We start from the raw sequence: 48,886 nt of genomic DNA, 5'->3' as shown, positions 1-48,886 counted from the left end.
GCTACGGCATGCTGGTGGGGCCGGCGTCGACCAAGGCCGAGATCGAGGCCTTCCGGAAGAAGCTGATCAACGACCCTGATGACTTTATCGCCCAGCCGACGCTGGACCTGTCGACCGCGCCGACGCTGGACAAGGGCGAACTGCACGGCCGCCACGTCGACCTCCGGCCGTTCGTGCTGTCGAGCCCGGACGGGGTGAAGGTCGCCCCCGGTGGGCTGACGCGGGTGGCGCTGAAGCCCGGCTCGCTGGTGGTCAACTCCAGCCAGGGCGGCGGAACCAAGGACACCTGGGTGCTGGATGTCTGATGCTTAGTCGTACCGCAGACAGCCTGTACTGGACCGGCCGCTATATCGAGCGGGCGGACTTCCTCGCCCGCATCCTCGAGGCCACGCTGCGCCTCGCCGCCATTCCGACGCGCGGCGACGGCGACGCGGAGACGGTCTGGGCCAGCGCCCTGGCCTCGGCGGGGGCTCCGAAGGCGCTGGGCCGGTCGCCGACCGAGAAGTCGGTGCGCGAATATCTCGCCTTCGCGCCGAACAACGCCTCGTCCATCACCGCCTGCATCACCCGCGCCCGCACCAATGCGCGCTCCGTCCGCACGGCCCTGACCATCGAGCTGTGGGAGGCCATCAACGGCGCCTGGAACGGGCTGGAGGAGCAGGGCCAGCCGACGCGGCGCGACGAGTTCGCGCGCTTCCTCGAATGGGTGAAGACGGTCACCCTGTCGGTCGAGGGCGCGACCTCGCGGACCATGCTGCGCAACGACGGCTATTATTTCCTGCGGCTTGGCGCGGCCATCGAGCGGGCTGACAACACGGCGCGGCTGCTGGACGTGAAATACCACCTGCTGCTGCCCGAGGGCGAACGCGTCGGCGGTCAGCTGGACTATTTCCAGTGGACCACCCTGCTGCGCGAGGTCTCGGCTTTGACGGCCTATCGCTGGGTCTACCGTGACTCGGTCAAGCCCTGGCTGGTGGCCGACCTGCTGGTGCTGAACCGCCAGATGCCGCGGTCCCTGGCCAGCTGCCAGGCCTCGATCGTGCGGTATCTGGAGCGACTGGCCGGCGACTACGGCCGACGCGGCCCGGCCCAGCGGCTGGCGGCGGACCGGATGCGCGCCTTCGACAATTCGCGCATGGAGGACATCTTCCAGTCCGGCCTGCACGAATACATCCAGGCCTTCCTCGGCGAGAACGGCCGCCTGGGGCAGGCCATCCATGACCAGTATCTGAGCTGACCTGTGCGCATCAGCATCGACCACGCCACCACCTATGCCTACGACCGGGCGGCGCGTTTCATCATCCAGACCCTGAGGCTGACGCCCCGCTCGTCCGAGGCGCAGCAGGTCCGCAACTGGCGGGTCGAAACCGATGTCGACGCGCGCCTGCGCAAGTCCGAGGACGCCTTCGGCAACATCGTCCACACCCTCTACACTGAACAGCCGACCCAGAGCCTGACGGTCCGGGTCTCGGGCGAGGTGATCACCGCAGACACCGCGGGTGTGGTTCCGGCGGGGCAGGAGACGCTGTCGCCTCTGGTCTTCCTGCGCGATACCGCCCTGACGCGGCGGGACAAGTTGATCTCGGTCTTCGCCTCGGAGTTTTCAGCCCATCCGCCGCTGGAGCGGCTGCACCGGTTGATGGCGGGGATCCACGGCTCGGTGGCCTTTGAGGTCGGGGTGACGACGCCGACCCACACGGCGGCAGAGGTGTTGGCCCTCGGTCGAGGCGTCTGTCAGGACCACGCTCATGTCTTCATCGCCTGCGCCCGTCAGATGGGCACGCCGGCCCGCTATGTCTCGGGCCATCTGCTGCGCCGGGACGGCAAGGACGATCAGGAGGCGGCGCATGCCTGGGCGGAGGCCTGGATACCGGACCTCGGCTGGGTCGGCTTCGATCCGGCCAACGGCATCTGTTCGACCGACCGCTATGTGCGGGTCGCGGCCGGGCTGGACTATCGCGGCGCGGCCCCGGTGCGCGGGGCCAGCTACGGCGGCGGGGGCGAGCGGCTGGCGGTGCGGCTGAACGTGCGTGATGCCGACATGCAACAGGGACAGCAACAGGCGTAGGCTGTGGGTTACCGGACGGGGGAATCTGTTACCGTGAAGACCATGACGGACGGGCAGCGGGGATTGCGCGCCGCATGACCTATTGCGTGGGCATGCTGGTTGAGGACGGGTTGGCGATGATCGCCGACACGCGCACCAATGCGGGCGTCGACAGCATCTCGACCTATCGCAAGCTGCATGTCGTCGATCGGCCCGGCGAGCGGGTGCTGGGCATCTGCACGGCCGGCAACCTCTCCGTCACCCAGACGGCCCTGGCCATGGCGCGCGAGGGCGTTCACCTGAATGTCGGCGAGCCGGCCGAGACGCTGGAGACAGCGCCGACCCTGTTCCGCTGCGCCCAGATCCTGGGCCACGCCCTGCGCAGCGTCCGGCTGTCGATCGCGCCGGCGCTGGAGGCCGACAGCCTCAACACCTCGGCCTCGATGCTGCTGGGCGGTCAGATCAACGGCGGCCAGATGGGGCTGTTCCTGATCTACAGCCAGGGCAATTTCATCGAATGCGGGCAGGACACCCCCTACCTCCAGATCGGCGAGCTGAAATACGGCAAGCCGATCCTCGAGAGCGGGCTGGCGTTCGACACCCCGCTCGCCGAGGCCGTGAAGCTGGGGCTGATCTCGTTCTCGACCACCATGCGGTCGAATGTCGGCGTGGGCGCGCCGTTCGATGTCCTGACCCTGCGCCGGGACTATTTCAGCGGCGACCAGCGGCGGATCGAACAGGACGATTCCTATTTCGCCGACCTGCACCTGCGCTGGACCCAGGCCCAGGCCGCCGCACGCCGGTCCATGCCCGAGCCGCCCTGGATGAAGCGGCCGAGGCCGTCGGCGGTCGAGGCCTGAGCGACAAAGGCGGGCCCGAACCCGGTCCCGCCTTTCCCTTCGTCCGTGGCCTCAGTGACCGTGACCGTGATCGCCGTCGGACTCCGTGTCCGCCGCCGTGTCCGAGGGCAGGGCCTCGCCGCCGGCGCTGGCGAACCAGAACGGCGCACGCGGCCGCTGGCGCGGCGCGACCTCATTCATGCCGGAGTCGTACACCCGGCCGTTTAGGACCGTGTAGGCCACCGAGGTGGTGTTGCGGATGTTCTCGAGCGGGTTCTGATCCATCACCACCATGTCGGCCAGCTTGCCGACTTCCAGCGAGCCGATGTCGCGATCCAGCCCCAGCGCCCGGGCGCCGTTCAGGGTGCCGGCGCGGATCACGTCGATCGGCGCCATTCCACCCTGGGCCAGGCTCCACAGCTCCCAGTGCGCCGCCAGACCCTCGCGTTGGCCGTGGGCGCCGATCAGGACGCTGACGCCCTGTTCGGCCAGGCGATTGGCCTCCCGGGCGACAGAGATGTGGTTCCACTCGTTGTCAGGCAGGGTTTCCGGACGGCGGGCACGGGCGTCGAGGATGCGGCGCGGGACGTACCGGGTCAGGATCGGGTGGTTCCAGACCTCGCTCTCCTGGTACCAGTAGTTTTCGCCATAGCTGCCGCCATAGGCCACAACCAGGGTCGGGTTGTAGGCCACGCCGGTCTGGCGCCAGAGCTGGTGGACGTCGTCATAGAGGTTGGCCAGCGGGATCGAATGTTCGATCGTGGTGTGGCCGTCGACGATCATCGACATATTGTGCTGGAACAGCGAGCCGCCCTCGGGGACGACCATCATGTTCAGCTGGCGCGCCGCCTCGATGATCTGCTGGCGCTGATCACGGCGGGGCTGGTTGTAGCTCTTGACGCTCCAGGCGCCCGCCGCCTGCATCCGCCGCAGGGTCGACATCGCGTCGTCCAGGTCGTCGACCTGGGCCGTGAAGGCGGTGTTGGCGCCGTACAGGATGGTGCCGGTCGAGAAGATGCGTGGCCCGACCACCCGGCCGGTCCGGGCCAGCTCACCGTGGGCGAACGTCTCACTGGTGTCGGCCGAAGGGTTGTGGATCGTGGTCACGCCGAAGGCCAGCGAGGCGTAGTTGACCCAGCTCTGTTCGGGGATGATCTCGTTCGAGGCCATGGAGCCGTGCCAGTGGGCATCGACCAGGCCCGGCATGATGGTCTTGCCGGCCATGTCCATGACCGGGACGCCGGCCGGGACAGGGGTGGTCGATGCGGGGCCGATGGCCTCGATGCGGTTGCCGTTGACGATGACGACCCCGTTCTCGATCACCTCGGCGCCGTTCATGGTGATCAGCCGGGCGCCGGTCAGGGCCATGCGGCCCTCGGGCACATCGGCCTGGACGCTGAAGCCGAGGTTGATGCCAGCTTCATCCGGCTTGGGCAGTTCCTCGGGCGCGCCCTCGACGAAGGTGAAGGCCTGATTGAGGTCGCGGGTGAACAGCTCCGGCCCTGTTGACCACTGCAGGCGGCGGGAATCACCCGACCAGCTCAGCCATTCGCCGGCGTCGCGGGTGACCCGGGCCTGGGGCAGGGATTTGCCGTCGGCGCTGATGGTGATGGGCCGGCCTGCCTGCACGAAGGGGGCGACATAGGCGTTGAACCGTTCGGTCCAGCCGATCCAGTTTCCGTCGGGCGAGACGGCGAACTCGCTGGCCCATTCCGAGGTCAGGTGGGTGCGCTCGTCATCGCCGTCCAGATCGACCGAGATCAGGGTGCGCTTGTCGCCGTCACGGCTCGACAGGAACAGGCGGTCTTCGTCGGCGCCGAACTGCGGGCTGGAGCCTTCGTCGGTGACCAGAACGGCCTCTCCGCCGCCGGTCGGGATGCGATAGACGCCCGGGTCGCGGGTCCACAGGGCCGGCATCAGCGAGCCGCCGCCGGTGGCGCGATAGACCACGGTGCGGCCGTCCGGCGAGAAGACCGGCTCGACATAGTGGCCGGGGCGCGAGGTGACCACGCGGCCCACGCCGCCCGAGGCCGGGACCACCCGGACCGAGCCGAACTCCTGGTCGTCCCAGGTGGTGTAGACGATCGACCGGCCGTCGCGGGACCAGTTCGGATAGAGCTCGAAATGGTCGCCCTGGCGCGTCAGCCGCCGCGCCGTGCCGGTCGGCAGGTCGCGGATCCACAGATTGCCTAGCGCCTCAAACACGACCTTCGTGCCGTCCGGCGAAGGCCGGGCCCAGCGGATCATGCGGACGTCGAACGCGTCAGGCGCGACCTCGACCGGGAAGCGGACGGTGTCCTGCACCCGGCGGGTGTCTGCGACGTGGAAGGGGATGTCCGCCACGGCCTGCGACGCCACATCGACGCGCTGGATACGGCCGTCGGCCCAGAAGACGATCGAGCGGTTGTCCGGGGTCCAGCTGATCGCCGGATAGACGCCGTGGACCGCCCAGGTTTCCTGCAGGTCCCGGTCGAGGCCGGAGAAGATCGGCGTCTCACGCCCGGACTCGATGTCCATGACATAGAGGACCGACTGGTAGCGCACGCGCCGGATGAAGGCGATCGACTTGCCGTCGGGTGACGGCGTAGGCCGGATCGAGCCGCCGGGGCCGGTGATATAGGGCTCGATATCGCCCGTTTCGCGATCCAGACGCCGGATGATGTAGATCTGGGTGTTGACGTCCTTGGAATATTCAAACGTCGCGCCCGGCGTCGCGTCGTCGCTGAAATACAGATACCGCCCGTCCGGCGAGAAGGCGGGCTCGCCCGTATCCTTCTGCTGCGTCCGGCGCTCGGTCATCTGCACGCCGTTTCCGCCCGAGCGGTGCCACATCCACATCTCGCCCGCGCCCAGCGAGCGGGCCGAAGTGAAATGCTTGCGCCCGACGATGAACTGGCCGTCCGGCGACCACTCCGGCTGGTTCACCAGCCGGAAGCTTTCCTTCGACACCTGGGTCGGATTGGAGCCGTCAGCCTCCATGATCCAGATGTTGTCGCCGCCCGCCCGGTCCGAGGTGAAGGCGATATGGCGGCCGTCGGGCGACCATTTCGGCTGCATGTCCCAGGCCACGCCCGAGGCGATGGCGCGCGCCTCGCCGCCGGAGACCGGCATCACATAGATGTCGCCCAGCAGATCGAAGACGATGGTCTGGCCGTCGGGGCTGACGTCCAGCGACATCCAGGTGCCGCGGGTCACGTCGATGGGGATGTCGCGCGAGGGTCCGGGCGGGTTCTGCACATCCCATTTCGGGGTTTCGGTCGCGGCGACCGCGGCTGGCTCGGCGACCGGCCCCGCCGCGGCCTGGGGCTCGACCGGCCCGGGGACGGGCGGGGCGGCGATCGGCGAGACCGGCTCGGGCGTCTGGGCGGCCGCGGGACAGGCGAGCGCCAGCAGGGCGACCGTGGTCAGAAAAGCGCGCTTCATGGTGTGTCATCCCTGGGACATCGCCGGACGTCTCGCGCCGCCGGGCGGCCGCGTCCTTGATGGGTGCAGATGAACATTGTCGCGCGGCGGAAGTCCAGTCGGGCGGCCAGCTTGACCGTCGCCTGACCCCGACCTACCGTCCGGTCAGGGTTGGGGAACGCTGTTCGATGGCTGCAAGGTCCAGTAACGGTCGGCCGACAGTCCGCGCGGCGTCCCTGGCGCTGACGCTCGCCGTCGCCCTCGGCGCTCCTGTCACTACGGCCGTCGCCCAGGATTTCGAAGCCATCCTCGCCGCGCCCGACGACGAGACCCTGAACCTTGCCTATGCGCGGGAACAGGCAGGCCTCGGCAATCTGGCGCTCGCGGCCTCGACGCTGGAGCGCATCCTCATCCTCGAGCCGAACCGGCACTCGGTGCGGCTGTTCCACGCCGTGGTGCTCTACCGGCTGGGCGACCTGCAGGGTGCCCGGGATCAGTTGCGCCGGCTGGAGGCGGTTCAGCTGACGGCGCTCCAGCGCGCTGAGGCCGACAGCTACGCGCGGCGAATCGATCAGGGTCTGGCCACCCGGTCCTTCTCCGGCAGCCTCAGCGCCGGCGTCAGCTATGAGGACGATGCCGCAGGGGCCTGGTTCACCGCCTTTGATCTGATCGGCGCCCCGCCTGCGGAAGAAGGCGTGTCCAGCGAGGTCTCGCTCATTCTTGAGGGCCGCGCCGACATCGGGCCGAGCTAGGTCTGGGAGGTCTATGGGACCGGCCTGCTCTATGATCACTCTGCCCTGTCCGGGGCGGCGATCGACTTCCAGCGCGGGGGTCTCGAGCTCGGACTGGCCCGCTCCACCCGGTTGAGCAAGTCCCGGATGGGCGCTGTGCTGCGCCATGTCCGCTTGATGGGCGAGCCCCAGCTGACCGAGGCGGGCGTGCGTGGCGATACGCGCTGGCGGATGACCAATGCCACGACCCTGAAGCTGCGCGCCGAAGCGGTCAGCCAGGACTATGACGAACCCGGTATCGAGGCCCTGGCCGGTATTCTCGGCGGCGACCGCGACGGCAGCCGCTATTCCGCGGGCATCGGCGTCAGCCACCGGTTCACATCGAGAACCACGTTCGACGCCAACCTCGACTATGAGGTCAAGTCCGCCGGCTATGGACCGTTTGGCTATTCGGGCCCGCGGCTGGGCCTCAGCCTCGATCAACGGTTCGACAAGGGCGTGTACCTGTTCGCCAGCGGCTCCGCGCGCTGGATCGAATACGACGAGCCGGATGCGGTCTTCCTCGGCGGGGCGACCCGCGACGATGTCCGGACGCATGCCCGTCTCGCCCTTGGCGCGCCGCTCAGCGCCTTTACGACGCGAGGCGCGACGGGGGATGTGCGCGAGAATGTGACCCTCGAAGGGGCCCTGAACTACAGCCGCCGCGAGTCTTCGCCGCCGCTGGCTGATTTTGACGGCTGGGGCGCAGAGCTGCGTCTGATCTGGCGGTTCGGGGCGCGCGATTGATGGCAGGAGCCCGGTCATGAGGACATTCGAGACCCTGACGTCGGCGCTCGTCCTGTGCGGCTGGCTGGCGGTGGCCGCTCCGGTTCAGGCCCAGGACTCCGTCGGGGTCAATGCGGCGATCCGCAACTCGGTCCAGACCCGCAGCTCGACCACCGGTCCCCTGCGCCCGGCCCAGCTTCGCGGCGCTGTCCGCCTCGGCGACCAGTTCGTGACCGGCCCCCGGAGCCAGGTCCAGGTGCTGTTGCGGGACCGTTCGACCTTCACTGTCGGGGCCAATGCCCGGATGACGGTCGACCGGTTTGTGGTCAGCGAGGGCGGCGGCTCGGCCGTGTCGGTGGCTCGGGGCGCCTTCCGCTTCGTCTCGGGTCGCACCGCCCGCTCGACGTCGCGCGAGGCGATCAGCACGCCCGTTGGTTCGATCGGCGTGCGCGGCACCATCGTCGAAGGGGTGGTCGGCCCGGATATCCTCGCCGCCCTCCGCGCCCAGCCTGACGTCCCGCCGTTCACGGGGGATGAGGAGACCATGCTGCTTGTGGTCCTGCGGGGGCCGGCGGGCGACGCCAGAACCTTCGACACCCCCGGCGCGGTCGACATCGAACGGAACGGGGTGACGGTGTCGCTGGAGCGACCGGGTCAGGCTTTGCTGGTCAGCAGCGACGGCGTGTTCGGTCCCTTCTTCCTGCCGGACGATGTTTCAGCGGCCCTGGGCGACCTGCTCACCCCGACGCCCGATCCGGGCGCGGACCCCGGCGGCGGCGAGATCGAGATCGCGGCGGCGGTTGAGGCCGACGACACCTCCGTCTTCGCGGACACCCTGCCGCCGCTGGATCCGGCTGAGGATTATGAGCCGCTGCCCGTGGAAGACGATCAGGGGACCTTCCCCTTCTTCCCGCCGACCCAGCCCAGCCCCTGATCCCGTTCAGGAGAAGCCGTCGTCCCGGACGGTGAGCGGCGGCGCTTCCCAAGGCATGGCATCGGCCTGACGGAACCCCGGCGTCGCAATCTGGTCCCGGAACGGGAAGAAGTCCGGCGTCTCCCGCAGATCTCCCGGATCATCCAGAACGGGCGGCAGCGTCGCCGGTTTGTCGAACAGGCCCGGCAGAACCTGCGGCGTTCCGGCCTCTCCGCCGTCGACGTCGTCGGGCGCGATGCAGATTTCCGGTCCGCTGTCCTTGGACGAAGGCTCGGCGCTGCCAGCTGTATCCAGCACGGTCACGGTAATCGCCTGCAGATCCCGGACCTGGCCGTCCGACGCCGATACGATCACGTCATAGATGTTGTCGCGGCGCAGGTCCGTCGGGGCCTCGAAATCCGGGGGGGTGATGAAGCTCAGGACGCCCGTCGCCGGATCGATCGTGAACAGGGCGGCGTCGGCGCCGCCGGCGATGCTGTAGATCACGGTACTCAGGTTGGCGTCCGTCGCCACGACCGTCGTGACGACGGTCTGGCCTTCGTCGACGTCGATGCCGACCTCCGCGCTGCCCGCTTCGGATATGATGCGGGGCGGCTCATTGTTGGCGAAGAGCAGATTGACGGTCTGGTCGTCGAACTGGAGGAATTCGCAGTCGAACACCAGGTCGTCGCCGTCCGGACCGATGACCCGAACCAGACCCACGGTGATGAACTGGATGGTGTAGGAACTGAACGGCCCCTTGAAGATCGCCGTATCGATTCCCGCTCCGCCGTCGATCCGGTCGTTGCCGCTGTCACCGCTCAGTTGGTCGTCGCCGTCCTCGCCGCGGATATCATCGACGCCGGCGCCGCCCGCCAGGATATCTTCACCGGTTCCGGCGAACAGGAAGTCGTCGCCATCCCCGCCGCTCAGTCGGTCGAGGCCGTCGCCGCCGTGCAATGTATCGTTTCCGAAGTCGCCCAGAAGCCGGTCGTCCTCGCTGCCTCCGTCGAGGGTGTCATTGCCGTCGCCGCCCTCGAGAACGTCGTCGGATGTCTCGCCGAACAGGATGTCATCATCTTCGGCGCCGAGCAGGAGATCGCGTCCGTCTCCGCCCCTGAGGGTGTCAGAACCCTGCCCACCGTCCAGGATGTCGTCGGCGTCTCCGCCGTCCAGATCGTCATTGCCGGAGCCGCCGAAGATCCGGTCGTCGCCGACGCCGCCGGACAGCGTGTCCATACCGTCGAAGCCGTTGATCACGTCGTTGCCGCGCAGGCCCGAGAGGGTGTCGTCGCCAGTCGTGCCGTTCAGTATGTCGGCCGTAAACTGGATGGCGAAGGACACCGGCGCGGACATCTCGCTGGCGGAGTTGGTGATCCGGAGGGTCAGGGCGTGGGCCGCGACCGGGATATCCGAGGTCGAGCGGTACAGCAGCGCCTCGACCAGCGCCTCGATGGAGGCTCGCGTCGTATTGGCGTTGAAATTGACGATGTAGGAACCGGTCGGCGCGGTCGCGACCGTGCCGACAGGGACGCCTCCGAAACTGACGATGCCGGTTTCGATGCTGATCTGTCCGGGCCCGGTCCCGACATTCATTATGGAGATGACATCCGTGAGGTTGAGACCAGTCACGGTCAGATTGCCGCCGTCATAGCCCACGCCTGAATCGGTGAAGGTGACGTCCGCGTCGATCTGGACGAAGGGGTCGGCCTCGTTGCGGGCCACGAAGGTGACGACCTCTGTCAGGCTGAGCATGTTCTCGGCGACATCGGTGACCGTGACCCGCAGGTTCTGGGTGTCGATGTTCACGCCGTCGGAGGCCTGGACCACGATGTCGTAATTGTTGTCCCCTCCGGCATCGAGCGGGTTTTCGAAGTCGGGCGGTGCGACAAAGGCCACCGCGCCCGTCGCCGGATCGATGCTGAACAGCCCCGCATCAGCGCCGCCCACGATCGAATAGGTGATCTGGGCCCCCGCGTCGGGATCCATGGCCACTACGGTGGTCGCCGCCCTGGAGCCCTCGGCGACAAACACGGTCGTATTGGCCCCGCCTCCGCCCGAGGTGATCACCGGGGCTTCATTGGCGTTGGTGACAGTGAGATTGATGGTTTGGGTGTCGGTCAGGGTCCCGTCAGATACCTGGACGATGACCTCATAGACATTGTCGCCGTTCTGGTCGGCAGGGGCCTCGAAATTCGGCGGATTGATCAGGCTGATCACCCCGGCCCCGTTCATCGTGAACAGGGCCGCGTCCGCGCCCCCGATGATCGAATAGGTCAGGTTGGCGCCGGCGTCCGGATCGGTCGCGGTGACCGCATTCGGCCCCAGGGTGTTCTCGGCGATGGTGTAGCCGCCGACCGCGCCGCCGCCGTTCGAGGTGATGACAGGCGCCTCATTGGCGTTGGTCACGGTCACGCTGAGGGTCTGGGTATCGGTCAGTTGGCCGTCCGAAACCTGGACGATGACCTCATAGACATTGTCCGCATTCTGATCCGCCGGAGCCTCGAAATTGGCCGGGTTGATCAGGCTCAGAACGCCCGCCGCATTGATCGCGAACAGGGCCGCGTCCGCGCCGCCGACGATGGAATAGGTCAGGTTGGAGCCGGCGTCGGGGTCGAAGGCGGTGACCGCATTCGGCCCTGTCGTGTTCTCGACGATGGTGTAGCCGCCCGTCGCGCCTCCGCCGTTGGAGGTGATGACCGGTCCGTCATTGGTTCCGGTGACGGTCACCGTGACCGTCGCGTCATTGGTCAGGCGGGTGACGTTGGCCGCGCCGAACAGGACATAGCTCGAACCGGCGTCTGTGCGGCCTGAAGGGTCGGCGTGGGGGGCGCCGATGATCAGGTCGTCGAAGCCGTCGCCGTTCACATCGCCGGCCGCCGAGACGGACTGGCCGCTGAAATCCCCGGCGGCGGCCCCGCCGATGGCGAAGCCGGTCTGGCCGTTCAGGGAGGCGAGGTCCAGCACAGCCCCGAAGCCGCCCTGACGTCCGAACACGACATAGGTTTCGCCGGCGTCGGCGCCGCCCGCGCCGTCCGCATAGAGGGCGCCGATCAGCAGGTCGTCGATGCCGTCGCCGTTGACGTCCCCGGCCGAGGCCACCGAATGGCCGGTCAGGTTCAGCGCGGCCGTGCCCGTGATCGTGAACCCCTGGGCGGCGGACATGGAGGACAGGTCCAGATTGGCTCCGAATCCGCCCGCCCGACCGAATACGACATAGGTCTCGCCGGCATTCTCGCGGCCGCCCGGGTCGGCATAGAGGGCGCCGATGACCAGATCGGCCCGGCCGTCTCCGTTGATGTCGCCGGCCGAAGCGACCGACCAGCCCGCGTGATCGCCGGCATCGACGCCCGAGATGGTGAAGCCATTGGCGCCGGTCAGGGCGCCGAGGTCGAGCTTGGCGCCGAAGCCGCCCAGCCGGCCGAACACGACATAGGCCTCGCCCGCATTCGCCCGCCCGCCCGGATCGCCCTGTGGCGCGCCGATGATCAGGTCGTCGATGCCGTCGCCGTTGATGTCTCCCGCCGCCGCGACCGAATAGCCGCTGCGGTCCACAGCGTCGGCCCCGAGGATGGCGAAACCGTTGGCGCCGGTCAGCCCGGCCACGTCGATGCCGGCGGTGAATCCGCCCGCCCGCCCGAACACGATATAGCTGGCGCCCGCATCCAGTTCGCCGGCGCCGTTCGCCTCCCGGGCGCCGAGGATCAGGTCGTCGAAGCCGTCGCCATTGATGTCGCCCGCTGACGAAACGGCGAACCCGAGCCCGTCGCCCGCGGCGCCGCCCCGGAACGTCACGCCCGTGGCGCCGTTCAGCGTCGCCAGGTCCAGACCGGCGCCAAAGCCGCCCTGACGGCCGAAGACAAGATAGGTCTCGCCGGCGTTGGCGCCTTGCGCGGCCTCGCCCCATGGCGCCCCGATCAGGAAGTCGGCCAGTCCGTCCCCGTTGATGTCGCCCGCCGCCTGCACGCTGGCGCCGCTGTAGTCGAAGGCGTTGACGCCGGTGATGGCAAAGCCTTGCGCGGCGGTCAGATTGGCGAGGTCCAGCGAGGTGCCGAAGCCGCCCTGGCGGCCGTAGACCACATAGCTGACGCCGACGTCGGTGCGGCCGGCGAGATCCGCCGACAGGGCGCCGATCAGCAGGTCGTCGATCCCGTCGCCGTTGATGTCGCCGATGCCCGCCACGGCATAGCCGCTGCGGTCGCCGGCTGCGGCGCCGTGTATCACGAAGCCGTTCGTCCCGTTGATCGCCGCGGCGTTGAATACGCCCTCCGGGGCCAGGGGCGATCCGCCTGCGTCCACCGCCGCATAGGTGAAGGTGTCCTGGGCCGTCTGACCGGCGCCGAGGCTCTGGAAGGCCGTGCCGACCTCATAGGACAGGGTCCCGTCGGTGTTGACGATCACCCGTGCGCCCGACTGCAGGGTGATGATGCTGCCGGGGGTCACGGCGACGCCGTTGATTCGGGCGACGGCGGCGACGCCGACGTCGTTGTTCAGCACCGAAATGACGACGGCCGTGCCGTCCTCGACAGCGGTTGCGGTGTCGTTGCTCGCGGTCACCGGCCGGGGCGCGTCGAGAACCGGAGGGGTGATCCCGTCGACCGGGAGCAGGGGGGGCATGACCTCCGGCCCGGGCGGCATGACCTCGGCAGGCATTGGGCGCCATCCCGTCGCCGCGGCTTCATCCAGCGGCTGGAGGCCGTCCGCTACGCCTTCGCCGGCGGATACCTCCTGCACCGACACGGGACGGGCGCGGAGGCCTGGCTCGGCGAGACCGTGCCTCGTGTAAGTGGTCCGATTGGCCATGGCCGTCCCCCCGGGGTCCGGCTTCGGGGGCGGTGGCGCTCTCCCGTCTCAAACCCGCCGAACAGTGTGCGGCGAGCCTGGCTATATGGCAACTCGTCCGCGGGAACGGGTTCACACCGAAGGTGTCCGGGACCGGGTTCGGTTCACAGGGGTTGGGACGATGGTGGGTGATGTAGGGTTCGAACCTACGACCCGCTGATTAAGAGTCAGCTGCTCTACCAACTGAGCTAATCACCCGGACCATTCGTCTGCACGGGGCCTCGCAAGGCCTGTGCCATCTGCGCGTGCGCCAGTCTGGGACCGGCTTCAGCGAGGGGGCGTACCTAATGGGAATGCCTCTCGCGTGCAAGGGGATTTCGGGCTCCGTTTCGGTTTGCCGCAGGACGGGCTAGGGTCAGTCGGAATCAGCCGCCGGGGAGCGGCGACGGGGGAAATGACCATGGCTTTCTGGAACCGCCGGCGCTCGATCGACGCCATGCTGGCCCCGCACGACGGGCCGGCGCTGAAGAAGACGCTGGGCTGGCCGCACCTGATGGCGCTGGGCGTCGGAGCGATCGTCGGCACCGGCATTCTGACCCTGATCGGGGTCGGGGCCGGGCTGGCGGGGCCGGCGGTGATGATCAGCTTCGCCCTGGCGGGTCTGGTCTGCGCCTGCGCCGCCCTCGCATACGCCGAGTTGTCGACGATGATGCCCGCGGCGGGCAGCGCCTATACCTACTCCTACGCCGTCCTGGGCGAGTTGATCGCCTGGATCGTCGGCTGGAGCCTGATCCTCGAATATTCGCTGGTGGTGTCCGCCGTGGCGGTGGGGTGGTCGGGCTATGCGGTCGGCTTCCTGAGCGGGATGGGGCTGGAGCTGCCTACGGCCCTGATGGCGGGACCGCACGTGGCGGGCGGTTTCATCAACCTGCCGGCGGTGTTCATCATCGCCGTGGTGACGGGTCTGCTGCTGCTGGGCACCCGCGAGAGCGCGACGCTGAACGCCATCCTCGTGGTGATCAAGATCGTGGCCCTGATCGCCTTTGTGGCCATCGCCCTGCCGGCCTTCGACCCGGCCAACTTCACCCCCTTCATGCCCAACGGCTTCGGCTCGCCGGCCCTTCCGTTCGCGGAACAGATCACCGGCCAGCCCGTGGTCCAGACCGGGGTCATGGCGGCGGCGGCGATCATCTTCTTCGCCTTCTACGGCTTCGACGCCATCTCGACGGCGGCCGAGGAAACCAAACGGCCCGAGCGCGACCTGGCCATCGGCATCGTCGGCTCCATGGTCGTCTGCACCGCCCTCTATCTGGTCGTCGCGGCCGCCGCGATCGGCGCCCGGCCGGTCGCCAGCTTCGCCGAAAGCCCCGAGCCGCTGGCGCTGATCCTGCGCGAAATGGGGCAGGGCGCCGCGGCGCAGTGGATCGCCGTCTCGGCCGTGGTGGCCCTGCCGACTGTCCTGCTGGCCTTCCTGTTCGGCCAGAGCCGCATCTTCCTCGGCATGGCGCGCGACGGCCTGTTGCCGCGCCGCCTGGCCCGGGTCTCCTCGCGCGGCGTCCCGGCGGTGGTCACCATCTTCACCGCCATCGTGGTGGCGGCCCTGGCCGGGATCATGCGGCTGGACGAACTGGCGTCGCTGGCCAACGCCGGGACGCTGGCGGCCTTTGCGGCGGTGGGGGTCTGCCTGATCGTCCTGCGCCTGCGCGATCCGAACCGGCCGCGCGTCTTCAAGGCGCCGCTTTGGTGGCTGGTCGGGGCGATCACCATCATCGGCTGCGTCGTCTTCTTCTTCAGCCTGCGGCCGTCGACCCAGCTGTATTTCCTCTACTGGAACATCGCCGGACTGGTGGTCTATTTCGGCTGGTCGGCCTGGAACTCGCGGCTGGCCAAGGGTGAGGAGACGGCCGGCTGATGGCCCTGCGGGACCTCTCCGGCGCGGTCGATTTCACCGTGCTGGAGCGGATGACCGGCGGCGACGACTCCATCACGGAGGAGGTGCTGGGCCTGTTCGCCCAGCAGGCCGCCCTGTGGTCGCCGCTGCTGGACGTGCGCGAGGACGGCTGGCGGGACGCGGTGCATACGATCCGGGGCGCGGCCGCGGGCATCGGCGCCGACACCCTGGCGGCGGCCTGCCAGACGGCGGAGGCGGCGGACAAGGCCGCAGCTCCGCCGCTGCTTGACCGGGTGCGGGATGCGCTGGAGATCGCCCTGGCCGATGTGGCGGCCTACCGGCACGCGCTGATGTTGAGGTCGCTGCGGGGCTAGCCGCGCGTGCGGTCCCAGACCGAGAACTCATGCGCGATGCAGCGGTCGATCAGGGTGCGCCAGACGGGCTCGGCGATGGCCGGCGACAGGCCGGCGGGACCGGCGGCGGCCAGCACCTTGGCGACCACGTCCTCGATACGGGCGTCGTCATGCACGACCGAGCGGTCCGGCTTGATGCGGGCGGCGGCGTCCATATAGCGCTGGCGCTCGGCCAGCAGCTGCACCAGGGCGCGGTCCAGCGCATCGACGCCCTGACGGACCTCGGCCATGGAGGCGCAGGCTTCCGGCGCGGTGCGCGGATCGATCGTGACACTATCCGACAAAGGCGCGCTCCAGCACATAGTCGCCCGGCTCGGCGTTCGAGCCCTCCTTCAGGCCGAAGGTTTCGAGCAGCTCGCCCGTTTCCTTGATCATGGCCATCGAGCCGCACAGCATGACGCGGTCCCGCTCGGGCGAGAAGCCGTGCGGCAGGCCCAGATCGTCAAACAGGGCCCCGGACTTGATGCGGTCGGTGATCCGGCCGGGGTGTACGAACGGCTCACGGGTCACAGTGGGATAGTAGGTCAGCTGGGCCTTCGCCTCCTCGCCGATCAGGGGATCGTCGTGGATGCCCGAGGTCAGGAAGTCGCGATAGGTCAGGTCGGCCTCGTGGCGCACCGTGTGGCAGACCACGACATGGCCGAACCGGCTGTAGGTGTCGGGATCGCGCGCCACGCTGAGCCAGGGCGCCAGTCCGGTTCCGGTCCCGATCAGCCACAGACGCTCGCCGCCGGTCAGGGCGTCCAGCACCAGGGTGCCGGTCGGCTTCTTGCCCATGAGGACGGTGTCGCCGGCCTTTATGTTCACCAGCCGCGAGGTCAGCGGGCCGTCGGGCACCTTGATCGACAGGAACTCCAGCTCCTCGGCCCAGCCGGGGCTGGCGATGGAATAGGCGCGCAGGATCGGCTTTCCGCCGTCCTCGCCGGGCAGGCCGATCATCACGAACTCGCCCGAGCGGAAACGGAAATCCTCGGGCCGGGCGATGGCGAAGCTGAACAGCTGGTCGGTCCAGTGGCGCACCCACAGCACTTCCAGCTCATGGAAGGCGGAGGCTTTCGCGGGCGGGGAGGCGGCGGCGACGTCGGTCATTGCGCGCTTATTAGGGGGTGAGAGGCGAGGGGGGAAGGGATGCGGTGTCACGTCGGGCTTGTTCCTGGCGCATCGCTCCCGATGCTGTCTTCCCGCCCCTGATCATCACGTCCCTTTTCGCCCCCGACCGTACCTTTTCGCCCCCCGTTCCCGTCGGCCCGACCGACCAGCGGCCCTCGTGCGACCGAAGTTGACGCAGCCATCTGCCTCTATGTGAAACGGCCACGGAGACGGGATAATTGACGGTTCGAAACACAGCGCAGCACCCGCATCCGGGACGACGGCCTCCTCCTGCGACGACCGCCCCCACGGTCGCGCAGCCGACCACAATTTTTCCGGGCCCACAGTGTACTTTCGCCCCTGTCGTCGCCCCTGTCGTCGCGCCTGCGGAATCGGGGATGACGCCGGCCGAAACCCCCGCTAGCGTCGCCGCCATGCGCAACAAACTCCTCGCCTCCACCCTGTTTCTGGCCGCCCTGTCGCCGTTCACCGCCGTCATGGCGCAAACCCCGGACCCCGCGGTCCTGACGCCCGAACGGGTGTTCGCCAATCCGTCGCTGGCCGGTCCGGTGGCGCGCGGCGTGAGCCTGTCGCCCGACGGCGAGCTGGTCGCCTTCCTGCGCTCGCGCGAAGACGACGTCGATGTGCTGGACCTGTGGGCCGCGCCGACGGGCGAGGGCGAGCCGTTCAAGCTGATCGACGCGCGGGCGCTGGTCCCCGACGCCGGCGAACTGTCCGAGGCCGAGAAGGCGCGGCGCGAGCGGATGCGGATCAGCCAGCGCGGCGTGGTCGAATATTCCTGGGACCAGCAGGGGCGTTACATCCTGGCCCCGCTGGAGGGCGACATCTTCCTCGCCGAGCGTGAAGGCGGGGCCGTGCGCCGTCTGACCGAGACCGAGGCCGACGAGATCGACGCCAAGGTCTCGCCGCGGGGCAATTTTGTCTCCTTCGTTCGCGATCAGGATCTGGTCGTGCTGGACCTGAACGGAAACCGCGAGACGGCGGTGACCACGGACGGCGACGGGCTCATCACCTGGGCCACGGCCGAGTTCATCGCCCAGGAGGAGATGAACCGCGACACCGGCTACTGGTGGAGCCCGGACGAGCGCCATATCGCCCTGCAGCGGACGGACGAGAGCACCGTCGACATCATCCCGCGGCTGGACATCACCGGTGGTGGAGCCAGCGTGATCGAGCAGCGCTATCCGCGCGCCGGGCGGCCCAACGCCGTGGTCGAACTGTTCGTCCATGACCGCGAAAGCGGAGAGCGTGTCCAGGTCGATCTGGGCGAGAACCGCGACATCTATCTGGCCCGCGTGGACTGGTCGGCCGACGGCCGGACGCTGTATGTCCAGCGCCAGTCGCGGGATCAGAAGACGCTGGATCTGCTGAGCGTCGATCCCGATACGGGCGCCTCACGGGTGATCCTGACGCGGACTTCGGACGCCTGGGTGCCGCTGACCGACGACTTCAAGGCGCTGGACGACGGCAATTTCATCTGGTCGTCTGAGGAGACCGGCTGGAGGCATCTGTACCTCTACAACCGCGACGGTCGCCGCATCCGCGCCATCACCCGGGGCGACTGGCCGGTGAAGGGGCTGACCGGCGTCAATCAGCGCACGGGCGAGGTCTTCTTCACCGCCTCGATGCGGGACGGGCGGGAACTGCCGATCGAACAGCAGATGTTCCGCGCCAGCCTGCGCCGGACGGTGACGCCGGTCGCGGTGACGCCGGGCGGCGGCTGGTGGTCGGCCTCCATGAACAGGACGGGCACGGCCTATGTCGGCAACTACACCGACCTGGGCACGCCGGCGCAGTCGGCGCTGTACCGCGCCGATGGAACCTTCGTGCGCTGGATCGAGGAGAACCGGCTGGACGCCGGGCATCCGATCCATCCCTATGTCTCGCGACGCGGTGAGGTGACCTTCGGCACGCTTGAAAGCCATGGCGAGACCCTGGTCTGGCAGATGACCACCCCGCCAGGCTTCGACCCGTCGCGCCAGTATCCCGTGGTCATGCAGGTCTACGGCGGCCCGTCGGGCGGAGGCGTCCGCCGCAGCTGGCAGGGCGCGACCAACCAGCTTCTGACCGAGGCCGGCTACATCGTCTTCCGTCTCGACAACCGCGGCGAGGGCGATCGCTCGGCGGCGTTCAAGCAAGCCCTCTATCTGAAGATGGGCCAGCCGGAGATCGAGGATCAGGTGCTGGCGATCAACTATCTGAGGTCGCTGCCCTTCGTGGCCGATGACCGGATCGCGGCCATGGGCTGGAGCTACGGCGGCTTCATGACCCTGCACATGCTGACCGAGCCGGCGATGAACCTGACCTCGGCCATTTCGGGGGCCCCCGTCACCGACTGGAGTCTGTACGACACCCATTATACCGAGCGGTTCATGTCGACGCCCGAGGCCAACGCCGAGGGCTATGCCGCGTCCGACGTCCTCGATCAGCTGGACAGCCTGACGGGCCGTCTGCTGCTGCTGCACGGCATGGCCGACGACAATGTCATCTTCGAGAACGCCACCCGCGTCATCGACGGCCTGCAGAGCCGCAGTGTCCCGTTCGAGATGATGCTCTATCCAGGCCAGCGCCACGGGGTGCGTGGCAACGAAAGGCAGCTGCAGCAATGGCGGACGTATCTGGACTTCCTGGATCGTACGATCGGTTCAAGGGCGCCCGCCGCGCAGGACTGATTGCGGGGGCGGTCGCGGCGGTAGCGCTCACCGGCTGTGCAACGGCGGGCTCGGGGGACGACCACGTCCCGCTGATCACGGTCTCGCAAGAAAGGCTGGAGGTTAACTCCCATGCCTATGCGGCCTTCCGCGACCGCGCCATCGTCGCTGCTCCGCCAGCGCCATCCCAGCTCAGCATCGCGGTCGTGCGCGCATACACGGATGCGAACACCGGGACCGGTTTGGTTTTCCGCTTGGGCGAGCGAAATCTGGGTCTGGCGGACTATCGCAGCGTCATCGCGCTCGATCCGAATGCCCTCTCGATCGCGACCGTCAACGATCACATCGACCACCTCGTCACGCCGCCGCTCTGGCAGGTGCCGATCCTTCTGAAGGACAATATCGAAACGGCTGATCAGGCGACAACGGCCGGTTCACTGGCGTTGGCCGAAAACGCCCCTGACCGCGACGCGCCCTTGGTGAGCCGGCTCCGCGGCGCGGGAGCTATCATCCTCGGCAAGGCCAACCTCTCCGAATGGGCCAACATCCGCTCGAGCAATTCCATCAGCGGCTGGAGCGCCGTCGGCGGGCAGACGCTGAATCCCTACGACCCCGCGCGCACCCCTTGCGGCTCGTCCTCGGGCAGCGCGGTGGCCGTGGCCATTGGTCTGGCGCCGGCAGCCATCGGCACCGAAACCGACGGCTCGATCACCTGTCCGGCCTCGGTCAGCGGCGTGGTCGGGTTCAAGCCGACGGTGGGGCTGGTCAGCCGCACCCACATCGTGCCGATCAGCCATTCGCAGGACACCGCCGGACCGATCACCACCACGGTCGAGGACGCGGCCATCGTCCTGACCGCCATCGCCGGCTCCGATCCGCTGGACCCCGCCACGGCCGAGGCCGATGCGCGCCGGGTCGACTATCGCGCGGCGCTGGATGCGAATTCCCTGCAGGGCGCGCGGCTCGGCGTGATGCGCTTCCTGATCTCCAACTATTCCGCCGAGGCGCAGGCCGAGTTCGAGCGGGCGCTGGTCAATCTGCGCGCGGCAGGGGCCGAGATCGTCGAGATCACCGAGCCGCCGGCTGAATTCCGCCAGATCGGCGGCTGGGAGCTGACCGTGCTGCTGACCGAGCTGAAGCGCGATCTGAACCTCTATCTGGCCTCGACCGATCCCGCGCAGGTGCGGACCCGGACCCTGGCCGATGTCATCGCCTTCAACGCCGCCGAGCCGCGCGAGACCGTGCTGTTCGGCCAGGACCTGTTCGAGCGCGCCGAGGCGACCGGCGGGCTGGATGACCCGGCCTATGTCGAGGCGCGCGCCCGGTCCTTTCAGGCCTCGGGGCCGGACGGCATCGACCGGATGATGGCTGACAACAGCGTCGTCGCCCTGATCGCCCCGACCACTTCGCGCGCCTGGACCAACGATCCCGACGACGACGACCGGTCGCAGGGATCGGCCAGCCGGCTGGCGGCGGTGGCGGGCTATCCGCACCTGACCGTGCCGATGGGCTTCGACCGCGGCATGCCCGTGGGGATCAGCTTCATCGGCGGCAAATGGGACGACGCCCGCATCCTGTCTCTGGGCCACGCCTATGAGCAGAGGACCCGGGAGCGACGCCCGCCAACGCTGGTGCAACCTTCGTCCTGACGGGCGGTTGACCGGCGATGGAAAAGCAGTTCGTCAAATTCGCGACGGCGACCGCCAGGGTGGCCGGCAAGCCCTGGACGTTCATCGCCTGTCTGGCGATCGTTCTGGGGTGGGCGGCGACCGGCCCGATCTTCAAATTCAGCGAAACCTGGCAGCTGGTGATCAACACCGGCACGACGATCATCACCTTCCTGATGGTGTTCCTGATCCAGAATACCCAGAACCGCGACGGCGCTGCGATGCAGGCCAAGCTGGATGAACTGCTCCACGCGGTGGGCGCCGCCGACGAGCGGTTCATCGGCATCGAGCACCTGACCGACAGGGACCTCGACCGGATCCTGGCCGAGGTCGAGGCCCGCGCCCAGCGACTGCACGGCGACGACCAGATGCCGGTCGTCGCGACCCGCGCTGAGGATCTCACGGCCAGCAACCGGAAAGCGGCCCGGAAGTCTGCCGCGAAGAAGGCGTCCACGTGAGCCTCGCGGCCAACATCGTCGGCACGGCCGCCGCCCTGTGCTCGATCACCAGTTTCGCGCCGCAGATGATCAAGATCTGGAAGGCGCGCGACGCCTCGTCCGTATCGCTGAAGACCTATTCGCTGACGGTGATCTGCTTCGTCCTGTGGACCACCTACGGCGTGCTGACCGGCGCCTGGCCCATCATCGTCGCCAATGCCTGCGCCCTCGTGATGGCCGCCGGCGTCCTGGCGATGAAGTGGCGTTTTGACGGTCCGCGATCGGCCTGATGGCTCGAACAGCTGACAACCTGCGGGCGATGCCGATGGACAGGGCGGTGCGGTTCTGAAAGCGTAACGCCGTTCTGAAGGCGGGGGCCGGATCGATGTTGCTCAACCGACGAGGCGCGCTGGCGGGTGCGGGCGGTCTGATGACGGCCCTGGCGACCGGCGAGGCCTGGGCGCAGGACGCCCGTCGCGTCCGCAAGGCGGCCTCCTCCCTAAGCTCCGCCGACGATGACATCCTGGCCTTCGCCGAGGGCGTCAAGCTGATGAAGCGCCGCTCGGACTCCCTGTCGTGGGAGGCCCAGAATCGGCTCCACGCCCAGCGGGCCGAGCACGGCAACTGGCGGTTCCTGCCCTGGCACCGGCTGCAAGTGGCTCACATGGAGCGGATCATCGCCCAGGTGACCGGCCACACGAACTTCGCCATGCCCTACTGGGACTGGCAGGTGGACCGCTTCCTGCCGCCGTGGGTGCTGGACCCGACCTCACCCCTCTATGAACGCCAGCGCGACCCGGCCACCGAGACCCTCGACTTCCAGAAGGCCCGCTTCGCCCAGAGCCGCGATGTGGCTCGCGTTTCGGACGACAATTTCGACGCCTTCTGCGGCCGCGAGCGGGCGGCGGGCCGGGTCGAGGCCTATGGCCACAACATCATCCACATGCTGGTCGGCGGCCTGATGGGAAGCACCCGCACGGCGGCGTTGGACCCGGTGTTCTGGCTTCACCACTGCAACGTCGACCGGGTCTGGGCGACCTGGCACCAGAAGAACGGCGACCTTGCCTATCCCCGGCCGTGGAAGGACGTCTCCATGTCCGGCTTCACGGGCCCTGACGGCCGTCAGACGGGACGCTGGGTGGCGTCACGGATCACCTCAACGCGCGGTCTGGGATATCGCTACGACGCCCTCTATGCGCCGCTGGTCTTCGCCCTGCCGCCGGGCGCGCTTGGCGGCCCGCCGATATCGACCAGCGAGGTGTCGATCCGGGTCGATGCGGATGCAAGCGACGGCTCCGTCCGGCTGGAACTGCCTGCCGAGATCGTGCGCCAGCTCCGCGAGGCGCCGGGCCGGGTCACGGTCGAGGGGACAGGTGTCGTCGCCTATGAGCGGTCTGAAAACCTCACCGGCCGAGGCATCGCCACCAGCGTGTTCGCTGAAAAGGGCCGGGTCGATCTGGGCGTATCGCCGACCTTCGTCCATTTCGGCGGAGGCGAGGGCGACGATCATTCAAGCCATAGCGGGCACGGCGACTATGCCCACGTTTTCACCTTCGATAGCGCTGTGGTCCAGCTGGCGAGGCTGACGACCGGCCCGCTCGCGATCGTGTCGACAGCGCAGGACCTGCGGCCGGAAGAGCAACGTCCGCCGGTGCGGGCGGTGTCGCTGGAGGCGACGTTGACAGTGACAGAGTACGCCGCCTGAGACCTCAGCCCGGGCGACCCGCCGCCTGGGCTGCTTGGACGAGGGCGAGGATCCGGTCGGCCGCCTCGTCGACTGAACAGGCGGCGGCGTCGATCCGCAGTTCTGGCGCTTCCGGCGCCTCGTAGGGGCTGTCTATGCCGGTGAAATGGCTTAGCTGGCCAGCCCGCGCCTTGGCGTAAAGACCCTTGGCGTCCCGTGCCTCGGCGACCGCCAGCGGGACGTCGACGAAGACCTCGATGAACTCGCCCGGCTCCATCCGCTCGCGCGCCATTCGCCGTTCCTCCCGGAAGGGCGAGATGAAGGCCACCAGCACGATCAGGCCGGCGTCGGTCATCAGCCGCGCCACCTCGGCCACACGGCGGATGTTCTCGACCCGGTCGGCGTCTGTGAAGCCGAGGTCGCGGTTTAGGCCGTGGCGGACGTTGTCGCCGTCCAGAAGCACGGAATGCAGGCCCTCGGCGAGCAGGCGCTGTTCGACGCGGTTGGCGATGGTGGACTTGCCGGCGCCGGACAGGCCGGTGAACCACAGGACGAGCGGCGATTGGCGCTTGAGCGCGGCGCGGTCGGCCCGGCTGACGGTCAGGGCCTGCGGATGGATGTTGGTAGCCCGGCGGAGGGCGAAGCGGATCATGCCGGCTCCGGCGGTCTCATGGGTCATCCGGTCGATCAGGATGAAGCCGCCGAGGTCGCGGTTCATGGCATAGGGCTCGAAGGCGACGGGCGCATCGAGGGCCAGGGTGCACAGGCCGATGTCGTTCAGGCTGAGGGTCGGCGCGGCCAGCCAGTCACCGGTATCGACATTGACCTTGTGCCTCAGGTCGCTGATCCGGGCCGGGACGGTCGTGGCACCCAGTTTGAGCCAATAGGACCGGCCAGGCAGCAGGGGCCGGTCCGACATCCAGACCAGATGCGCCTCGAACTGGTCCGCGACCTCAGGCGGCGCTTCGGTGGAGACGATCAGGTCGCCGCGCGAGACGTCCACCTCCGGGGTCAGGGTCAGGGTCACGGACTGGCCGGTCGAGGCGTCATCCAGGTCGCCGTCCATGCTGACGATGCGGTCTATCGTGGCGCTGACGCCTGACGGCAGGACACGGACGGCGTCCCCGGGTCGGGCGACGCCGGCCACGATCCGGCCCGAGAAGCCGCGGAAGTCCGCGCTCGGCCGGCTGACGCCCTGAACCGTCATGCGCAGCGGGCCAGGCGCGGCCTCGGCCAGGGCGACCGTCCGCAGTTGATCCATCAGACACGGACCGGTGTACCAGGGTGTGAGGGCTTCCGTTGTCGAGACATTGCCCCCTGTCCGGGCGCAGGTCGGGATGGCGGTGACATCGCTCAGGCCGATCGTTTCGGCGAAGGCGCGGTAATCGTCGACGATGGTCTCGAACCGGTCCTGCGATCCCTCGACCAGATCCATCTTGTTGACCGCAAGCACAACGCTGCGGACGCCCAGCAAGGCCAGTAGCCGACTATGCCGTCGGGTCTGGGTCAGCACGCCCTTACGCGCGTCGATCAGGACGATGGCGAGGCCCGCCGTCGAGGCGGCGGTCACCATGTTCCGCGTGTACTGCTCATGCCCTGGCGTGTCGGCCAGGACAAAGCGACGCTCGCCGATGTCAAAGAAACGGTAGGCGACGTCGATGGTAATGCCCTGCTCGCGCTCGGCGGCCAGACCATCGACGAGGAAGGACAGGTCCGGCGCGCCGTCGATATCGGGCAGGGTGGTCATCTGGTCGGACGGGATGGCGCCGGCGTCGTACAGCAGGCGGCCGATCAGGGTCGACTTGCCGTCATCGACCGAGCCGCAAGTGATCAGGCGGACGATCTCTTTCGGGCCATGGTCATGCAGCGCCGCCATCAGAAATAGCCCTCGCGCTTCTTCTGCTCCATTGAGGCCGACGGATCGTGGTCGATGGCCCTGCCTTGCCGTTCGGACACCGACGCCTCGCGGACCTCCCGCACAACGGCCTCGAGTGTGTCGGCGTCGCTGTCGACCGCGGCGGTCAGGGGCCAGCAGCCGAGGGTGCGAAAGCGGATGCGACGCATCCTTGCGGCTTCGCCGGGCCGCAGGGGCATGCGGTCGTCGTCGAGCATCAGCAGGGCGCCGTCGCGCTCGACCACCGGACGATCGGCGGCGAAATAGAGGGAGGGCAGGGCGATGTTTTCGCGCTGGATGTAGCGCCAGACGTCCAGTTCAGTCCAGTTCGACAGGGGGAAGGCCCGGACCGACTCTCCGTCACTCAGACGGGTGTTGTATAGACTCCAGAGCTCCGGCCGCTGGCGTTTGGGATCCCAGCCGTGCGCTGCCGTGCGCACCGAGACGACCCGCTCCTTGGCCCGGCTCTTCTCCTCGTCGCGGCGCGCGCCGCCAAAGGCGGCGTCGAACCGGTGCAGGTCCAGAGCCTGCTTCAGGCCCTGCGTCTTCCACAGGTCGGTATGAACGCTCGCTCCGTGATCGAACGGGTTGATCCCGTCTGTCTCGGCCTCGGGATTGCGATGGACCAGCAGCCGCATGCCCGCCTCGGCCGCTGCCTGATCGCGGAAGGCGTACATCTCGCGGAATTTCCACATCGTATCGACGTGCAGCAGCGGGAAAGGCGGCGGGGCCGGGAAGAAGGCCTTGCGCGCGAGGTGCAACAGGACCGCGGAATCCTTGCCGCCGGAAAACAGCAGCACGGGCCGTTCGCATTCGGCGACGACCTCCCGGAAGATGTGAATGGCCTCGGCTTCGAGAGAACCAAGGACGTCGTCGTGCAGCCGCATGCTCTAGCTGTGGCCCCGGAATCGCGCGGCGCCAAGCCTCACGCGGGGATGACGGCTGTGGTCTCGATCTCGATCCGCGCCGCGTCCTCGATCAGGCCCTTCACCTCGACGACGGCCATGGCCGGATAGTGCGGGCCGATCAACTCACGCCAGATCGCTCCGATCTCCCGCAACGCGTCGAGGTATTCGCGTTTGTCGACGATGTACCAGGTCATCCGGACGATATGCTCCGGACCGGCACCGGCCTCGGCAAGGACCGCGAGTGTGTTCTCGATCGTCTGGCGGAACTGCCCGGCGAAGCCGGTCTCGACAAACACGCCTTCGGGCGCCCAGCCGATCTGGCCGGCGACGAAGACCATCCGGCCACCGGCCTCGATACCGTTGGAATACCCCTTGGGCCGGGGCCAGCCTTCGGGCAGCAGGACACGGTTCATGCGGGCGTCTCCACGAAGGGGGCGATGCGGGCGCGCAACGCGTCGGGCCATGGCTCGGGCTTCAGCGACGCGCCGACATAGACGATGGTCTGGGTGGCTTCGAAGCGGAGGTCCGCGCCGGAGGAGATGCGGTGGCGTAGGGTGCAGGACGCGCCTCCCAGGCGCGTGACCGTCAGGGCAAATGTCAGTTCATCCTCCAGCCGCGAGGGGGCGATGAATCGGGCTTCGACGGCGGCGGTGGGGACGCTGACGTGGCGCTCGACATGCAGTTCGCGGAACGAGGCCTGCAGCGGTCCGGCGAACCAGTCCTCGACGACCCCGTTCAGCATCTCGAAATAGCGGGGAAAGAAGACGATGCCGGCGGCGTCGCAGTCGGCGAAGCGGACGCGCCGTTCGGTGGTGAAGATCCGGCCGGTCATGCGTCTGCCTTCAGCCGGAAGCGTTGCAGCTTGCCGGTCTGTGTCTTGGGCAGGGCGTCTACGAAATCGAGGGCTCGTGGGTATTTGTAGGGGGCGATGATGCTTTTCACGTGGTCCTGCAGGGCGATCCGCAGTTCATCAGTGGCGGAGTGGTCCGGGTTGAGGACGACAAACGCCTTCACGATCTGGCCGCGCTCGGCATCGGGGACGCCGATGACGGCCGCCTCGGCCACCGCTGGGTGTCGCAACAGGGCGTTCTCCACCTCGGGCGCGCCGATGTTGTAGCCGGAGGAGACGATCATGTCGTCCGACCGGGCCACGAACCAGAAATAGCCGTCCTCATCGAGGCGGTAGACGTCGCCGGTCAGATTCCAGCCATCCTGCACATAGGCCGCCTGCCGCTCGTCATACAGGTAGCGGCAGCCGGTCGGACCACGCACGGCCAGCCGCCCGGTCTCGCCGGTCGGAAGTGTCCGACCCTCAGCGTCGATGATCCGCGCCTCATAGCCGGGGACGGCCTTGCCGGTGGCGCCCGGGCGAATGGCGTCGCCCGAGGCGGAGATGAAGATGTGGATCATCTCGGTCGAGCCGATGCCATCGATGATGCGGACGCCGGTGGCCTCGTGCCAGGCATCGGAGGTGGCGGCGGGCAGGGTCTCGCCGGCGGAGACGCAGGTGCGCAGGCTCGACAGGTCGTGGTCGCCGGCCAACTTGAGCAGGGCGCGATAGCCGGTCGGGGCGGTGAAGAGGGCGGTCGCCTTCTGACGCGCGATGGTCTCGGCGAGGGCGTCGAAGCCGGGCCGGGGGGCGAAGGCGGTGGTGGCGCCGACTGCGGCGGGGAAGACTACCAGTCCTCCGAGTCCGAAGGTGAAGGCGATCGGCGGGGTGCCGACGACGATGTCGTCCTTCGTCAGGCCGACGATGTGGCCGGCGAAGGTGTCGGCCATGGCGAGAATGTCGCGATGGAAATGGACGCAGCCCTTCGGCTTGCCCGTGGTGCCGGAAGTGAAGGCGATCAGGGCGGGGTCGTCGGCGGCCGTGTTCACGGCGTCGAAGCGGAACCCCATCGGCATGGCCTGTGCGGCCTTCTGCAGCGCGGTGGAGTCCATAACCTGCGTCAGCGACGGCGAGGTTTCACGCGCTTCGTCCACCACCTCCTTGAACGCCGCATAGACCAACGCATGGCTGATCTGTGCCTTGTCGATCACCGTCGCCAGCTCGGCGGCGCGGAGCATGGGCATGGTGGCGACCACGACGCCGCCGGCTTTCAGGATCGCGAACCAGGCCAACACCGTCCAGGCCGAGTTCGGCCCGTGCAGCAGGACGCGATTGCCGGGGACCAGGCCCATGTCCTCGACCAGCACACTCGCCATCCGGCCCGAGATCGCATCGACGCGCGTCCACGAAAATTCATGGTCGAAGTCGATCAGGGCGCGGGCGTCCGGACTGGCGGCGTCAATCGCCCGGCGCAGCAGTTCGGTCGCGGCATTGAGCCGGTCGGGGTAGGCGAGCTCGGGCAGGCTGAAAATCAGGTCGGGCTGCTGGTCCGCTGACGGCAGGTGGTCAAGGACGAACCGGTCGATGTGCGCGCTGGTCCCCATCAGGCGCCTCCACCCATGGCAGCGAGCGCCTGTCGGGCGATGACGATCTTCTGCACCTCGGACGCGCCTTCGTAGATGCGCAGGGCGCGGATCTCGCGATACAGCCGCTCGACCGGATGGCCCGAGACGACGCCGAGCCCGCCGAACAGCTGGACGGCCGCGTCGATGACCGCCTGGGCTTCGTCGGTGGCGTAGAGCTTTGCCATGGCGGCCTCGCGGGTGACGCGCGGCGCGCCCTGATCCTTCAGCCAGGCGGCGCGGTAAATCAGCAGGGCCGAGGCATCGATCTTCAACGCCATGTCGGCCAATGAAGCCTGTACCAGCTGCAGGTCGCTCATGGGCGCGCCGAACAGTCGGCGGTTTGTCGTCCGGTCCGCGGCCTCGTCGAAGGCGCGGCGAGAGAAGCCGAGGGCGGCGGCGGCGACGGTGGATCTGAATACGTCTAGCGTGCCCATGGCGATGCGGAAGCCCTCGCCGGGCTGGCCGAGCAGGCGGTCGCCGTCGATGCGGCAGTTGTTGAACCGGATCGTGGCCAGCGGGTGGGGCGCCATCAGGGGGATGCGTTCGACGATCTCGAAGCCGGGCGTGTCCGCATCCACCACGAAGGCGCTGAGGCCCTTGGCGCCGGGCGCCTCGCCGGTGCGGGCGAAGACGGTGTAGCGGTCGGCGAGACCACCGTTGGAGATGAAGGTCTTGGTCCCGTCCAGCACCCAGTGGTCGCCGTCGCGGCGGGCGCTGGTGGACAGGGCGGCGACGTCGGAACCGGCGTCGGGCTCGGACAGGGCGAAGGCGGCGATGGTCTGGCCCGAGGCGACGCCGGGCAGCCAGCGGGCCCTCTGGTCGTCCGTGCCGAACAGGCTGATCGGACCCGAGCCAAGTCCCTGCATGGCGAAGACGAAGTCGGCGAGGCCGGAGCGGCGGGCGAGGGTCTCGCGCGTCAGGCACAGGGTCCGGACGTCCAGCTTGCCGTTGGCGCCGGGCACCGCGTTGTTCAGCCACCCGCTCTCAGCCAGCGCCTTGAGAATGGTGCGGCAATCGCCGTCGAGGTCGTGGTCGCCGTGCAGGCCGATGGCGTCCGTCGCGCCGACCCAGGCGTCCAGTTCGGCGGCGAAGGCGCGGTGGCGGTCGTCGAAGAAGGGCCAGTCGAGGAAGGTGCGATCGCCCATGCTCAGTTCCCCTCGAATACCGGCTCGCGTTTCGCCGCGAAGGCCTCGTAGGCGCGGCGGAAGTCGTTGGTCTTCATGCAGATCGCCTGGGCCTGGGCCTCGGCCTCGATGGCGGCGTCGAGACTCATGTCCCATTCGACATTGAGCTGGTTCTTGGTGATGCCGTGGGCGAAGGTCGGCCCCTTGGCCAGCGAGCGGGCCAGGTCCAGGGCCGTCTCCATCAGGACCTCGCCCTCGACGAGACGGTTGTGGAAGCCCCAGCGTTCGCCCTCGTCAGCCGTCATGACGCGGCCGGTGAACAGCAGCTCCGACGCCCGGCCCTGACCGATCTGGCGGGGCAGGATGGCGCAGGCGCCCATGTCGCAGCCGGCCAGGCCGACGCGGGTGAACAGGAAGGCGGTCTTCGTGCGCGGCGTGGCGATGCGGAGGTCCGAGGCCATGGCCATGATGGCGCCGGCGCCGACGCAGACGCCGTCCAGCGCGGCGATGATCGGCTGGGGACAGCTGCGCATGGCCTTGACCAGATCGCCGGTCATGCGGGTGAAGTTGAGCAGAGCCGGCATGTCCATTTCGGTCAGCGGACCGATAATCTCGTGCACGTCCCCGCCCGAGGAGAAGTTCCCGCCCGCGCCGGTGACGATGACCACCTTGCAGTCATCGGCATGGACAAGGGCACGGAACAGGTCGCGCATCTCGGCATAGGACTCGAACGTGAGCGGATTCTTCCGCTCTGGCCGGTTCAGGGTCAGGGTCGCGACGCCATCGTCATCGACCGACCAGAGGAAATGGGCCGCCTTGTAGTCGCGCGCCTTCATCCGTTGAGCTCCTCGTAAGTCGTGGCGTGGAGCGACCGCTTGGCGCGCTCCAGCAGGCGGGTCAGGTCGTCGGTCTCGGTCGTGGTCAGATCGGCGAACAGGGCTTCGATCCAGCGTTCATGGGCGCGGGCCATGGCGGCGAAACGGGTCTGGCCCAGGGGCGTCAGGCGCACGCGCTGCACGCGGCGATCTGCGCCGGCCATGGCCTCGATCAGGCCGTCGGCCTTGAGCCGGGCGGCCAGGCCGGTGACATTGCCGTTGGACACCATCAGCATGCCGGCGGCCTCGCCCATGGTCAGGCCCGCCTCGCCCGCGCGGTCCAGCGCCGACAGCATGTCGAACCGGGGCAGGGTGGAGCCGAACTCGTCGCGCAGCCGCTGCGATACCGTTTGTTCGATCCGGGTCGAGCAGGTCAGAAGCCGCAGCCACAGCCTCAGCGACCGCTTGCCGTCGGGGGCGCCGCCCAGCCGGTCCGGCAGCGAGGCGACCGCGGCGCTCACAGTTCGCCGCCCGCGACCGGCACCGCCGCGCCGTTGACGCCCGAGGCGCCGTCGCCGCACAGCCAGACGATGGTCGTGGCCACCTCGTCCGGGGTGATCAGGCGACCTTGCGGGTTGGAGGCGGCCAGCGCGGCGCGGGCTTCCTCTTCGCTACGGCCGGTCTTGGCGATGATGGACTCGACTGACTTCGCGACCAGCTCGGTCTCCGTGAAGCCGGGGCAGACCGCGTTGACGGTGACGCCTTTCGCCGCGACCTCCAACGCCAGGGCGCGGGTCAGGCCGACAAGGCCGTGCTTGGCCGCGACATAGGCGGAGACATAGGGATAGCCCTTCAGGCCCGCGGTCGAGGCGACGTTGACGATCCGGCCCCAACGGCGGGTCAGCATGCCGGGCAGGACCAGACGTGCCGCCTCGGCGGGGGCCTCAAGATTGAGGGCCAGCATGGCGCGGAGGGCTTCGGCGTCGGTCTTGAGGAAGGGGGCCGAGGTGGCGGCGCCGGCGTTGTTGACCAGGATGTCGATGGGGCCGAAGCGGTCGCGGCCGACTTCTATGGCGGCGGCCAGCATGTCCGGGTCGGTGACGTCGGCGGTGGCGGCGAAGGCGAGGTCGCCGATGCGGTCCGCCGTCTCGTTCAGACGGGCGACGTGGCGGCCGATCAGGGTGACCTGACAGCCCGCCTCCGCCAGTCGTTCGGCTGTGGCCCGGCCGATGCCGGAGCCCGCGCCGGTGACCACGGCATGATGTCCGGTCAGGCTCATACCGGTCCGGCCTGCTGCTGCTTTTCGAGATTGCGGGCCAACTGGCCAAAGCCGGCGAGATACTGGACGGGAGGCGACTGGCCGCGCCAACCCAGTTCCGCGGCGGCGCGCAGGCTCCAGTTTGGATCAGCCAGGTGCGGTCGGGCGAGGGCGCACAGGTCGGCGCGGCCGGCGGCGAGGATGCTGTTCACGTGGTCGGTCTCGTAGATGTTGCCGACCGCCATGGTGGCGACACCCGCCTCGTTGCGGATGCGGTCGCTGAAGGGGGTCTGGAACATCCGGCCATAGACCGGGCGGCTGTCGGGCGAGGTCTGACCCGCCGAGACGTCGATCAGGTCGCAGCCGGCCTCGGCGAAGGCGCGGGCGATGGCGACGGAATCTTCGGGCGTCAGGCCCTCGTCCATCCAGTCGGTGGCCGACAGGCGGACGGACATGGGTTTGTCATTCGGCCAGACCGCGCGCATGGCGGCGAAGACCTCCAGCGGGAAGCGCAGGCGGTTCTCGACGGTGCCACCGTAGTCGTCGGCGCGGTGGTTGGAGATGGGCGTCAGGAAAGAGGACAGCAGATAGCCGTGGGCGCAATGCAGTTCGACCATGTCGAAGCCGGCCTCGGCCGCCCAGCCGGTCGCGCGAACGAAATCATCGCGGACACGATCCATGTCACCACGGGTCATCTCGCGCGGCGTCTGGTCTTCGTCCGACCACGGAATGGCGGAGGGGGCGATCAGCTCCCAGCCGTCCTCCAGTGGCTTGTCTGCGCGCGCACCCCATGGCCGCTCCACCGAACCCTTGCGGCCGGCATGAGCCAGCTGAATGGCGATGCGCGCACCCTGGGCATGGACGAAGTCGACGATCCGCTTCCAGGCGTCGCGGTGTTCCGTGCGGTACATGCCCGCGCAGCCGGGCGTGATGCGGGCGTCGGCCGAGACGTCGGTCATCTCGGTGAAGACCAGACCGGCGCCGCCCAGCGCCCGTCCACCCAGGTGGACAAGATGGAAATCGCCGACCGTGCCATCTTCGGCCGAATACATGCACATGGGCGAGACCACCACGCGATTGGGCAGGGTCAGGCCGCGCAGTGTCAAAGGCGCGAACATGGGTGGCGGCGGATTGTCCGTAGACGGAGCACTGGCTTTTTCGGCGAACCAGCGCTCGACCCTGGTCAGGAACGGTCCATCGCGCAGGCGAAGGTTTTCGTGGCTGACGCGCTGGCTCCGGGTCAGCAGGCTGTAAGTGAACTGAAGAGGATCGAGGCCGACATAGCGGTCTACCGTCTCGAACCACTCGGTGGAGTTCCGGGCGGCGCTCTGAAGCTTCAGCACCTCGATCCGGCGCTCGGCTTCATAAGCAGCGAGACCCTCGTCCAGATCGTCGGCTTCGGTCAGGGTCTCGGCCAGGCGAATGGCGTCCTCGAAAGCGAGCTTCGTACCGGAGCCGATAGAAAAATGGGCCGTGTGGGCGGCGTCGCCGAGCAGCACCACCTTGCCGTCGCGCCAGTTGGAACAGGCCACGCGCGGGAAGTTGAGCCAGGCCGAGCCGCGCAGGTGTTTCGCATTGCTCATCAGGGCATGCCCGCCTAGCCAGTCAGCAAACAGGGCTTCCGCCGCGCGACAGGTCTGGTCGTGGTCCATGGCTTCGAAGCCGAGGCCGCGCCAGGTCGCTTCCGAACATTCGACGATGAAGGTCGAGGCGCCGGGCTCGAACTGGTAGGCGTGGGCCCAGATCCAGCCGTGCGGGGTCTCGACGAAGGCGAAGGTGAAGGCGTCGAACGACTGTTTCGTACCCAGCCAGATGTACTTGTTGGTCCGCACGTCAACGTCGACGCCGAAGACCTCGGGATTGTCGTTGCGGATGCGGCTGTTCAGGCCATCGGCGGCGACGATGACATCAGCAGGCAGGGCGCGGATGTCGGCGACTTCGCTCTGGAACCGCAGGTCGACGCCGAGCGACCGGGCGCGTTCCTGCAGGAGGGTCAGCAGCCGCTGGCGACCGATGCCCGCGAAGCCGTGACCGCCCGAGCGGATGGTCTCGCCGTGGATGTGAACGTCGATGTCGTCCCAATGGACGAAGGCGGCCTCGATGGTGGCGGCGGTCTCCGGGTCGTTGGCCTTTAGGTTGGCCAGGGTCTGGTCGGAAAACACCACGCCCCAACCGAAGGTGTCGTCCGGCTGATTGCGCTCGTGGACCACCACCGAAAGCGACGGATCGCGCAGCTTCAGGGATATGGCGAGGTACAGGCCGCCCGGCCCGGCCCCCACAACGGCGATGCTTCTGACGGCGCTGTTCAACGACATATTTTAAGCCTGAAACAACTCCGTCCGGTTGTCCAGCGTCAGCCGCCGGTGAACATGGCCCGGTCGGCCCTGACCGCCTCGACGATCATCGCCGTGACGGCGCGGATGCGGGCCAGCGGCTTGAGGTCGGCGTGGGTCACCAGCCAAAGGCTGCGGTCCAGATGCACGGCGTCGGGAAGCACGCGGCGGAGGCCGCTTTCACGGGCGGCGATGAAGTCAGGCAGAACGCACAGGCCCGCGCCGGCGAGTGCCGCCTGGAGCTGGGCGATCAGGTTGGAGCTTTGCAGGGCGACATGAATGTCGACGTCCGGCGCCTGCATATAGTCGAGCTCGGGCGCATAGAGCAGGTCGCCGATGTAGCCGATGAAGCGGTGGCCGGCCATGTCGGCGCGGGTGCGGATAGGCGGGCGGGCGTTGAGATAGGCCGGGGCGGCGTACAGGCTGAGGCCGTAGTCGGTCAGTTTGCGCGAGATCAGCCGGCCTTCGCGCGGCGCGCTGAGCGTCACGGCGATGTCGGCCTCGCGTTTGGAGAGGCTGAGCACGCCGGAGATGGCCACCAGCTGTATATCCAGTCCGGGATGCCGGTCAGCCAGCTTCGCCATCAAGGGCGCGAGGACATAGCTGCCGAAGCCTTCGGGTGCGCCGATCCGTACCGTGCCGATCAGGGCCTGATCGGACTCGCCCAGTTCGTTGGCGGCCCGCAGGGTCAAGCTCTCGATCTTTTCCGCCGTCGGCATCAGCCGTTCACCATGCGGGGTGAGGGCGTAGCCTTGGGGACTGCGGTCGAAGAGGCGAGCGCCCAGTCCGTCCTCAAGCGCTGCGATGCGCCGGGCCACGGTGGTGTGGTCCATGCTGACCCGCGCCGCCGCCATCGTCAGCCGCCCGGTGCGGGCCACGGCGAGGAAGGCGCGGAGGTCGTTCCAGTTGAAATCGGCCACGATCCGCTCCTGTGCAAAAATGCACAACGATTCCGCAATCCTTGGCATCGTCCGGACAGAAAAGCCATGGCATATCGTCGTCATCCGAACGTCTCCGTTCCGAGGACACCGTCATGGCCTTCGACTCCGCCGCCTATACGCCCGCCATCCGGAACGCTATTCCCGTGCCGACAGCCGCGCTGATCGACGCGTTCGACGCTCCGTGCCCGATCTGGGCGGCCGAGAACCCGGACCGCGCCCTGGCGTTGCTGTTCGTGGCCCCGCGTGATTGCGCGGCCGTGGATGTCCTCGTCTCGCTGTAAGCGGAAAGCCTGCCCCATGACCGTCTCCCAGCCGCCGGTTCCCCAGCTGCCCGATCCGACCGTCGTGGCTGAAGCCTTGACCACCCTGATGCAGAACGCCGCCGCCGCGGTGCGTACGACCATGGTCCAGGCCGCGACTCCGCAGGCGCTGCCCTACGACCCGACGACGCTGACGCGGGCGATGATCGACTTCAACACCGCCGTCATGACCCAGCCGGCGGCCCTGCTGGAGGCCCAGGCCAGGAACTGGAATGACTGGACCGCCCTGTGGCGCACCATGGGCGAACGGGCCATGGGCCAGCAGGCCGAACCCGTCGCAGTGCCGGCCAAGGGCGACCGCCGGTTCTCGGACCCGGCCTGGAGCGACGAGCCGGTCTATGACTATCTGAAACAGGCTTATCTGCTGGCCGCGCGCCAGCTGCAGGATTTCGTCGCCGCCGCCCCGGTCGATGACGCCACCCGCGCGCAGGTCGATTTCGCCAGCCGGCAGATGATGAACGCCCTGGCGCCAACCAACTTCCCTCACACCAATCCGCAGGTCGCGCGCCGCACGATCGAGAGCGGCGGTCTGAACCTGATGACCGGTCTGTCGAACCTGCTGGAGGACGTCGGCAAGGGGCAGGGACTGGTCAGCCGCCGTGCGCCGAACGATTTCGAACTGGGCGTCAATGTCGCCGCCACCCCGGGGGCGGTGGTGTTCCGGAACGACCTGATGGAACTTATCCAGTATGCGCCGACGACCGACAAGGTCTATCGCCGCCCGCTGCTGTTCGTGCCGCCGCTGGTCAACAAATACTATCTCTTCGACCTGACGCCCAAGGCCAGCTACCTGAAATGGCTTGTGGATCAGGGCCACACCGTCTTCGTCATCTCCTGGGCCAACCCCGACGAGAGCCACGCCGACACGGGCATGGATGCCTATGTTAAGGATGGCGTCATCGCCGCCCTCGACGCCGTCGAGGCCGCGACGGGCGAGGCCGACGCGGATCTGGTGTCCTACTGCCTTGGCGGCACCCTGTCGGCCATGACCCTCGCCTATCTGGCCCAGACCGGCCGCGCCGACCGGGTCGCCTCCGCCACCCTGATCGCGACCCTCGTCGACTTCGGCGACATGGGCGAATGGTCGGTGTTCACGAGCGAGCAGGACCTGAACGCCTTCGACCGCTATCTGGACGACAAGGGCTATGTCGAGGCGCACGACCTGACCAAACTGTTCTCGGCGGTGCGCGCCAACGACCTGATCTGGTCGTCGGTGGTGAACCATTATCTGCTCGGCGACGAGGCGCGCGCCTCGGACCTGCTGTGGTGGTTCGACGACGGTTCCCGCATTCCGGCGCGCATGCTCAAGGAGTACGGGCGTCAGATCCTGCGCGGCAACCAACTGAAGGACGGCGGCGTCGCCATCGACGGTGTGACGCTGGACCTCAAGGCCATCGAGACTCCGGTGATGATCGTGGCGCTCAAGGACGACCATGTCTCGGCGTGGAAGAACACCTATGCCGGCCGCCACTTCTTCGGCGGACCGACGCGGTTCCTGCTGGGCGGCTCAGGCCACAACGCCGGGATGATCAATCCGCCCGCGGCCAACAAGCACGGCTACTGGACCAATGATGACGCCCCGGCCGACGCGGAGGCCTGGCTGGCCGGCGCCGAGCAGAAGCCCGGCTCGTGGTGGCCGGAATGGCAGGGCTGGCTCGACGCCGCCGCCGCCGACGACAAGGTCAAGGCGCGCAAGGTCGGCTCAGGCAAGCTCAAGGCCGGCGCCGCCGCGCCCGGCGACTACGTCCGCGTTCGCCACTAGGCCTTCGCGATCTCCTTTTGGGCCGCTGCCCGCAACAGCAGGGCGGCGGCATAGAGGACCACGACCACGACCGCCCAACGCAGCGGCTCGATCGGCATTTCCTTGACCACGAAAGCGGCGACCAGAACGGCCGGTATGCCGCCCAGCGCGATGCCGATGACGATCCGCAGGTCGATCCGCTCGGCGTTGATGTAGCGGAAGCCGGTGGTCGGCATCAGGAAGGCGCAGGCGCTGGCCATGATCGGGAAGGCCAGGCGCGGGTCCAGACCCAGCAGGCTGAGCAGGATCAGGGCCGGGGCGTAGAGGCCGATCCCGAAAGACATCAGCATTCCCATGATGAAATGGCCTGCGATGGCGATCCACATCAGGCTGGGTTCCAGTGCGGTGGCGGTTCCGCCGATCGGCATCAGGTCCAGATTGCTCATGGCGTAGAGCGCGGCTGCGATCAGCAGGGCGACGCCGACGATCCCCTGAACCACCCGCACCGGGGCGCGGACCATCAGCGGCGCTCCGACCACGGCGCCCGCCACCGCCGCGACGATGCAGGAGACCAGCAGCATCGGGTCGACGTGGATGCCCAGCAGCACCAGAAAGACCGCTGACTGAACCATGGTCGGCAGGGCGTGGCCGACGTTCAGCGTCGCGGGGATGAAGCTGTCGGGCGTCATCTTGCGGAACCGGAGCCAGGCGGTCGTCGGAGCGAATGAGCCGATGCCGAGGGTGTCGAAGAAATTGGCGACGGCGCCGAGGATGACGGACTCAGGTCCGGGCGCGCCGGTCCCGCGCTTCAGCGCCGCCCGGCCGAGCACCACGACGAAGGCCGTAGCCAGCAGGGCCAGGGCCGTCAGCAGAATTGTCAGGACCAAGGTCTTCCCCCCCTTGTCGTTCGATGCCCAACTGAGCACGATCGTATACGATACTCAATCCAGCGACGCGCGGAGCAGGTCATGGCGAGCGGTTCAACATCGGTTCCGGCCCCGATCGGCGCGGTCGAGCGGCAGGCGCGTCTGACGGGTCTTCGAATGAGCATGGAAGCGGCAGGGGTCGCGACCGTGCTGCTGGGTTCGACTTCCAGCCTGCGCTATTTCACCGGCCTCGACTGGTATGCGTCCGAACGCCTCGTGGGTGCCTTGGTCCATGCCGCGGGCGGCCTCGATTACATCACACCGCAGTTCGAGCTGGAAAAGGTCGAGGGGCTGATCGGTCTTCCGGGCGAGGTCCTGACCTGGGAGGAAGATGAGAGCCCCTGGAGGCTCGTCGCCGACCGGATCGGCCCCACCGTGCGGATGGCCGTCGACGAGCGGATGGCGCTGGCCATGTATCGGAGCCTGCGCGCCGAGATCGACGATGCGCGTCTGGCCGACGCCGCGCCGCTGATCCATGCCCTGAGGAGTCGTAAGTCGCCCGCCGAGATCGCGCTGATGTCCCACGCCAAGGCCATCACCATCGAGGTTCACCGGCGCGCCCACGCGCAGCTTCATGCCGGCCAGCGCGCCTCCGAGGTCGTCCGCTTCATCGACGACCAGCATCGGGCTCTGGGCGGGTCGGGCAGTTCCTTCTGCATCGTCTCCTTCGGCGAGGACACCTCCCTGCCGCATGGCGGCGAGGGCGACCGGGTCCTCGCTGAAAGGGATGTGGTGCTGATCGACACCGGCACGCGGATCGACGGCTACAGCTCCGACATCACCCGGACCTATGTGTTCGGCGACGCGAGCCCGGACGTGCGGCGCGTCTGGGATGCCGAGAAGCGGGCGCAGGCGGCGGCCTTCGAGGCGGCGCGACCGGGCGTGCCCTGCGAGGCTGTCGACGCGGCGGCGCGGCGGTCGCTCGAGGCCGACGGATTCGGCCCGGACTACAGCCTGCCGGGCCTGCCGCACCGCACCGGCCACGGCATCGGCCTGGATATCCATGAAGGGCCGTATCTGGTGAAGGGGGATGCCACGCCGCTGGCGACCGGCATGTGCTTCTCCAACGAGCCGATGATCGTCGTGCCCGGTCGGTTCGGTGTGCGGCTGGAGGACCATTTCCACATGACCGACGCCGGGCCAGCGTGGTTCACCCAGCCGCAGCACAGCCTCGACGAACCGTTCGCCGACGTCCCGGCCTGGCTGGCCGGCTAGACCTCTGGCAGCTGGGCCCGCAGGTCGACGAGCGTGGCCCTGATGTGCGCGCGGGCTTCCCGACGAACGGTCTCGGTCCGGCGTTCCAGCCAGGCCTGAAGCAGGGCTTCATGCTCGTGACTGGCCCGGTCGAGTCGGCGGTGCTCGCCAAGGTGCACCCGTACATAGCGTTCGGACAGGGCGAGCAGCCGGTCGACCGTCTCGATGGTCACCGCGCGGCCTGAAGGCCGGACCAGCGCCAGGTGGAACTCGCGATTGCGGCGTCCGACATCGGCGAGGCCGTTCTTCAGCGCGGCGTCCAGTGCGGCGAAGGCGCTACGGGCCGCTTCATGCGCGGCCGCGTCGGCCTCAAGCGCGCCGAGCACGCAGGCGATCGGTTCAATACGAAGGCGCAGGTCGAAGACGTCCTCGGCGTCGGCGCGCGACAGGGGCCGGACGATGAAGCCGCGGTTGGGGTGGGAGACGACCAGCCCCTCGCTCTCGAGCCGAGCGAGGGCCTCACGCAGGGGAATTTTGCTGACGCCCAGCTCCAGCGCGAGGGCGTCCTGACGGATCGGGGCATCGGCGGGCAGGCGGCCCGAGAGGATGCGTTCGCGCGCCTCGGTGAAGACCTGGTCGGGCAGCAGACGCGGCGCGCGGGTCGTCATCCTCAGACCACCTGAAATCCGTGGGCGAAGACGTCCTCGTCGTCGATCCAGATCTCGTTCAGGCTTGTGGCGATGGCCGAGCCCTCGACCGAGGGGATGATGGCGGGGCGGCCGCCGACCTCTGTCTCGGCTTCCACTCGGCCGATGAACCGGCTGCCGATATAGCTTTCATGGACGAAGGCCTGACCGACCGGCAGCCGGCCTGTCGCGTGTAGATGCGCCAGGCGCGCGGAGGTGCCTGTCCCGCATGGACTGCGGTCGATGGCCTTGTCGCCGTAGAAGACGGCGTTTCGGCCATCCGCGCCCTCGCCCTTCGGCTTGTCGGCCCACAGAAGGTGGGAGACGCCGCGGATTGTCGGGTCGAGCGGATGGACGGGCGTATAGACCTCGCGCAGCAAGGCCCGGATGACCGGCGACAGTTGCAGGATGCGGGCGGCACCCAGATCGTCCAGGCCGGCATAGGCGCCCTGGGGTTCGATGATGGCGTAGAAGTTTCCGCCATAGGCGACGTCGATGGTCAGGGGGCCGAACCCGGGAACGTCGATCTCGATGCCCTGCTGCGCCAGATACGACGGCACATTGCGAATGCGGACGGACCGGACGCGCGTGCCGTCCTGCACATAGTCCAGTTCGATCACGCCGGCGGGCACCTCGGCGATGACCTTGCCCAGCGTGCGCGGTTTGATCAGCCCGTGCTCCAGCGCGAAGGTGATGATGCCGATGGTGCCGTGACCGCACATGGGCAGGCAGCCGCTGGTCTCGATGAACAGGATGCCGACGTCGGCCTCGGGCGTGGTCGGCGGATACAGAAAGCCGCCGCTCATCATGTCGTGGCCACGTGGCTCGAAACAGAGGCCGGTGCGGATCCAGTCGTAGCGGGTCATGAAGTCCTGACGCCGGGCGCTCATCGTATCGCCGGTCAGTTCAGGCGCGCCCTCAATCACCAGCCGCACGGGATTGCCGGCGGTGTGGCCGTCTATGCAGCGGAAGACGTGCCGCGCCATGGCTACAGGACCGGTCGGGTCGCGGCGGCCTTTTCGACCATGGCGATCACCTCGGCCCGACGCGCGCCGACCAGCGGATGGCGCGGTGGCCGGACGCGCTCATGGCCGCGTCCCATAACCTGTTCGGCGATCTTGATGGACTGGACCAGGTCATGGTCGGCGTCGAGGTGGAGCAGGGGCATGAACCAGCGGTAGATGGCGAGGGCCGTCTGCATGTCGCCGCGCTTGAACGCGTCCCACAGGGCCAGGGATTCCTTCGGGAAGGCGTTGGTCAGGCCGGACACCCAACCCTGGGCGCCCAGCATCAGGCCTTCCAGCGCCACATCGTCGAGACCGGCGAACAGGACGTAGCGGTCGCCGAACTCGTTGAGCAGGTCGGTGAAGCGGCGCGTGTCGGGCGCGCTCTCCTTGAGGGCGACGACATTGGGCAGGTCCGACAGGGCGTGCAGGGCCTCGAAGCCGATGCTGACCCGATAGGCCGGCGGGTTGTTGTACAGCATGATCGGCAGGCCGGTGGCCTCGGCCACGGTGCGGAAATGGGCGGCCAGTTCGGCCTGGGTCGGCACATAGACCATGGCCGGCAGGACCATGAGGCCGTCGGCCCCGATGGTCTCGGCGTCGCGGGCGAAGGCGGCTGCGCGACGGGTGTCCAGCTCGGCGACGCCCGCGATCACCGGCACGCGTCCGGCCACGGTCTTCACCGTCGCGGCCAGCATGGCGCGCTTCTCGTCGGCGTCGAGCGAGTTGTTCTCGCCCACGGTGCCCATGACGATCAGCCCGTGCACGCCGTCGCGGATGAGGCCATCCTGCACCGTCGCGGTGGAGTCGAAATCGATCGAGAAATCCGCCGCGAACTGCGTGGTGGCGGCGGGGATCACGCCCTCCCAGGAAATCGACATCGGGTCCTCGCTTCCAGTGACTTAAGCCATTATCGTATACGATCCTGAGGTCGAGGCAACGGGAGTCCGATGCAACCAAAGTCCTGGCTCGTTATCGGCGGCGGTCTGGTCGGGGCCGCCTCCGCGCTGCGGCTGCAGGCGGCGGGCTTCGCCGTGACCCTGATCGACCCGGGCGATCCGCGCCGCGCCGCCTCATTCGGCAATATCGGACATATCGCGGCCGAACAGGTGTCGCCGCTGGCGTCGCGCGAGAGTCTGCGGACGTTTCCGGGCCGTCTGTTCGGCCTCGGCGGACCGCTCGATTTCCGCTGGCGGGACGCCGGCCTGTGGGGGCCGTGGGCGATGCGGTTCATCGCGGCCTCTGGTCCGGCGCAGCACGCGCGCGGGCAGGCGGCCCTGACCGCCATCCTCGCTCAGGCACTGCCGGCATGGCGGCGACTGGCCGACTTCTCCGGAGCGCCCGGGATCGTCGGTCGCGACGGCCATGCCGTGGTCTGGATGTCGGAGCAGGCAGCCGGGAAGGGGCTCAAGGCGTGGGAAAGGTCGCCGACCGGCAGCACCACGTTCAGGTCGATGGATGCGGACGATCTGGCCCGCTATGCGGAGGTGATGACCCGCGCGCCGGTCGCGGGCATTCGCTTTTCCGGCACGGCCCAGGTGAGCGAGCCACAGGCCGCCCGTGACGCCCTGATGGCCGCCTTCAAGGCGCAAGGCGGGGAGGTGGTCCATGCTAGGGTCGAACGTCTGTCGGGCGGCGATCGCGTGATCGCTCATCTCGACGGCGGCGGAGCGCGCGAGGCCGAAGGCGCGCTGGTCGCGGCGGGGGCATGGGCCGGTTGGCTGATGCGCGGGCTCGGCGTCGACGCCCCGGTGATCGCCGAGCGCGGCTATTCGGTACAGAGCGCCGACCACAGCTGGGACGAGACCCTGCCGCCGACGGTGTTCGAGGAGCATTCGATGGTGGTTTCCCGCTTCACCAGTGGTCTGCGCGCCTCCAGTTTCGTCGAGTTCGGCTCGCCCGATGCGCCCGGCGATCCGCGCAAATGGCGGGCGCTGGAGCGGCGGCTTGGCGATCTCGGCATTCGCTTCTCGCCGGAGCCGGATCGGTGGGTCGGGCCGCGGCCGACCCTGCCTGACTATCTGCCGGCCATCGGGCGGCTGGAGCGTGACCCGCGCATCCTCTATGCCTTCGGTCACCAGCACCTCGGTCTGACCATGTCAGCGATCACCGCCGAGCTGACGGCGTCACTGGCGCAAGGAACGGAGCCGGTGATCGATCTCGCACCCTTCCGGATCGAACGGTTCGGCCGAGGTTGATGGATGGGCAGGCCCGCTTCCGTTCATTGCCTCCCGGCCTGATCCAGCATCCCTTCCAGCGTCGTCAGCTCGTCCGCCTCCTTCGCCGGCTTGTCCCAGCGGATGCGGCTGATCCGGGGGAAGCGCATGGCGACCCCGGACTTGTGACGCTTCGACCGTTGCAGCCCCTCGAAGGCCACCTCGAGTACGAGGCCGAACTCGCGGCTCGCCTTGACCGACCGCACCGGGCCGAAGCGTTCGACGGTGTTGTCGCGGACGAATTTGTCGAGCTGCTTCAGCTCCTCATCGGTGAAGCCGAAATAGGCCTTGCCCACCGGTGTCAGGGCGTGACTGCCGTCGATGTCCTCGGTCCAGACCCCGAAGGTGAAGTCGGAATAGAAGCTGGACCGTTTGCCGTGCCCTCGCTGGGCATACATCAGCACGGCGTCGACCAGATGCGGGTCCTTCTTCCACTTGAACCACGGCCCCTTGGGGCGGCCCGCCTCATAGACGCTGTCGAGTCGTTTCAGCATCAGGCCTTCCGCTGCCTGTGGGTCGCCCTCCGGCGGCATTGAGCGCAGCGCCGCGAGGTCGTCCCATGAGGCGAAGGGCTGGATCGGGGACAGATCGATCCGGTCGGACGCAAGCAACGCGACCAGAGCCTCCAGCCGGGCCCGCCGCTCTGCAAAGCTCAGCTTGCGCAGTTCGACTCCGTCCGCCGCCAGCAGGTCATAGGCGCGAATGCCGGCGGGATATGCCGTCATCACCTTGGCGTCCGCCGTCTTGCGGTTCAGTCGCTGCTGAAGGTCGCCGAATGAACCGACCCGTCCCTCGCGCAGCACCAGAAGCTCGCCGTCGATGACCCCCTCATGGGTCAGGGCCGCCAGCACGTCCGGGAAGGTGGGTGATATGTCCTCGCCGGTGCGGCTGTACAGGCGCCTTACCCCGCCCTCGCTGACGGCCTGCACGCGTATGCCGTCCCATTTCCATTCGGCGACATAGGCGGAGGGATCCAGCTTCGCCATCTCCGCTTCGTCGATCGGCTGGGCCAGCATGACCGGCCGGAAGCGGCCGTGGGCATCGGCCGAGGGACGCTCGGCCCGGCCGTCCAGCCAGGCCAGAAGGTCGGCATAGGGCGGTGACTGGGCATGCCAGACCTCCTGGATGTCCGGCACCTCCACCCCGCCGAAATCAGCCGCCGCCTGCCACGCCAGCCGCGCCGAGACTCCGACGCGCAGCCCCCCCGTCACCAGCTTCAGAAGGGCCCAACGGCCGTCGGCGTCGAGGGCGTCCAGCCAGCCTTCCAGCAGGCCCTGCACATCGCCGCGCCTTGCCTGCGTCAGGGCGTCGATCACCTCGGACAGGTCCGGCTCGCGATTGGCGCCGTGACGTGCTGGCCAGATCAGGGCGACGGTTTCGGCGAGATCTCCGACATAGTCGTAGGACAGGCGGAACAGTTCGGGATCGACGCGCGCCTCGACGGCCCGGCGGATCATGGCGGGCTTGGCGGCGGTGAAGGTCAGGGCGCCGGTCAGGGCGGCGAGCGCCCATCCGCGGTCGGGGTCCGGCGTGTCCGCCAGATGGTCGCGGATCAGACGGAGCTTGGCGTTGCGCGACGCCGTCAGCGACAGGCGATCCAGCAGGGCGGCGAAGGCGCGCATCAGTCGTCGTCCTCGTCCTCATAGCCCACAAGGTGCAGGGCCCGCGCCTTGAGGCCATTCAGCTCCGCCCAACGGCGCAGGGCGTCGTCGCGTCCATGGGTGATCCAGACCTCCTGCGGCGACAGTTCCGTCAGCGTCTCCGTCAGCTCATCCCAGTCGGCGTGGTCAGACAGTACGAGCGGGAGTTCCACGCCGCGCTGTCGCGCGCGAGCCCGGACGCTCATCCAGCCAGAGGCGAAGGCGGTGACGGGATCGGGGAAGCGTCGGCTCCACCGATCCGCCAGCGCAGATGGCGGGGCGATGATGATCCGGCCGGCGAAGTCGGCCTTTGATCCCGTCGCCGGCGCCAGCGGGCCCAGCGTCACGCCGAAATGCTCGTAGAGACGGTTCAGGCGTTCCAGTGCGCCGTGGACATAGATGGTCTCGTCATACCCGGCTTCACGCAGCAGCCGGATCACCCGCTGCGCCTTGCCCAGGGCATAGGCGCCAACCAGATGGGCGCGCTCGGGAAACTGCTGAACCGAGCGCAGCAGCCGCGCGATCTCCTGTGTATCCGGTGGATGGCGGAAGACCGGCAGGCCAAAAGTCGCTTCGGTGATGAAGACGTCGCTGGGCACGGGTTCGAACAGTGCGCAGGTCGGGTCGCGGCGGCGCTTGTAGTCGCCCGAGGCGGTGATCGTCAGACCGTGCTGGCGGACGGTCGCTTGCGCCGAGCCCAACACATGGCCCGCCGGCGCCAGAGACAGCTCGACGTCCCCGACCGTGACCTGCTCACCATAGGCCAGCGGCTGTGTGTGCCCGGCGAAGTCATGGCCGTAGCGCTCGCCCATGATGGCGAGGGTCTCGGGTGTCGCCAGCACCGCTCCATGCCCCGCCCGTGCATGGTCCGCATGACCATGGGTGATGACCGCCCGATCGACAGGCCGCGGCGGATCGATGAAGAAGGCGCCGCCCGGACACCACAGCCCATCGGGTGTCGGCCTGAGGATCGCTTCGAAACGGCGTGAATGACGAGGGTCTGAGGGCTGGGGCATGGAGTTCCGAAGCGAGCTTGCAGAACCTTGAACGCCGCGACAATGCGAGGTTTCCGTTCCGATCGATCTTCAACCGGAAACGCCCGGCGCGCCGCCTAGCGAAGCGCCGCGTTGATCCGGTCGAGAGCCGCCGCGCCCGGAACCAGTTCAGCATCGGACAGGGCGTTGAGCGGCTTCGCGACGGTCGCCAGGGCGTCATGCAGATCTTCGGACTCGGCCTCAACATAGAGCAGGCCGGTGACGATCTCGCCGACGGCTTCCCGTTCGTGCAGATAGGCCATGGCCTTGACCCGGTCTGTCGCGTCGTAGTCCCGGGCGACCTTGCGCAGCATCAGGACCGATCCGTCGTGCTGGGCCACCTCAACCAGTGAGCCCGGCGGGTAGGCGGCGGTGACTGGCGCGCGACCTAGGATCACATCCAGCCGGTTGACCGCCTCATTGTGCTCGCGCACCCAGTCGAAACTCTTGGTTGATCCCTTGTGGTTGTTGAACGCCACGCAGGGACTGAGCACATCGATGAAGGCCGCGCCCTTGTGCGTCAGGGCCGCCTTGATCAGGGGCACCAGCTGGTCCTTGTCGCCGGAGAAGCTGCGGCCGACGAAAGTGGCGCCCAGCTGCAGGGCCATGGCGACCAGGTCGATGCCGCTGTCGGAATTGACCGCGCCCTTCTTGGACTTGCTGCCCTTGTCGGCGGTCGCCGAGAACTGCCCCTTGGTCAGGCCGTACACCCCGTTGTTCTCGACGATATAGGCCATGTTGACCCCGCGCCGCATGGCGTGGGCGAATTGGCCCAGACCGATCGAGGCGCTGTCGCCGTCGCCCGATACGCCCAGATAGATAAGCTCGCGATTGGCGAGGTTGGCGCCGGTCAGCACCGACGGCATCCGCCCGTGCACGGTGTTGAAGCCATGGCTGGCGCTGAGGAAATAGTCCGGCGTCTTGGACGAACAGCCGATGCCGGAGAGTTTGGCGAGGCGATGGGGCTCCAGATCAATCTCGAAACAGGCCTGAACGATGGCGGCGCTGATCGAGTCGTGGCCGCAGCCCGCGCACAGGGTCGAGACCCGACCCTCGTAGTCGCGGCGGGTGAAGCCGAGCTTGTTGGTCGGCAGGGAGGGGTGATGGAACTGCGGTTTGACGATGTATGTCATTGCGCCATCTCCCCGGCCGCATTGGCGTCGACCGCGCCCATCCCCCTTGCCAATTCGGCCTGGATGAAGCGGGCTGTGATCGGCGAGCCATCGTAGTTGAGCACCTTGACCAGCCGGGCCGGGTCGACCCCGCCTTCGTTGATCAGCAGGGTGCGGAGCTGGGCGTCCCGGTTCTGCTCGACCACGAAGACCAGTTCGTGATGGGCGATGAATTCGAACACCTCGCCGGGGAAGGGGAAGGCCCGAACGCGCAGGGCATCGACGTTCAGACCCCGTGCTTCAAGACCCGCCAGAGCCTCGTCCATCGCAGGAGAGGTGGAGCCATAATAGATCACGCCATAGGACGTCCGCTCCCGGGCCTTGCGCAGGATCGGCGCGGGCACGAGCGTCCTGGCCGTGTCGAACTTGCGCAGCAGCCGCTCCATGTTGTCGACATAGACGGCACCCTCCTCGCTGTAGCGGGCGTAGGGATCGCGCGAGGTGCCGCGGGTGAAATAGGCGCCCTTCGAAGGGTGCGTCGCCGGCAGGGTGCGGTACGGGATGCCGTCGCCGTCGACATCCTTGTAGCGACCGAAGTCGGCGCCCGCCTCGAGCATTTCCGCCGTCATGACCTTGCCGTGGTCGAGGCAGCGGCTGTCGTCCCACCGGAAGGGTTCGACCAGCCATTCATTCATGCCCATGTCGAGGTCGAGCATGACGAAGACCATGGTCTGCAGCCGGTCGGCCAGGTCGAAGGCGCTGGCGCCCATTTCGAAGCATTCGCCCGGACCTTCGGGCAGCAGCAGGACGTGTTTGGTGTCGCCGTGGCTGGCGTAGGCCGCTGACAGGATGTCGGACTGTTGGGTGCGGGTCGGCATGCCTGTGGAGGGACCGCCGCGCTGGACGTCGAAGATCACGGCCGGGATTTCGGCGAAATAGGACAGGCCGATGAACTCCTGCATCAGCGAGACGCCCGGCCCCGAAGTGCAGGTGAAGGCGCGCGCGCCGTTCCAGCCGGCGCCGACGACCATGCCGATCGATGCGATCTCGTCCTCCGCCTGGACGATGGCATAGCGGGCCTGCCCGGTCTCCGGGTCGTGACGCAGCTTGCGGCAGTATTCCGTGAAGGCCTCCGCCAGCGAGGTCGACGGGGTGATGGGGTACCAGGCGCAGACCGTGGCCCCGCCGTAGACCGCGCCGAGCGCGGCCGCTGTGTTGCCGTCGACAAAGATCCGGTCCCCTACGGCGTCGGCCCGCTTCAGCTGCAGACCGAGCGGCTTGAGGTTCTGTTTCGCGTGGTCGAAGCCGATATGGAGGGCCTCGATATTGGCCGGAATCATCGCCGGCTTGGAGGCGTATTCCTCTGCCAGAAGCGCTTCGACGACGTCCTGCTCGATGCCGAGCAGGAAGGTCAGGGCGCCCAGGCAGATGATGTTTTTCATCACCTTCCGCTTTGACGGCTCGACGTAGGCGGCGTTGCAAAGGGCAGTGAGGGGGACGCCGACGACCGTGATGTCCTCCCGGAACTTGCTGGCCGGCATGGGTTTGGTGGAATCGTAGAAGAGGTAGCCGCCCGTATCGATCTCGGCGACGTCGCGGTCCCAGGTCTGGGGGTTGAGGGCGACCATCAGGTCCACGCCGCCGCGCCGACCCAACCAGCCATGGCCGCTGACCCGGATCTCGTACCAGGTCGGCAGGCCCTGGATGTTCGACGGGAAGATGTTCCGCGCCGCCACCGCCACCCCCATCCGGAGGATCGCCTTGACGAAGAGGCCGTTGGCGCTGGCCGAGCCGGAGCCGTTGACGTTGGCGAACTTGACCACGAAGTCGTTCACGGCGGCGGTCGGGCGGGTCATTTCGAACACCCGCCGGCATGGGTCATCTCGATAAGAACCTTCTGCATGTCCCACGCCCCGGTCGGGCATCGCTCGGCGCACAGGCCGCAGTGCAGGCA

Annotated in this window: 41 protein-coding genes and 1 tRNA gene; 18 read left to right on the top strand and 24 right to left on the bottom strand. The window is 68.2% G+C overall.

Annotated features, from left to right (window positions below):
* From B3E43_RS14705 to B3E43_RS14690, 4 genes are all read left to right on the top strand, one after another.
* On the top strand, positions 1 to 305 hold a 305-nt coding region (locus B3E43_RS14705), incomplete at its 5' end, for a circularly permuted type 2 ATP-grasp protein (protein WP_292030810.1).
* Positions 305 to 1,237 (top strand): alpha-E domain-containing protein, encoded by a 933-nt coding sequence (locus B3E43_RS14700; RefSeq protein WP_292030807.1) that lies wholly within the window; start codon positions 305 to 307, stop codon positions 1,235 to 1,237. The genes B3E43_RS14705 and B3E43_RS14700, both read left to right, overlap by 1 nt.
* A gap of 3 nt (positions 1,238 to 1,240) precedes the next feature.
* Positions 1,241 to 2,068, top strand: a complete 828-nt coding sequence (locus B3E43_RS14695; RefSeq protein WP_292030805.1) for a transglutaminase family protein — start codon at positions 1,241 to 1,243, stop codon at positions 2,066 to 2,068.
* Positions 2,069 to 2,142: 74 nt separating this feature from the next.
* Positions 2,143 to 2,907, top strand: a complete 765-nt coding sequence (locus B3E43_RS14690; RefSeq protein ID WP_292030804.1) for a peptidase — start codon at positions 2,143 to 2,145, stop codon at positions 2,905 to 2,907.
* 51 nt (positions 2,908 to 2,958) lie between these two features.
* Here B3E43_RS14690 and B3E43_RS14685 read toward each other — a convergent pair whose 3' ends face one another.
* Entirely contained in the window at positions 2,959 to 6,309 is a 3,351-nt protein-coding gene (locus B3E43_RS14685; RefSeq protein WP_292030803.1) for an amidohydrolase family protein, read from the bottom strand.
* 167 nt (positions 6,310 to 6,476) lie between these two features.
* On the opposite strand from B3E43_RS14685, the gene B3E43_RS14680 reads away from it, so the two are divergent.
* The 3 genes from B3E43_RS14680 (at position 6,477) to B3E43_RS14670 (ending at position 8,718) form a co-directional block, all read left to right on the top strand.
* Positions 6,477 to 7,040, top strand: a complete 564-nt coding sequence (locus B3E43_RS14680; protein WP_292030802.1) for a hypothetical protein — start codon at positions 6,477 to 6,479, stop codon at positions 7,038 to 7,040.
* Positions 7,041 to 7,166: 126 nt separating this feature from the next.
* Positions 7,167 to 7,805, top strand: coding sequence for a hypothetical protein (locus B3E43_RS14675; protein ID WP_292030801.1), 639 nt, complete (start codon positions 7,167 to 7,169; stop codon positions 7,803 to 7,805).
* 16 nt (positions 7,806 to 7,821) lie between these two features.
* Positions 7,822 to 8,718 (top strand): FecR family protein, encoded by an 897-nt coding sequence (locus tag B3E43_RS14670; RefSeq protein WP_292030800.1) that lies wholly within the window; start codon positions 7,822 to 7,824, stop codon positions 8,716 to 8,718.
* A gap of 6 nt (positions 8,719 to 8,724) precedes the next feature.
* Here B3E43_RS14670 and B3E43_RS14665 read toward each other — a convergent pair whose 3' ends face one another.
* Both B3E43_RS14665 and B3E43_RS14660 read right to left on the bottom strand, forming a co-directional pair.
* Entirely contained in the window at positions 8,725 to 13,314 is a 4,590-nt protein-coding gene (locus tag B3E43_RS14665; RefSeq protein WP_292030799.1) for a cadherin domain-containing protein, read from the bottom strand.
* Positions 13,315 to 13,661: 347 nt separating this feature from the next.
* Positions 13,662 to 13,737, bottom strand: a tRNA-Lys gene (locus B3E43_RS14660).
* A gap of 202 nt (positions 13,738 to 13,939) precedes the next feature.
* On the opposite strand from B3E43_RS14660, the gene B3E43_RS14655 reads away from it, so the two are divergent.
* Positions 13,940 to 15,391, top strand: a complete 1,452-nt coding sequence (locus B3E43_RS14655) for an amino acid permease (RefSeq protein ID WP_292030798.1) — start codon at positions 13,940 to 13,942, stop codon at positions 15,389 to 15,391.
* Entirely contained in the window at positions 15,391 to 15,744 is a 354-nt protein-coding gene (locus B3E43_RS14650; RefSeq protein ID WP_292030797.1) for an Hpt domain-containing protein, read from the top strand. Before B3E43_RS14655 ends, B3E43_RS14650 begins: the two co-directional genes overlap by 1 nt.
* On the opposite strand, the gene B3E43_RS14645 is transcribed toward B3E43_RS14650, so the two are convergent.
* The gene (locus tag B3E43_RS14645; protein ID WP_292030795.1) at positions 15,741 to 16,085 is read right to left on the bottom strand and encodes a chorismate mutase; all 345 of its coding nucleotides are present in this window, start codon (positions 16,083 to 16,085) and stop codon (positions 15,741 to 15,743) included. The genes B3E43_RS14650 and B3E43_RS14645 overlap by 4 nt on opposite strands.
* On the bottom strand, positions 16,057 to 16,872 hold the full coding sequence (locus B3E43_RS14640; RefSeq protein WP_292030793.1) for a ferredoxin--NADP reductase: 816 nt from the start codon (positions 16,870 to 16,872) through the stop codon (positions 16,057 to 16,059). The genes B3E43_RS14645 and B3E43_RS14640 overlap by 29 nt, the downstream gene beginning before the upstream one ends.
* A 398-nt stretch (positions 16,873 to 17,270) precedes the next feature.
* Between B3E43_RS14640 and B3E43_RS14635 the strand changes: the two genes are divergently transcribed.
* From B3E43_RS14635 to B3E43_RS14615, 5 genes are all read left to right on the top strand, one after another.
* Complete coding sequence (locus B3E43_RS14635) at positions 17,271 to 19,565, top strand: S9 family peptidase (RefSeq protein ID WP_292030792.1); 2,295 nt, start codon at positions 17,271 to 17,273, stop codon at positions 19,563 to 19,565.
* Positions 19,499 to 21,193, top strand: coding sequence for an amidase (locus B3E43_RS14630; RefSeq protein ID WP_292030789.1), 1,695 nt, complete (start codon positions 19,499 to 19,501; stop codon positions 21,191 to 21,193). Before B3E43_RS14635 ends, B3E43_RS14630 begins: the two co-directional genes overlap by 67 nt.
* Before the next feature lie 17 nt (positions 21,194 to 21,210).
* On the top strand, positions 21,211 to 21,669 hold the full coding sequence (locus B3E43_RS14625) for a low affinity iron permease family protein (protein ID WP_292030787.1): 459 nt from the start codon (positions 21,211 to 21,213) through the stop codon (positions 21,667 to 21,669).
* Positions 21,666 to 21,938: a SemiSWEET family sugar transporter gene (locus B3E43_RS14620; protein WP_292030785.1), complete on the top strand. Its 273-nt coding sequence runs from the start codon at positions 21,666 to 21,668 to the stop codon at positions 21,936 to 21,938. Before B3E43_RS14625 ends, B3E43_RS14620 begins: the two co-directional genes overlap by 4 nt.
* Positions 21,939 to 22,033: 95 nt before the next feature.
* Entirely contained in the window at positions 22,034 to 23,353 is a 1,320-nt protein-coding gene (locus B3E43_RS14615; protein WP_292030783.1) for a tyrosinase family protein, read from the top strand.
* Positions 23,354 to 23,357: 4 nt separating this feature from the next.
* Here B3E43_RS14615 and cysC read toward each other — a convergent pair whose 3' ends face one another.
* From cysC to B3E43_RS14560, 11 genes are read right to left on the bottom strand one after another with little or no spacing between them, the layout of a single operon-like run.
* The gene (cysC, locus tag B3E43_RS14610; protein WP_292030781.1) at positions 23,358 to 25,208 is read right to left on the bottom strand and encodes an adenylyl-sulfate kinase; all 1,851 of its coding nucleotides are present in this window, start codon (positions 25,206 to 25,208) and stop codon (positions 23,358 to 23,360) included.
* Positions 25,208 to 26,113, bottom strand: a complete 906-nt coding sequence (cysD, locus tag B3E43_RS14605; protein ID WP_292030779.1) for a sulfate adenylyltransferase subunit CysD — start codon at positions 26,111 to 26,113, stop codon at positions 25,208 to 25,210. Before cysD ends, cysC begins: the two co-directional genes overlap by 1 nt.
* A gap of 38 nt (positions 26,114 to 26,151) precedes the next feature.
* Positions 26,152 to 26,547: a RidA family protein gene (locus B3E43_RS14600; protein ID WP_292030777.1), complete on the bottom strand. Its 396-nt coding sequence runs from the start codon at positions 26,545 to 26,547 to the stop codon at positions 26,152 to 26,154.
* Entirely contained in the window at positions 26,544 to 26,966 is a 423-nt protein-coding gene (locus tag B3E43_RS14595; protein ID WP_292030775.1) for an acyl-CoA thioesterase, read from the bottom strand. Before B3E43_RS14595 ends, B3E43_RS14600 begins: the two co-directional genes overlap by 4 nt.
* Entirely contained in the window at positions 26,963 to 28,567 is a 1,605-nt protein-coding gene (locus tag B3E43_RS14590) for an AMP-binding protein (RefSeq protein WP_292030773.1), read from the bottom strand. Before B3E43_RS14590 ends, B3E43_RS14595 begins: the two co-directional genes overlap by 4 nt.
* The gene (locus B3E43_RS14585; RefSeq protein WP_292030771.1) at positions 28,567 to 29,733 is read right to left on the bottom strand and encodes an acyl-CoA dehydrogenase family protein; all 1,167 of its coding nucleotides are present in this window, start codon (positions 29,731 to 29,733) and stop codon (positions 28,567 to 28,569) included. The genes B3E43_RS14590 and B3E43_RS14585 overlap by 1 nt, the downstream gene beginning before the upstream one ends.
* 2 nt (positions 29,734 to 29,735) lie before the next feature.
* Positions 29,736 to 30,548, bottom strand: a complete 813-nt coding sequence (locus B3E43_RS14580; protein WP_292030769.1) for an enoyl-CoA hydratase family protein — start codon at positions 30,546 to 30,548, stop codon at positions 29,736 to 29,738.
* Positions 30,545 to 31,048 (bottom strand): MarR family winged helix-turn-helix transcriptional regulator, encoded by a 504-nt coding sequence (locus B3E43_RS14575; RefSeq protein ID WP_292030767.1) that lies wholly within the window; start codon positions 31,046 to 31,048, stop codon positions 30,545 to 30,547. The genes B3E43_RS14580 and B3E43_RS14575 overlap by 4 nt, the downstream gene beginning before the upstream one ends.
* Positions 31,045 to 31,806: an SDR family NAD(P)-dependent oxidoreductase gene (locus B3E43_RS14570; protein ID WP_292030765.1), complete on the bottom strand. Its 762-nt coding sequence runs from the start codon at positions 31,804 to 31,806 to the stop codon at positions 31,045 to 31,047. The genes B3E43_RS14575 and B3E43_RS14570 overlap by 4 nt, the downstream gene beginning before the upstream one ends.
* Complete coding sequence (locus tag B3E43_RS14565) at positions 31,803 to 34,100, bottom strand: bifunctional salicylyl-CoA 5-hydroxylase/oxidoreductase (RefSeq protein WP_292030763.1); 2,298 nt, start codon at positions 34,098 to 34,100, stop codon at positions 31,803 to 31,805. Before B3E43_RS14565 ends, B3E43_RS14570 begins: the two co-directional genes overlap by 4 nt.
* Before the next feature lie 38 nt (positions 34,101 to 34,138).
* Positions 34,139 to 35,038 carry a LysR family transcriptional regulator gene (locus tag B3E43_RS14560; protein ID WP_292030760.1) on the bottom strand — a complete coding sequence of 300 codons (900 nt, stop codon included), beginning with the start codon at positions 35,036 to 35,038 and terminating at the stop codon, positions 34,139 to 34,141.
* Positions 35,039 to 35,151: 113 nt separating this feature from the next.
* Here B3E43_RS14560 and B3E43_RS14555 point away from each other — a divergent pair, with 113 nt between their 5' ends.
* Both B3E43_RS14555 and B3E43_RS14550 read left to right on the top strand, forming a co-directional pair.
* The gene (locus B3E43_RS14555) at positions 35,152 to 35,340 is read left to right on the top strand and encodes a hypothetical protein (RefSeq protein ID WP_292030757.1); all 189 of its coding nucleotides are present in this window, start codon (positions 35,152 to 35,154) and stop codon (positions 35,338 to 35,340) included.
* 16 nt (positions 35,341 to 35,356) lie between these two features.
* Entirely contained in the window at positions 35,357 to 37,141 is a 1,785-nt protein-coding gene (locus tag B3E43_RS14550) for a PHA/PHB synthase family protein (protein ID WP_292030755.1), read from the top strand.
* Here B3E43_RS14550 and B3E43_RS14545 read toward each other — a convergent pair.
* Complete coding sequence (locus B3E43_RS14545; protein WP_292030753.1) at positions 37,138 to 38,007, bottom strand: TSUP family transporter; 870 nt, start codon at positions 38,005 to 38,007, stop codon at positions 37,138 to 37,140. The two genes, B3E43_RS14550 and B3E43_RS14545, sit on opposite strands and share 4 nt — an antisense overlap.
* An 81-nt stretch (positions 38,008 to 38,088) precedes the next feature.
* On the opposite strand from B3E43_RS14545, the gene B3E43_RS14540 reads away from it, so the two are divergent.
* Positions 38,089 to 39,261: a M24 family metallopeptidase gene (locus tag B3E43_RS14540; RefSeq protein ID WP_292030751.1), complete on the top strand. Its 1,173-nt coding sequence runs from the start codon at positions 38,089 to 38,091 to the stop codon at positions 39,259 to 39,261.
* On the opposite strand, the gene B3E43_RS14535 is transcribed toward B3E43_RS14540, so the two are convergent.
* The 3 genes from B3E43_RS14535 to B3E43_RS14525 are packed head-to-tail and all read right to left on the bottom strand — an operon-like array spanning position 39,258 to position 41,811.
* Complete coding sequence (locus B3E43_RS14535; RefSeq protein ID WP_292030749.1) at positions 39,258 to 39,908, bottom strand: GntR family transcriptional regulator; 651 nt, start codon at positions 39,906 to 39,908, stop codon at positions 39,258 to 39,260. The genes B3E43_RS14540 and B3E43_RS14535 overlap by 4 nt on opposite strands.
* 2 nt (positions 39,909 to 39,910) lie before the next feature.
* Entirely contained in the window at positions 39,911 to 40,912 is a 1,002-nt protein-coding gene (locus B3E43_RS14530) for a 4-hydroxyproline epimerase (RefSeq protein ID WP_292030748.1), read from the bottom strand.
* A 2-nt stretch (positions 40,913 to 40,914) separates the two neighbouring features.
* Positions 40,915 to 41,811, bottom strand: coding sequence for a dihydrodipicolinate synthase family protein (locus B3E43_RS14525; protein WP_292030747.1), 897 nt, complete (start codon positions 41,809 to 41,811; stop codon positions 40,915 to 40,917).
* A 69-nt stretch (positions 41,812 to 41,880) separates the two neighbouring features.
* Here B3E43_RS14525 and B3E43_RS14520 point away from each other — a divergent pair, with 69 nt between their 5' ends.
* On the top strand, positions 41,881 to 43,128 hold the full coding sequence (locus B3E43_RS14520) for an NAD(P)/FAD-dependent oxidoreductase (RefSeq protein ID WP_292030746.1): 1,248 nt from the start codon (positions 41,881 to 41,883) through the stop codon (positions 43,126 to 43,128).
* Between the two features lie 23 nt (positions 43,129 to 43,151).
* Here B3E43_RS14520 and B3E43_RS14515 read toward each other — a convergent pair whose 3' ends face one another.
* From B3E43_RS14515 to B3E43_RS14500, 4 genes are all read right to left on the bottom strand, one after another.
* Positions 43,152 to 44,768 (bottom strand): cisplatin damage response ATP-dependent DNA ligase, encoded by a 1,617-nt coding sequence (locus B3E43_RS14515; protein ID WP_292030744.1) that lies wholly within the window; start codon positions 44,766 to 44,768, stop codon positions 43,152 to 43,154.
* Positions 44,768 to 45,802, bottom strand: a complete 1,035-nt coding sequence (locus tag B3E43_RS14510) for a ligase-associated DNA damage response exonuclease (RefSeq protein ID WP_292030742.1) — start codon at positions 45,800 to 45,802, stop codon at positions 44,768 to 44,770. The genes B3E43_RS14515 and B3E43_RS14510 overlap by 1 nt, the downstream gene beginning before the upstream one ends.
* Before the next feature lie 95 nt (positions 45,803 to 45,897).
* Complete coding sequence (locus B3E43_RS14505) at positions 45,898 to 46,953, bottom strand: 2-oxoacid:ferredoxin oxidoreductase subunit beta (RefSeq protein ID WP_292030741.1); 1,056 nt, start codon at positions 46,951 to 46,953, stop codon at positions 45,898 to 45,900.
* A complete protein-coding gene (locus B3E43_RS14500) occupies positions 46,950 to 48,788 on the bottom strand; it encodes a 2-oxoacid:acceptor oxidoreductase subunit alpha (RefSeq protein ID WP_292030740.1) in 1,839 nt (612 codons plus the stop codon). The genes B3E43_RS14505 and B3E43_RS14500 overlap by 4 nt, the downstream gene beginning before the upstream one ends.
* Between the last annotated feature and the right edge of the window lie 98 nt (positions 48,789 to 48,886).

Origin of the sequence: Brevundimonas sp. UBA2416, from assembly GCF_002343105.1 — a bacterium.
Taxonomy (GTDB): domain Bacteria; phylum Pseudomonadota; class Alphaproteobacteria; order Caulobacterales; family Caulobacteraceae; genus Brevundimonas.
Note: the sequence above shows the minus strand (reverse complement) of the source record. Positions and strands in the feature narration are given on the sequence as shown.

What these genes read in the sequence shown, in the direction of transcription:
- B3E43_RS14630 (WP_292030789.1), top strand. Translation starts at nt 19,499, where the DNA reads ATGGCGGACGTATCTGGACTTCCTGGATCGTACGATCGGTTCAAGGGC.
- B3E43_RS14510 (WP_292030742.1), bottom strand. Translation starts at nt 45,802, where the DNA reads ATGCCCCAGCCCTCAGACCCTCGTCATTCACGCCGTTTCGAAGCGATC.
- B3E43_RS14550 (WP_292030755.1), top strand. Translation starts at nt 35,357, where the DNA reads ATGACCGTCTCCCAGCCGCCGGTTCCCCAGCTGCCCGATCCGACCGTC.
- B3E43_RS14525 (WP_292030747.1), bottom strand. Translation starts at nt 41,811, where the DNA reads ATGTCGATTTCCTGGGAGGGCGTGATCCCCGCCGCCACCACGCAGTTC.
- B3E43_RS14585 (WP_292030771.1), bottom strand. Translation starts at nt 29,733, where the DNA reads ATGGGCGATCGCACCTTCCTCGACTGGCCCTTCTTCGACGACCGCCAC.
- B3E43_RS14540 (WP_292030751.1), top strand. Translation starts at nt 38,089, where the DNA reads ATGGCGAGCGGTTCAACATCGGTTCCGGCCCCGATCGGCGCGGTCGAG.
- B3E43_RS14565 (WP_292030763.1), bottom strand. Translation starts at nt 34,100, where the DNA reads ATGTCGTTGAACAGCGCCGTCAGAAGCATCGCCGTTGTGGGGGCCGGG.
- B3E43_RS14590 (WP_292030773.1), bottom strand. Translation starts at nt 28,567, where the DNA reads ATGGGGACCAGCGCGCACATCGACCGGTTCGTCCTTGACCACCTGCCG.
- B3E43_RS14645 (WP_292030795.1), bottom strand. Translation starts at nt 16,085, where the DNA reads ATGTGCTGGAGCGCGCCTTTGTCGGATAGTGTCACGATCGATCCGCGC.
- B3E43_RS14675 (WP_292030801.1), top strand. Translation starts at nt 7,167, where the DNA reads ATGGGCGCTGTGCTGCGCCATGTCCGCTTGATGGGCGAGCCCCAGCTG.
- B3E43_RS14625 (WP_292030787.1), top strand. Translation starts at nt 21,211, where the DNA reads ATGGAAAAGCAGTTCGTCAAATTCGCGACGGCGACCGCCAGGGTGGCC.
- B3E43_RS14670 (WP_292030800.1), top strand. Translation starts at nt 7,822, where the DNA reads ATGAGGACATTCGAGACCCTGACGTCGGCGCTCGTCCTGTGCGGCTGG.
- B3E43_RS14665 (WP_292030799.1), bottom strand. Translation starts at nt 13,314, where the DNA reads ATGCCCCCCCTGCTCCCGGTCGACGGGATCACCCCTCCGGTTCTCGAC.
- B3E43_RS14515 (WP_292030744.1), bottom strand. Translation starts at nt 44,768, where the DNA reads ATGCGCGCCTTCGCCGCCCTGCTGGATCGCCTGTCGCTGACGGCGTCG.
- B3E43_RS14505 (WP_292030741.1), bottom strand. Translation starts at nt 46,953, where the DNA reads ATGACATACATCGTCAAACCGCAGTTCCATCACCCCTCCCTGCCGACC.
- B3E43_RS14650 (WP_292030797.1), top strand. Translation starts at nt 15,391, where the DNA reads ATGGCCCTGCGGGACCTCTCCGGCGCGGTCGATTTCACCGTGCTGGAG.
- B3E43_RS14615 (WP_292030783.1), top strand. Translation starts at nt 22,034, where the DNA reads ATGTTGCTCAACCGACGAGGCGCGCTGGCGGGTGCGGGCGGTCTGATG.
- B3E43_RS14690 (WP_292030804.1), top strand. Translation starts at nt 2,143, where the DNA reads ATGACCTATTGCGTGGGCATGCTGGTTGAGGACGGGTTGGCGATGATC.
- cysD (WP_292030779.1), bottom strand. Translation starts at nt 26,113, where the DNA reads ATGCGGCTGCACGACGACGTCCTTGGTTCTCTCGAAGCCGAGGCCATT.
- B3E43_RS14680 (WP_292030802.1), top strand. Translation starts at nt 6,477, where the DNA reads ATGGCTGCAAGGTCCAGTAACGGTCGGCCGACAGTCCGCGCGGCGTCC.
- B3E43_RS14535 (WP_292030749.1), bottom strand. Translation starts at nt 39,908, where the DNA reads ATGACGACCCGCGCGCCGCGTCTGCTGCCCGACCAGGTCTTCACCGAG.
- B3E43_RS14655 (WP_292030798.1), top strand. Translation starts at nt 13,940, where the DNA reads ATGGCTTTCTGGAACCGCCGGCGCTCGATCGACGCCATGCTGGCCCCG.
- B3E43_RS14570 (WP_292030765.1), bottom strand. Translation starts at nt 31,806, where the DNA reads ATGAGCCTGACCGGACATCATGCCGTGGTCACCGGCGCGGGCTCCGGC.
- B3E43_RS14640 (WP_292030793.1), bottom strand. Translation starts at nt 16,872, where the DNA reads ATGACCGACGTCGCCGCCGCCTCCCCGCCCGCGAAAGCCTCCGCCTTC.
- B3E43_RS14600 (WP_292030777.1), bottom strand. Translation starts at nt 26,547, where the DNA reads ATGAACCGTGTCCTGCTGCCCGAAGGCTGGCCCCGGCCCAAGGGGTAT.
- cysC (WP_292030781.1), bottom strand. Translation starts at nt 25,208, where the DNA reads ATGGCGGCGCTGCATGACCATGGCCCGAAAGAGATCGTCCGCCTGATC.
- B3E43_RS14580 (WP_292030769.1), bottom strand. Translation starts at nt 30,548, where the DNA reads ATGAAGGCGCGCGACTACAAGGCGGCCCATTTCCTCTGGTCGGTCGAT.
- B3E43_RS14685 (WP_292030803.1), bottom strand. Translation starts at nt 6,309, where the DNA reads ATGAAGCGCGCTTTTCTGACCACGGTCGCCCTGCTGGCGCTCGCCTGT.
- B3E43_RS14520 (WP_292030746.1), top strand. Translation starts at nt 41,881, where the DNA reads ATGCAACCAAAGTCCTGGCTCGTTATCGGCGGCGGTCTGGTCGGGGCC.
- B3E43_RS14595 (WP_292030775.1), bottom strand. Translation starts at nt 26,966, where the DNA reads ATGACCGGCCGGATCTTCACCACCGAACGGCGCGTCCGCTTCGCCGAC.
- B3E43_RS14700 (WP_292030807.1), top strand. Translation starts at nt 305, where the DNA reads ATGCTTAGTCGTACCGCAGACAGCCTGTACTGGACCGGCCGCTATATC.
- B3E43_RS14635 (WP_292030792.1), top strand. Translation starts at nt 17,271, where the DNA reads ATGACGCCGGCCGAAACCCCCGCTAGCGTCGCCGCCATGCGCAACAAA.
- B3E43_RS14555 (WP_292030757.1), top strand. Translation starts at nt 35,152, where the DNA reads ATGGCCTTCGACTCCGCCGCCTATACGCCCGCCATCCGGAACGCTATT.
- B3E43_RS14530 (WP_292030748.1), bottom strand. Translation starts at nt 40,912, where the DNA reads ATGGCGCGGCACGTCTTCCGCTGCATAGACGGCCACACCGCCGGCAAT.
- B3E43_RS14500 (WP_292030740.1), bottom strand. Translation starts at nt 48,788, where the DNA reads ATGACCCGCCCGACCGCCGCCGTGAACGACTTCGTGGTCAAGTTCGCC.